General features: G+C 70.0%; 52 protein-coding genes, 1 tRNA gene and 7 pseudogenes. 32 read left to right on the top strand and 28 right to left on the bottom strand.

Annotation, left to right across the window (positions count from 1 at the left end; translation table 11 throughout):
- Positions 1–55: 55 nt before the first annotated feature.
- Positions 56–733 (bottom strand): spermine/spermidine synthase domain-containing protein, encoded by a 678-nt coding sequence (locus H4N64_RS28470; protein WP_186285291.1) that lies wholly within the window; start codon positions 731–733, stop codon positions 56–58.
- An 89-nt stretch (positions 734–822) separates the two neighbouring features.
- On the opposite strand from H4N64_RS28470, the gene H4N64_RS28465 reads away from it, so the two are divergent.
- Complete coding sequence (locus tag H4N64_RS28465; protein WP_186285290.1) at positions 823–1851, top strand: hypothetical protein; 1029 nt, start codon at positions 823–825, stop codon at positions 1849–1851.
- Between the two features lie 84 nt (positions 1852–1935).
- Here the strand turns inward: H4N64_RS28465 and H4N64_RS28460 are convergent, their stop codons facing one another.
- Both H4N64_RS28460 and H4N64_RS28455 read right to left on the bottom strand, forming a co-directional pair.
- Complete coding sequence (locus H4N64_RS28460) at positions 1936–3393, bottom strand: sulfatase family protein (protein WP_186285289.1); 1458 nt, start codon at positions 3391–3393, stop codon at positions 1936–1938.
- 124 nt (positions 3394–3517) lie between these two features.
- A pseudogene (locus tag H4N64_RS28455) lies at positions 3518–4069 on the bottom strand (GNAT family N-acetyltransferase); the annotation flags it as partial.
- A gap of 134 nt (positions 4070–4203) precedes the next feature.
- Here H4N64_RS28455 and lon point away from each other — a divergent pair.
- Positions 4204–6639 (top strand): endopeptidase La, encoded by a 2436-nt coding sequence (gene lon, locus H4N64_RS28450; RefSeq protein ID WP_186285288.1) that lies wholly within the window; start codon positions 4204–4206, stop codon positions 6637–6639.
- Positions 6640–6715: 76 nt separating this feature from the next.
- Here the strand turns inward: lon and H4N64_RS28445 are convergent, their stop codons facing one another.
- The gene (locus tag H4N64_RS28445) at positions 6716–7525 is read right to left on the bottom strand and encodes a lysozyme (RefSeq protein WP_186285287.1); all 810 of its coding nucleotides are present in this window, start codon (positions 7523–7525) and stop codon (positions 6716–6718) included.
- Between the two features lie 299 nt (positions 7526–7824).
- Between H4N64_RS28445 and H4N64_RS28440 the strand changes: the two genes are divergently transcribed.
- Positions 7825–8337 (top strand): MarR family winged helix-turn-helix transcriptional regulator, encoded by a 513-nt coding sequence (locus H4N64_RS28440; protein ID WP_186285286.1) that lies wholly within the window; start codon positions 7825–7827, stop codon positions 8335–8337.
- Between the two features lie 155 nt (positions 8338–8492).
- On the opposite strand, the gene H4N64_RS28435 is transcribed toward H4N64_RS28440, so the two are convergent.
- Positions 8493–9278, bottom strand: coding sequence for a protein phosphatase 2C domain-containing protein (locus H4N64_RS28435; RefSeq protein ID WP_186285285.1), 786 nt, complete (start codon positions 9276–9278; stop codon positions 8493–8495).
- Between the two features lie 359 nt (positions 9279–9637).
- On the opposite strand from H4N64_RS28435, the gene H4N64_RS28430 reads away from it, so the two are divergent.
- Genes H4N64_RS28430 through H4N64_RS28410 form a run of 5 tightly spaced genes read left to right on the top strand, consistent with a single transcriptional unit; the run spans position 9638 to position 15121 of the window.
- Positions 9638–12334: a sensor histidine kinase gene (locus tag H4N64_RS28430; RefSeq protein WP_186285284.1), complete on the top strand. Its 2697-nt coding sequence runs from the start codon at positions 9638–9640 to the stop codon at positions 12332–12334.
- On the top strand, positions 12331–12828 hold the full coding sequence (locus H4N64_RS28425) for a roadblock/LC7 domain-containing protein (RefSeq protein ID WP_186285283.1): 498 nt from the start codon (positions 12331–12333) through the stop codon (positions 12826–12828). Before H4N64_RS28430 ends, H4N64_RS28425 begins: the two co-directional genes overlap by 4 nt.
- On the top strand, positions 12825–13247 hold the full coding sequence (locus H4N64_RS28420; protein ID WP_186285282.1) for a DUF742 domain-containing protein: 423 nt from the start codon (positions 12825–12827) through the stop codon (positions 13245–13247). Before H4N64_RS28425 ends, H4N64_RS28420 begins: the two co-directional genes overlap by 4 nt.
- Positions 13228–13839 carry a GTP-binding protein gene (locus tag H4N64_RS28415; protein ID WP_336246820.1) on the top strand — a complete coding sequence of 204 codons (612 nt, stop codon included), beginning with the start codon at positions 13228–13230 and terminating at the stop codon, positions 13837–13839. Before H4N64_RS28420 ends, H4N64_RS28415 begins: the two co-directional genes overlap by 20 nt.
- A gap of 34 nt (positions 13840–13873) precedes the next feature.
- A complete protein-coding gene (locus H4N64_RS28410) occupies positions 13874–15121 on the top strand; it encodes a styrene monooxygenase/indole monooxygenase family protein (protein WP_186285281.1) in 1248 nt (415 codons plus the stop codon).
- On the opposite strand, the gene H4N64_RS28405 is transcribed toward H4N64_RS28410, so the two are convergent.
- The 4 genes from H4N64_RS28405 to H4N64_RS28390 all read right to left on the bottom strand — a co-directional run bounded on the left by H4N64_RS28405 (position 15100) and on the right by H4N64_RS28390 (position 18230).
- The gene (locus tag H4N64_RS28405; protein ID WP_186285280.1) at positions 15100–16161 is read right to left on the bottom strand and encodes an NlpC/P60 family protein; all 1062 of its coding nucleotides are present in this window, start codon (positions 16159–16161) and stop codon (positions 15100–15102) included. The two genes, H4N64_RS28410 and H4N64_RS28405, sit on opposite strands and share 22 nt — an antisense overlap.
- A 103-nt stretch (positions 16162–16264) precedes the next feature.
- A complete protein-coding gene (locus H4N64_RS28400; protein ID WP_186285279.1) occupies positions 16265–16567 on the bottom strand; it encodes a hypothetical protein in 303 nt (100 codons plus the stop codon).
- 10 nt (positions 16568–16577) lie between these two features.
- A complete protein-coding gene (locus H4N64_RS28395; protein ID WP_186285278.1) occupies positions 16578–17231 on the bottom strand; it encodes a TetR/AcrR family transcriptional regulator in 654 nt (217 codons plus the stop codon).
- 60 nt (positions 17232–17291) lie between these two features.
- Positions 17292–18230 (bottom strand): AurF N-oxygenase family protein, encoded by a 939-nt coding sequence (locus H4N64_RS28390; protein ID WP_186285277.1) that lies wholly within the window; start codon positions 18228–18230, stop codon positions 17292–17294.
- Between the two features lie 127 nt (positions 18231–18357).
- Between H4N64_RS28390 and H4N64_RS28385 the strand changes: the two genes are divergently transcribed.
- Together H4N64_RS28385 and H4N64_RS28380 are read left to right on the top strand one after the other, a co-directional pair.
- Positions 18358–19470: a ferritin-like domain-containing protein gene (locus H4N64_RS28385; protein WP_186285276.1), complete on the top strand. Its 1113-nt coding sequence runs from the start codon at positions 18358–18360 to the stop codon at positions 19468–19470.
- An 80-nt stretch (positions 19471–19550) separates the two neighbouring features.
- Entirely contained in the window at positions 19551–20183 is a 633-nt protein-coding gene (locus tag H4N64_RS28380; RefSeq protein WP_186285275.1) for a Uma2 family endonuclease, read from the top strand.
- 6 nt (positions 20184–20189) lie between these two features.
- Here H4N64_RS28380 and H4N64_RS28375 read toward each other — a convergent pair whose 3' ends face one another.
- From H4N64_RS28375 to H4N64_RS28350, 6 genes are all read right to left on the bottom strand, one after another.
- The gene (locus tag H4N64_RS28375) at positions 20190–20693 is read right to left on the bottom strand and encodes a DUF3291 domain-containing protein (RefSeq protein ID WP_186285274.1); all 504 of its coding nucleotides are present in this window, start codon (positions 20691–20693) and stop codon (positions 20190–20192) included.
- A gap of 65 nt (positions 20694–20758) precedes the next feature.
- The gene (locus tag H4N64_RS28370; RefSeq protein ID WP_186285273.1) at positions 20759–22216 is read right to left on the bottom strand and encodes a penicillin-binding transpeptidase domain-containing protein; all 1458 of its coding nucleotides are present in this window, start codon (positions 22214–22216) and stop codon (positions 20759–20761) included.
- The gene (locus H4N64_RS28365) at positions 22213–23571 is read right to left on the bottom strand and encodes an FtsW/RodA/SpoVE family cell cycle protein (protein WP_186285272.1); all 1359 of its coding nucleotides are present in this window, start codon (positions 23569–23571) and stop codon (positions 22213–22215) included. The genes H4N64_RS28370 and H4N64_RS28365 overlap by 4 nt, the downstream gene beginning before the upstream one ends.
- Before the next feature lie 215 nt (positions 23572–23786).
- Entirely contained in the window at positions 23787–25034 is a 1248-nt protein-coding gene (locus H4N64_RS28360) for an ATP-binding protein (protein WP_186285271.1), read from the bottom strand.
- Complete coding sequence (locus H4N64_RS28355; protein WP_186285270.1) at positions 25031–25744, bottom strand: hypothetical protein; 714 nt, start codon at positions 25742–25744, stop codon at positions 25031–25033. The genes H4N64_RS28360 and H4N64_RS28355 overlap by 4 nt, the downstream gene beginning before the upstream one ends.
- Before the next feature lie 89 nt (positions 25745–25833).
- Complete coding sequence (locus H4N64_RS28350) at positions 25834–26340, bottom strand: protein-tyrosine phosphatase family protein (protein ID WP_186285269.1); 507 nt, start codon at positions 26338–26340, stop codon at positions 25834–25836.
- Between the two features lie 103 nt (positions 26341–26443).
- On the opposite strand from H4N64_RS28350, the gene H4N64_RS28345 reads away from it, so the two are divergent.
- A complete protein-coding gene (locus H4N64_RS28345; protein ID WP_186285268.1) occupies positions 26444–27247 on the top strand; it encodes a nuclease-related domain-containing protein in 804 nt (267 codons plus the stop codon).
- A gap of 39 nt (positions 27248–27286) precedes the next feature.
- On the opposite strand, the gene ligD is transcribed toward H4N64_RS28345, so the two are convergent.
- Positions 27287–28174: a non-homologous end-joining DNA ligase gene (gene ligD / locus H4N64_RS28340; RefSeq protein ID WP_186285267.1), complete on the bottom strand. Its 888-nt coding sequence runs from the start codon at positions 28172–28174 to the stop codon at positions 27287–27289.
- A 71-nt stretch (positions 28175–28245) separates the two neighbouring features.
- Between ligD and ku the strand changes: the two genes are divergently transcribed.
- Positions 28246–29277: a non-homologous end joining protein Ku gene (gene ku, locus H4N64_RS28335; protein WP_472910308.1), complete on the top strand. Its 1032-nt coding sequence runs from the start codon at positions 28246–28248 to the stop codon at positions 29275–29277.
- Positions 29278–29280: 3 nt separating this feature from the next.
- On the opposite strand, the gene H4N64_RS46445 is transcribed toward ku, so the two are convergent.
- Together H4N64_RS46445 and H4N64_RS45610 are read right to left on the bottom strand one after the other, a co-directional pair.
- Positions 29281–29769 carry a hypothetical protein gene (locus H4N64_RS46445; protein WP_336246824.1) on the bottom strand — a complete coding sequence of 163 codons (489 nt, stop codon included), beginning with the start codon at positions 29767–29769 and terminating at the stop codon, positions 29281–29283.
- Positions 29770–29867: 98 nt separating this feature from the next.
- Positions 29868–30812: pseudogene (locus H4N64_RS45610) on the bottom strand (beta-ketoacyl synthase N-terminal-like domain-containing protein); the annotation flags it as partial.
- Positions 30813–31320: 508 nt separating this feature from the next.
- On the opposite strand from H4N64_RS45610, the gene H4N64_RS28325 reads away from it, so the two are divergent.
- Positions 31321–32202, top strand: coding sequence for an arginase family protein (locus H4N64_RS28325; RefSeq protein WP_186285265.1), 882 nt, complete (start codon positions 31321–31323; stop codon positions 32200–32202).
- Here H4N64_RS28325 and H4N64_RS28320 read toward each other — a convergent pair.
- The gene (locus H4N64_RS28320) at positions 32197–32700 is read right to left on the bottom strand and encodes a hypothetical protein (protein ID WP_186285264.1); all 504 of its coding nucleotides are present in this window, start codon (positions 32698–32700) and stop codon (positions 32197–32199) included. The genes H4N64_RS28325 and H4N64_RS28320 overlap by 6 nt on opposite strands.
- Before the next feature lie 304 nt (positions 32701–33004).
- Between H4N64_RS28320 and H4N64_RS28315 the strand changes: the two genes are divergently transcribed.
- From H4N64_RS28315 to H4N64_RS28285, 7 genes are all read left to right on the top strand, one after another.
- Positions 33005–33301, top strand: a complete 297-nt coding sequence (locus tag H4N64_RS28315; protein WP_186285263.1) for a GYD domain-containing protein — start codon at positions 33005–33007, stop codon at positions 33299–33301.
- A gap of 128 nt (positions 33302–33429) precedes the next feature.
- Positions 33430–33855, top strand: coding sequence for a hypothetical protein (locus H4N64_RS28310; RefSeq protein WP_260860019.1), 426 nt, complete (start codon positions 33430–33432; stop codon positions 33853–33855).
- A gap of 267 nt (positions 33856–34122) precedes the next feature.
- Positions 34123–34524, top strand: coding sequence for a hypothetical protein (locus tag H4N64_RS28305; protein WP_186285262.1), 402 nt, complete (start codon positions 34123–34125; stop codon positions 34522–34524).
- A 78-nt stretch (positions 34525–34602) separates the two neighbouring features.
- Positions 34603–35184, top strand: coding sequence for a carbonic anhydrase (locus tag H4N64_RS28300; protein ID WP_186285261.1), 582 nt, complete (start codon positions 34603–34605; stop codon positions 35182–35184).
- A 17-nt stretch (positions 35185–35201) separates the two neighbouring features.
- Entirely contained in the window at positions 35202–36680 is a 1479-nt protein-coding gene (locus tag H4N64_RS28295; RefSeq protein ID WP_186285260.1) for a SulP family inorganic anion transporter, read from the top strand.
- Between the two features lie 431 nt (positions 36681–37111).
- Positions 37112–37753, top strand: coding sequence for a carbonic anhydrase (locus H4N64_RS28290; RefSeq protein ID WP_186285259.1), 642 nt, complete (start codon positions 37112–37114; stop codon positions 37751–37753).
- A 517-nt stretch (positions 37754–38270) separates the two neighbouring features.
- Positions 38271–39248, top strand: coding sequence for an L-threonylcarbamoyladenylate synthase (locus H4N64_RS28285; protein WP_336246818.1), 978 nt, complete (start codon positions 38271–38273; stop codon positions 39246–39248).
- A 233-nt stretch (positions 39249–39481) separates the two neighbouring features.
- Here the strand turns inward: H4N64_RS28285 and H4N64_RS28280 are convergent, their stop codons facing one another.
- The 7 genes and pseudogenes from H4N64_RS28280 to H4N64_RS28255 form a co-directional block, all read right to left on the bottom strand.
- Positions 39482–40177, bottom strand: a complete 696-nt coding sequence (locus H4N64_RS28280) for an ester cyclase (RefSeq protein ID WP_186285257.1) — start codon at positions 40175–40177, stop codon at positions 39482–39484.
- Between the two features lie 142 nt (positions 40178–40319).
- Positions 40320–40450: pseudogene (locus tag H4N64_RS45605) on the bottom strand (universal stress protein); the annotation flags it as partial.
- Positions 40451–40631: 181 nt separating this feature from the next.
- Positions 40632–41342 carry a hypothetical protein gene (locus H4N64_RS28275; protein WP_186285256.1) on the bottom strand — a complete coding sequence of 237 codons (711 nt, stop codon included), beginning with the start codon at positions 41340–41342 and terminating at the stop codon, positions 40632–40634.
- 816 nt (positions 41343–42158) lie between these two features.
- Positions 42159–42848, bottom strand: a complete 690-nt coding sequence (locus H4N64_RS28270) for a 1-acyl-sn-glycerol-3-phosphate acyltransferase (RefSeq protein WP_186285255.1) — start codon at positions 42846–42848, stop codon at positions 42159–42161.
- Positions 42849–42865: 17 nt separating this feature from the next.
- Complete coding sequence (locus tag H4N64_RS28265) at positions 42866–43702, bottom strand: F510_1955 family glycosylhydrolase (RefSeq protein ID WP_186285254.1); 837 nt, start codon at positions 43700–43702, stop codon at positions 42866–42868.
- 4 nt (positions 43703–43706) lie between these two features.
- Complete coding sequence (locus tag H4N64_RS28260) at positions 43707–43937, bottom strand: hypothetical protein (protein WP_186285253.1); 231 nt, start codon at positions 43935–43937, stop codon at positions 43707–43709.
- Complete coding sequence (locus tag H4N64_RS28255; RefSeq protein WP_186285252.1) at positions 43934–44071, bottom strand: hypothetical protein; 138 nt, start codon at positions 44069–44071, stop codon at positions 43934–43936. The genes H4N64_RS28260 and H4N64_RS28255 overlap by 4 nt, the downstream gene beginning before the upstream one ends.
- Positions 44072–44249: 178 nt before the next feature.
- On the opposite strand from H4N64_RS28255, the gene H4N64_RS28250 reads away from it, so the two are divergent.
- The 10 genes and pseudogenes from H4N64_RS28250 to H4N64_RS45600 form a co-directional block, all read left to right on the top strand.
- The gene (locus H4N64_RS28250; protein WP_186285251.1) at positions 44250–44684 is read left to right on the top strand and encodes a hypothetical protein; all 435 of its coding nucleotides are present in this window, start codon (positions 44250–44252) and stop codon (positions 44682–44684) included.
- A 121-nt stretch (positions 44685–44805) separates the two neighbouring features.
- Positions 44806–45999, top strand: a complete 1194-nt coding sequence (locus H4N64_RS28245) for an urease accessory protein UreH domain-containing protein (protein WP_186285250.1) — start codon at positions 44806–44808, stop codon at positions 45997–45999.
- 7 nt (positions 46000–46006) lie between these two features.
- Positions 46007–46273 carry a cation transporter gene (locus H4N64_RS28240; protein ID WP_336246817.1) on the top strand — a complete coding sequence of 89 codons (267 nt, stop codon included), beginning with the start codon at positions 46007–46009 and terminating at the stop codon, positions 46271–46273.
- 370 nt (positions 46274–46643) lie between these two features.
- A pseudogene (locus H4N64_RS28235) lies at positions 46644–47665 on the top strand (hemolysin family protein).
- Between the two features lie 61 nt (positions 47666–47726).
- A pseudogene (locus tag H4N64_RS28230) lies at positions 47727–47984 on the top strand (hypothetical protein); the annotation flags it as partial.
- Between the two features lie 1202 nt (positions 47985–49186).
- Positions 49187–50422 (top strand): serine/threonine-protein kinase, encoded by a 1236-nt coding sequence (locus H4N64_RS28225; protein ID WP_186285249.1) that lies wholly within the window; start codon positions 49187–49189, stop codon positions 50420–50422.
- Positions 50423–51331: 909 nt separating this feature from the next.
- The gene (locus tag H4N64_RS28220; protein ID WP_336246823.1) at positions 51332–52465 is read left to right on the top strand and encodes an AAA family ATPase; all 1134 of its coding nucleotides are present in this window, start codon (positions 51332–51334) and stop codon (positions 52463–52465) included.
- The gene (locus tag H4N64_RS28215) at positions 52462–52656 is read left to right on the top strand and encodes a helix-turn-helix transcriptional regulator (protein WP_186285248.1); all 195 of its coding nucleotides are present in this window, start codon (positions 52462–52464) and stop codon (positions 52654–52656) included. The genes H4N64_RS28220 and H4N64_RS28215 overlap by 4 nt, the downstream gene beginning before the upstream one ends.
- A complete protein-coding gene (locus tag H4N64_RS28210) occupies positions 52653–54116 on the top strand; it encodes a tyrosine-type recombinase/integrase (RefSeq protein WP_186285247.1) in 1464 nt (487 codons plus the stop codon). The genes H4N64_RS28215 and H4N64_RS28210 overlap by 4 nt, the downstream gene beginning before the upstream one ends.
- Before the next feature lie 162 nt (positions 54117–54278).
- A pseudogene (locus H4N64_RS45600) lies at positions 54279–54392 on the top strand (transcriptional regulator); the annotation flags it as partial.
- Between the two features lie 463 nt (positions 54393–54855).
- Here the strand turns inward: H4N64_RS45600 and H4N64_RS28205 are convergent.
- Positions 54856–54927, bottom strand: a tRNA-Arg gene (locus tag H4N64_RS28205).
- 104 nt (positions 54928–55031) lie between these two features.
- On the opposite strand from H4N64_RS28205, the gene H4N64_RS28200 reads away from it, so the two are divergent.
- Positions 55032–55505: a response regulator gene (locus tag H4N64_RS28200; protein WP_186285246.1), complete on the top strand. Its 474-nt coding sequence runs from the start codon at positions 55032–55034 to the stop codon at positions 55503–55505.
- A gap of 64 nt (positions 55506–55569) precedes the next feature.
- Here the strand turns inward: H4N64_RS28200 and H4N64_RS28195 are convergent, their stop codons facing one another.
- Positions 55570–55752 carry a hypothetical protein gene (locus H4N64_RS28195; RefSeq protein WP_186285245.1) on the bottom strand — a complete coding sequence of 61 codons (183 nt, stop codon included), beginning with the start codon at positions 55750–55752 and terminating at the stop codon, positions 55570–55572.
- Positions 55753–55825: 73 nt separating this feature from the next.
- Here H4N64_RS28195 and H4N64_RS28190 point away from each other — a divergent pair.
- Positions 55826–56556 (top strand): annotated as a pseudogene (locus H4N64_RS28190) (ArgS-related anticodon-binding protein NrtL); the annotation flags it as partial.

Raw genomic sequence — 56556 nt, 5'->3', positions numbered from 1 at the left:
ACGCTTGAATGATCCGCGCCAGGGATGCAGCGTACGGGGAGTCACCGCAGCTCGGCTATCCAGGTCCGACGGCGAGGTGCACGACGTCGGGAACGCCCCGGGCAACGGGGATCTCTTCGGTACGCACCTGATTGAACCCGGCATTCCGCAAGGTTTCTTCGAATTCCGGAGAAGGCTGCGCGGACCATACCGCCAGTACCCCGCCAGGGCTCAACACCCTTGCGCAGCTTGCCAGTCCGGCCTCCGAGTACAGGCTGTGATTTCCCTCGGTGACGGTCCAGTCGGGGCCGTTGTCGATGTCGAGACACAGCGCGTCGAACGTGTCGGATGTCTCATTGACGTAGTCGATCAGATCCGCTTCGAGGATCTCGGTGCGCGGGTCGGAGAAGGCCTGTTCGGTGAGGTCCGAGAGCGGTCCTGTGCGGTGCCAGTCGATGATGACGGGCTCGCGTTCCACGACCGAGATCCGCCCCCAGCGCGGATCGGCGGCGGCGTGTGCGAGCGAGAACCCCACGCCAAGGCCTCCGATCAGCACACTCGGCTCCGGCCTGCCGTCCAGCGCGTCCCGCGCCGCGTCGACGAGCAGCCGCTCGGAGCGTCCGTCGGAGGTGTCCATGAGGAAACAGCCGTTGGCGATGATCTGGAGCAGCTCACCGTGCCGCCGCAGCACGACCTCGCCGTACGGGCCTTCGCGACGGTCCAGGACTTCGGGGATGTCGTACGAAGTGGGCATCCGTTCATCTTGGCAGGTCCGGCGCGAGAAAACCGCTGGGTTCGCGGTGCCCGGCGCTGGGACAATCCCCCGGGCACGGGGGAGGGTTCGTGGACGTTTTCGGGTGCGCCGGGTGCGGGGCGGCGCTGTCGGTGCCGGTTTCCCGGGTGGCGTTCCCCGAGCATGCCCATCAGGGGTATGGGCATGTGCTGCTTCCCGCGCTGATGGAGCCGGGGACGTACGCCGTCGACCCCGAGCCGTCGGGGGTGCCATGGCGGCAGTACGACGAGGTCGGGGCGGAGGAGGCGGCGGCCCGTGGCGTGTACGCGCCGGTGTACATGCTGTCCTTCGGGGGGCCGGGACGGATCGCCCTCGCGCCGGGCGACTCCCGTGGCCTGGCCCTGATCCCCGAGCGGTGCGAGGGCTACTGCCTGGGCCTGAACGGCGGGGACGGGCCCAATCTGGCGTGCCAGCGGTGCGGGGACGCGGTGGCGACGCGAACGGACGACTGCGGAATATGGCCGGCCGTGTGGCTGGAACCCGGCGCCGTACGCCGCGTTCCGGGGGGTGGGCCCGCTCCCGAGCCGAGCGTGCGGGCCACGCCGCCCATCGATCAGGACGGCGGCTGGGACGGCCGCTGGAGGGCGGCGGTCGGTGCTGCGCTTGCCCATCTCGTGGTGGCCGGTGAGGGGGAGCCGGTGGTCTTTCCCGACGGTCTCCTCGCCGAGATGTTCGGCCGTGCGGCCGCCGTGATCCTCCTGCCGGGTCGCCCGGCGAAGTCCGTGGGCCTGGCCGGTCCGGGGCTCACCACGACGGCCGCCATCGCCCTCGTCCCCCGCGATCCGCGCACCGGCGAACCGTGGCAGCCACCCGCCCCCGTCCCCACGGTCCCGCTGGCCGCGGACGTCTGGGCGTATCTCGCCGACCCCCGGGAGATCTCACCCCTCCCGGCCTCCGGCACGCTCCCCGACGGCGTCCTGCGCGACGACTACCCCCTGCCCCCGCACCCCGGGTACACCTTCCACCCGGACAGACGGCTCTTCCTGCACACCCTGGCCAGACACCCCGCCGTCCGCCGACCGCACATCCGCGCGATCTACGACCGGCTGTGGACCGCTCCGAACCCGGTCCTCTGGTAGCGCCGGATCACCGGCCCCGCCAACGCGCCCGTGCTCGCCGCGGCCCCGAAGCTCACCCAAATAGCCGAGCCGGCCACGGTCTCATCACCGAAGAGCAGCCAGCCCCTCAGCCAGTTCCGGGATCCCCAGCCGCCGCTCCTCCGCCGCGCTCGCCCCGTGGAGACGGTTGGTGAGCTGGTAGGGGTCGGCCCGCAGGTCGTAGTACTCCCGGAACAGCACCTTCCCGTCGCCCAGCGTCGGGCGGCCGGCGCGGTCGAGGCGGGTGCGGTGGTACTCCGTGTACTGCTCCGTCCTGCCGATGTACGACGCCCAGCTGTGGATCGGCGTCCGGTCCTGCTGGTTCCACCACCACTCGGCGAGCAGATGCGTGCGGTCGTTGTCCGGGTTCAGGAGGGAGTGGCCGTCGTGGCCGGGGTCGGGTGGGAGACCGGCCGCGTCCAGGAAGGTGGGCGCGATGTCGATGAGGCCCGTGAGCCGGTCGTCGGTGCGGGGCGTGCCCAGGCCGCCGGCCGGCCAGGACGCGTAGCACGGGACCTCCAGGCTCGGGCGGTACGGCACCGACTTGCGCAGCCAGCCGTGGTCGCCCCAGCACAGGCCGTGGTCGCTGGTGAACAGCACCAGGGTGTTCTCCAACTGGCCGAGCGCGCGCAGCTTCTCGCGGAAGTCGTGCATCGCGTCGTCCACGGAGAGCAGGGTGCGCAACTGGCGGGCGCGCAGGGCGCTGCCTTGCGTGAAGGAGTGGTCGGCGGCTCGGAGGAAGGGCGGCTTGTCGCCCTTGTTCGTTTCGAAGACCGACGGGCGGCCCTCCCACTCGGGCACGCGCGTGCGTGCGTATCGCGACTCCGGGGTGTTCGGCTCGTGCGCGGAGCGGGTGGCGACGTACGCGAACCAGGGGCGGTCGTCGGTGCGGGAGGCCTCGATGAAGGCCAGGGCGCGGTCCTTGATGACGGTCGTGTTGTAGCCGGGGATGATCCGGAGGGTGCCGTTGTCGTTGTAGTGGCCGTTGAAGTAGCGCACCGGCTCCTGGAGCAGCCACTCGTCGAAGTGGGGCGGGTCGCCGCCGGTGCGCCAGAAGTTGAGGTACTTGCCGAACAGGCCGGTGCGGTAACCCGCCTCGTGCAACCGGCGCTGGACGGTCGTGCGCTGGTCCAGGTGGTACGGGTGCCGGGTGTCCAGGACGCCGTGATGGTGGGCGTACCGGCCCGACATGACCGAGGCCCGCGATGGCGCGCACAGCGGAGTGTTGGCGTGGGCCCGCCCGAAGGTGGTGCCGCTGCCGCCGAGCCAGTCGACGGTACGGGGCAGCGCCCACTCCGTCTCCTTGGGCTGGTCGTCGGTGAGCACGAGGAGGATGTTGGGCCGGCCGTCGGAGCGGGGGCGGCGGCCCGCGACCGGAGTGGCGGTGCGGGGCGCGGCAGTCCTCCGCGATCCGCTCTCGCTCATCGCACTTGAGACCAGCGGCACCGCCGCCCCGGCCACGGCGACCGCCCCGCCCGCGATCAACGCGCGCCGGGCAGGCCCCCGTCGCTCTCCCTCGGTCATCCGCTTCCCCAAGTCCCCGTAAAACCGCGCAAGTCACCCACAGTCTGTGAGCGAGCCTGCAGTGTGCGGCCCGTTCCTGTGAACCATGTTGCGGGAAGACCACGGGAACCTTGCGATCGGCGGATCAGGGGTTCCAGACGTAGGGCGTGGTCGTCGTCACCGCCTCGAAGCCCAGCCGGCGCGGGATGGGCGCGCTGTCGTCGGAGGCGTCGACATGCAGATAGGTGACGCCACGCTCGACGGCGAGTGCGGCGCGGGTGGCGACCAGGGCACGGTAGATGCCCCGGCCCCGCCACTCGGCGAGTGTCGACCCGCCCCACAGGCTCGCGAGCTCGGTGCCCGCGCGGAAGGCCAGCCAAGCGGCGGAGACGACTTCCCCGTCCGCCTCGGCGACATATACGGCGATCTCGTCCGGCGCGGTCGCGACCCGGCCGATCAGATCCTCGGCGAGCCAGCCGCGTCCGCCGTGACCCGCCGCAGCGTCACGTCCGACGGCAGCACGGGCTCTCGTACGGCCATCTCGGCGGCCCGTCCACCGCCTCACCGCGTGCCGCGAAGAAGTCGCGCTGCCGGGTGATGAGCGCGTCGAGGTGGGCGCCGCGCACACCCAGGGAGCGCGGCTGACGAAGCCCCGGAACCCGCCGACGATCCGCAGCAGCGGACCGTCCTGTTCGTACTGCTTCATGGAGAAAGACCAGCTCACCGGGTGTAGTGCCGGTGATCGCTCACAGCGAACGAAGGTCGGGGAACATTCAAGCTCTCCCAAGCATTGAGTCGGCATAGCTCAACTTGACTGCCGAAGGGGAGATCATGGCTTCGACGTCCACACCGCTCACCCTGCCTGTGCTGCCGCTCGACGACGAGGTCGTGCTGCCCGGAATGGTGGTCCCGCTGGATCTGAACGACGCCGATGTACGCGCCGCCGTGGAGGCGGCCCAGGTCGCCGCCCGTTCCCAGCCGGGAAAGCCACGGGTGCTGCTCGTTCCACGCATCGACGGCACGTACGCGAGCACCGGCGTGCTCGGCACGGTCGAGCAGGTGGGCCGGCTCGCCGACGGTGACCCGGGCGCCCTGATCCGCGGCCGCGACCGCGTGAAGATCGGGGCCGGGACGAACGGGCCCGGCGCGGCCCTCTGGGTCGAGGGCACCCGGATCGACGACAGCGCGCCCGACCCGCTGCCGGGACAGGTCGCGGATCTGGTGACGGAGTACAAGGCGCTCGCCACCGCCTGGCTGCGCAAGCGCGGCGCCTGGCAGGTCGTGGACCGTGTCCAGGCCATCGACGACGTGTCCGCGCTCGCCGACAACTCCGGGTACTCGCCCTTCCTCACCACCGAACAGAAGGTCGAGCTGCTGGAGACCGCCGACCCGGTCGCCCGGCTCAAGCTCGCCACCCAGCAACTGCGCGACCACCTCGCCGAGCAGGACGTCGCCGAGACCATCGCCAAGGACGTCCAGGAAGGCGTCGACAAGCAGCAGCGCGAGTTCCTGCTGCGCCGCCAGCTGGAGGCCGTCCGCAAGGAGCTGCGCGAGCTGAACGGCGAGAAGGACGGCGAGGAGTCCGACGACTACCGCGCCCGCGTCGAGGCCGCCGACCTGCCCGAGAAGGTCCGCGAGGCCGCCCTCAAGGAGGTCGACAAGCTGGAGCGCTCCAGCGACCAGTCGCCCGAGGGCTCGTGGATCCGCACCTGGCTGGACACCGTCCTCGAACTGCCCTGGAACGAGCGGACGCAGGACGCCTACGACATCCAGGGCGCCAAGGCGATCCTCGACGCCGAGCACGCCGGCCTGGAGGACGTCAAGGAGCGGATCACCGAGTACCTGGCGGTGCGCAAGCGCCGTACCGACCGGGGCCTGGGTGTCGTGGGAGGCCGCCGCGGCGGTGCCGTCCTCGCCCTCGTCGGACCGCCCGGCGTCGGCAAGACCTCGCTCGGCGAGTCGGTCGCCCACGCGATGGGCCGCAAGTTCGTCCGCGTCGCCCTCGGCGGCGTCCGCGACGAGGCGGAGATCCGCGGCCACCGGCGTACCTACGTCGGCGCGCTGCCCGGCCGGATCGTGCGGGCCATCAAGGAGGCCGGGTCGATGAACCCGGTGGTCCTGCTCGACGAGATCGACAAGGTGGGCTCGGATTTCCGCGGCGATCCGGCCGCGGCCCTGCTGGAGGTCCTGGACCCGGCGCAGAACCACACCTTCCGCGACCACTACCTGGAGGTCGAACTCGACCTCAGCGACGTCGTGTTCCTCGCCACGGCCAACGTCCTGGAAGCCATCCCGGAGGCCCTGCTCGACCGTATGGAGCTGGTCCGCCTCGACGGTTACACCGAGGACGAGAAGGTCGTCATCGCCCGTGACCACCTGCTTCCGCGCCAGTTGGAGCGGGCCGGTCTGAACAAGGACGAGGTGACGCTGGACGAGAGCGCGCTGCGCAAGCTCGCCGGTGAGTACACGCGCGAGGCGGGCGTCCGCAACCTGGAGCGCTCGATCGCCAGGCTGCTGCGCAAGGTCGCGGCCCAGCACGAGTTGGGCGAGCGGGAGCTGCCGTTCACCGTGACGGACGGCGACCTGCGCGGCCTGATCGGCCGTCCGCACCACGTGCCCGAGTCGGCCCAGGACCCGGCGGAACGCCGCACGGCGGTCCCGGGCGTGGCGACCGGTCTCGCGGTGACCGGCGCCGGCGGTGACGTGCTGTTCGTGGAGGCGTCCCTCGCCGACCCGGAGACGGGCGCGGCGGGCCTGACCCTGACCGGCCAGCTCGGTGATGTGATGAAGGAGAGCGCGCAGATCGCCCTGTCCTTCCTCCGCTCGCGCGGCGCCGAATTCGAACTGCCGGTCGGCGACCTGAAGGACCGGGGCGTGCACATCCACTTCCCGGCGGGCGCGGTCCCGAAGGACGGCCCGAGCGCGGGCGTCACGATGACGACGGCACTCGCCTCGCTGCTGTCGGGCCGCCTGGTCCGCACGGACGTGGCGATGACGGGCGAGGTGTCCCTGACCGGCCGCGTCCTGCCGATCGGCGGAGTGAAGCAGAAGCTGCTGGCCGCCCACCGCGCCGGGGTCACCACGGTGATCATCCCCAAGCGCAACGAGCCCGACCTCGACGACGTCCCCGCCGAGGTCCTGGAGAAGCTCGACGTGCACGCCGTGACGGACGTGCGCCAGGTCCTGGACCTGGCCCTGTCCCCGGCCACGAACGGCGCGCAGCCGGAGGTTCCGGTAGCGGCGATGGGGGCACCTCCCAGGCGTTGAGCACTGGGGGAGGACGCTGCCGGACAAGGGCGAAGGCCCGGGTCCCGTGAGGGAGGCCCGGGCCTTCGTCGTGCGCTCAGCCGTAGGCCAGGGCCTGGACCCGGTCCAGCGCCCCGTTGAACCTGTTGTGGTCGCCGACCGTCGGGCCGGTCGAGGTGTACTGCCACATCGTGTAGTAGCTCCAGCCCGCCGGCAGCGTCCCCACCGTCGAGGCGTACCGCGCGATCCACAGCGGATTGCTGGCGCCGAAGCCGGAGTAGTTGCCCGTGCACTGGGTCCACCAGCTCGTCGACGTGTAGATCACCGCGTGCCGGCCCGTGCGGGCCTTGTACTGGTTCAGGAAGTCGCGGATCCAGGTGACCATTCCGGTCTGGGTCTTGCCGTAGCAGGCCGCGCCGTACGGGTTCCACTCGATGTCGAGGGCGCCGGGGAGGGTCCTGCCGTCGCGGGACCAGCCGCCGCCGTGGTCCACGAAGTAGTTGGCCTGGGTTGCGCCGGACGTGGTGTCCGGGGTGGCGAAGTGGTAGGCGCCGCGGATCATGCCGACGTTGTAGGAGCCGTTGTACTGCTGCGCGAAGTACGGGTTCGTGTAGTACGTGCCCTCCGAGGCCTTCACATAGGCCCACTTCACACCGCTGTTCCAGAGGGTCGACCAGGCCACGTTGCCCTGGTGGGAGGAGACGTCGACGCCCTCCGTCTGGGTGATGCGGGTGCCTCGGGGGAGGCCGTGGACGCCGTCGTGGGCCGGGACGCCCATGCCCATGTAGGCGGAGCCGCGGGCGGGGGAGTCGGCCGCTGAACTGGGGGTGGCGAACGTGAGGGACAGCGCTGTGAGCAGGAGTGCCGTGAGGCAGAGGCGGAGCAGTCCGGGTCTGTGCACACGCATAGCGTGCCTCCGAAGGCTCGGTGGTGCTCGGTGGGGAGACCTGTGACGCGGGGCATGGCGACGCCGGGACGGGGGGGGGTGGGCGGATCGTCGTTGGCCCGCTGTTGGTCCGCCGTCGGACGATGCTGGCGTGGGCATGCCAGTCGGTGCCTGGGAACGAAGCTACGGACGGGGACCGGCGGGTGGAAGAGGGACTGGGGGCTGCCGTTGGTCTACGCCTGAGAAATACTGGCGGAGCTGCGGCGATGACAGCATGTGACGGAAACTTTCAGTACTGGGAAACCGAGGCAGGGGCTGACGTGCGCGAAGACGGAAACGGCGACGGACGTCGAGTCGGATCCGGGGTGTCCGCGGGGATGCCCGGGCATGGTGTGGAGCAGCCCGAGTTCCTGTCCCTGGAGCGGGAGCTGACCGTACTGCTGCGGCGGGCCCGGGCCAGCCAGGGCGAGATGGCCCGCGAAGTGCATCCGGATCTGGAGTCCGCCGCCTACGGGCTGCTGATCCGCCTCGACGAGTGCGGTCGGCAGCGGGCGACCGAGCTCGCCGCCTATATCGGCGTCGGCAAGGCCACCATGTCCCGGCAGTTGCGCGCCCTGGAGGACCTCGGTCTGGTCGCCCGCGAGCCCGACCCCGCCGACGGGCGGGCCTGGCTGGTCCATCTGACCGAGGAGGGCCGAGGGCGGGTGGGCAAGGTACGGGAGGCCCGACGGGCGCGGTACGCCCGCCGGCTTTCCGGCTGGGACCCTCGCGAGGTCTCGGAACTGGCCCGGCTGCTCAACCAGTTGAACCAGGAGATGGAGGGGCAGGGCTGAGGGCCGCCGTGAAGCGGACCTCCTCGTCCTGGACGGCTGCCGGCCTCCTGGACGCTGTACGAATGGGTGGAGAAGCCGTGCGTGCGCCGCTGGTCCGAGCCGCGCGGCAAGAACAAGGAACGCGTACCCGTCGGGGACACGCCTGTCGCCGTGGGCTAGAACTCCACGAACACCACCGTCGCGTCGTCGTGCGTCTTGCTCCGCCGCAGGAACGTCCGGTCGGTGTCCCCGAGTTCCAGCGCCCGCACCCGGTCGACCAGCGCCTGAGCGCCTTCCTTGCGTACGACGTCGAAGAGGTCGTCCCAGTCCCCGGCGCCGAACCTCTCCACCCAGCGCGTCGCACCGTCGGTGAGGGCGGCCAGGGCGCGGACGCCGGAGCGGGGCAGCGTCCCGGTCACCGCCCTGGCCGCCACCGAGGGATCGGCGGCGGCCGTGAAGAAGCCGCCCTCCATGTTGCGGAGATCGGCGTCGACCATCGCGTCCGTGGCCAGCGCTGACCGGGGCAGCCGGGAGAGGCGGTCGTCGAGATACGGCGTGAGGGTGCCGTCCGGTGACTCCACCAGCAGGGCCGAGTCCGACAGGATCAGGTACTCCACGGTCTCGGGTGACCAGCGGGCCATGACGACCGTTGCCTGTGGTGTGCGCGGGTGAGAAAGGTCACAGGTTTCCCGGTGGGCGTCGGCGGTACGCGCGAGAGCGAGCGACAGGGCGTCGGCGAGGGGAACATCCGGGAGTGAAACGGTCAGTTCGGTCAGTGCCCCGCCGAGGCGCGCGGTGAACCAGGGAACGGAATGCAGACATCCCGTCCCGTCCCTCGGCGGGGTCACCCCGTCGAGGACCACCACCGCACCGCCCTGTCCGGAGGCGGGCAGGCCGACGCTTGCGAAGTCCTCGTTGGGGCGGGCGGAATCGCCGGGCTCCGAAACAAGTTCAGTACGCATCCAGCCAGTCTGCACGAGCCCTTCACAAGGTTCGCCAAAGGCTGGCAACGGTTGCGCAATTGGCGTACCCGTGCAGGTCAGACGCCGGGTTTGGGATGGAATGGCTCACTCCTGGCGGACGTGGTGGCGAATACTGCCACCGCCCGCCGCAGACGTCCAACCGGCCCGCTGGGAACGGCCGCTGCAAACGCCACAGGAACTTGCCCGCCAACTCTCCTCCGAGGTTCACTCCTTCGGGTGGCGGGTCAGCTGATGCGAGACCACCGCCCACCGGCACTGGGAGGGTCGGGAAGCGTACCGGGTGTATGCGCCAGTTGACGGAGCGTCACCCGGAACCCATGGGTACCACGAGTTCAGGAATGCGAGCACCGGTGCAGAAGATGCGGCCTCGTCGCTCAGGCAAGCAGAAGGCTTCCGCAGGGGGCCCGGAGCACAAGCCCGGCACCACGACAGGGACCGGCACCACCTCGGCCGGCAAAGGCCGGCCCACCCATGTACGCAACCGGCTCTTCATCGCCGTGGCCGTGGTCGCCGCCGCCATAGCCGCCGCCGGTGGCCCGTCCGTCGTCACCGCCTCCGCGCAGGTGCACGACAGCCAGGAGCTGGTGACCCTCTCCGAGCGGACCGAGGACGCCCTCGCGCTCGCCCACTCGCTCGCCGACGAACGCGACGAGGTCATCGCCTACGTCGCCGCGGGCCGCCCCAAGTCCAAGGCGCCCTCGGAGCAGCGCAGCGCCCGCGTCGACCGGCTGGTCGAGGAGTTGCGCGCCAACCCCGACACCCCCGCCTCCCTGCGGGCGGACCTGGACGACATCGCGGCCCTGCGCAGAGCGGCGCTCACCGGCAAGAGCACCGCTCTCGAAACGCACAGGGCGTACTCCGCCTCGCTCACCGAACTCCACCGGCTCGCCGAGCGGCTGGCCGAGGACATGCCGCCGCGCGCTGGCTCCGGCGCCTACGCCCTCGCCGAGCTCGACACCGCCGTACAACAGGCCGCCTCCACCCGGGGCCTGCTCCTCGCCGCGCTCAGCGTCCCGCGCACCACCCAGACCGTCATCGACCCCATCACGGGCCTGCCGAGCACCGTCAGCACCTCCTCCGACGCCGACGTCAAGCAGCGCGACGCGCTCACCGCCGCCGCCCAGGAGGCGCGCCTGCGCTCCGACGCGGCCCTCGCCGACTTCCGCGAGACCGCGCCGAAGAAGTCGGTGGCGTCCTACGACTCCACGGTCACCGGACCGGAGGCCGAGGCCGCCGAGAAGTACCTCGCCTCCCTCACCGACCAGCCCACCCTCTCCGACGGCGAACTCGCCACCGGTGTGAAGAAGTTGGACGAGGCGCTCTCCGCCCGCGTCGAGATGATGCGCGGCGCCGAGTCCGCCCTCCACGACCGCCGCACCAAGGACCTCGCCCTCCTGCGCGACGACGACGTCACCGAGCTGGAGATCCGCATCGCGATTCTCGGCGTCCTGGTGCTGCTCGCCATCGGCGTCGCCACCGGCATGGCCCGCAGCCTCACCCGCCCGCTGGCGGTGGTGCGCCTCGGCTCGGCCCGCCTCGCGGGCGCCGAGGACCCGGGAGCGGAGGAGCCGGTCAAGTTCACCGGCCGCAAGGACGAGTTCGCGAAGGTCGTCGACTCCGTCAACACCCTGCACGCACAGGCGGTCGCTCTCCACGAACGCATCGCCACGCTGGAGTCCGACCGCAAGCACCTGGTGGGCCAGCGCCAGAAGATGGCCGACGCCCGCGAGGAACTCCGCGCCGAACTGGCCGACTCCGCCGGGCAACTGGAACGCCTGCGCACGAGCATCGGCTCCACCTTCGTGAACCTCGCCCTGCGTACCCTGGGCCTGGTCGAACGCCAACTGGCGGTCATCGAGGGCCTGGAGGAGCGTGAGCAGGACCCGGACCGCCTCGCCACCCTCTTCAAGCTCGACCACTTCGCCACGGTGATGCGCCGCCACAGCGAGAACCTCCTCGTCCTCGCCGGAACGGAACACGTCCAGCACAGCGCGGGCCCGGTTCCGCTGGTGGACGTGGTCCGGGCGGCGGTCAGCGAGATCGAGCGCTACGAGCGCGTCCGCATCGCGGCGCTCCCGCCCCACGCCCATATCGCGGGCTTCGCGGCGGACGACGTCTCGCACCTGCTCGCCGAACTGATGGAGAACGCCACCGCGTTCTCCCCGCCGGACATGCCCGTGGAGGTCTCCGGCTGGCTCCTGGAGAACGGCGAGGTGATGCTCTCCGTCCAGGACGAGGGCATCGGCATGGCGGACGACCGCATGTCCCGCCTCAACACCCGCCTGACCGACTTCGACCCCGAGGCCTCCTACGACCAGGAGGGCGAGGAAGGCCTGGGCCTGGGCCTCTACGTGGTGGCCCGTCTGGCCCACCGCCACGGAGTCCGGGTCCAGCTCCGCGAGCAGAAGCAGGGCGGGGTAGCGGCGGTGGTGGTCCTCCCGAAGCCCTTGCTGGCCCAGGCCACCCCAACGGCGGTCCCCGCACCGTCCGGCACCCCACTCCCCGGCGGCACCCACACCTTCACCCTCCCCGGCGCGGACGCGGAGGCCAACTCCAACGTCCTCCACGGCGGCAGAGGCGACCGTCTGGTGGAGCTGGCGGAGAAGGCGGTACGCAGGTCGCAGGAGCCGGAGGAGCCGCCGACCGAAGCTCCGGCCGAGACGACGATGGAGCTGCTGGCGCCGATACAGCCGGAGCCCGAGCCCGAGGTCGCCGACGGCGAGGAAGCCCCCCAGGGGCCACCCGCACCCGACATCGAGACGGAACACGAACGCGCCGAAGAGGACCAGCTCACCGACAAGGGCCTGCCCAAGCGCAGCCCGAAGATCAGCACTCCCACTCAAACGCCGCGCCAACGAACAGGCGCCGTCGACGCCGAAGCCCTCCGCAGGAGGCTGGGCGGCTTCCGCCGGGGGGCGGAGGCCGGCTACCGCGACGTAGAAGCCGAAATCGCAGAACAGACGGGTCAGAGCAGAACACCCGTCAGTGAATCCGAAGAAGCCACGGGGGGCACCGTCGAGGAGGCAAGCAGTTGACCGCGCCCAGTACCTTCGGACTGAGCAGTGAGGCCCGCAACCTGCACTGGCTGCTGACGAACCTGGTCGAGGAGGTGCCAGGCATCGAGTCGGTCGCCGTGATCTCCTCCGACGGCCTGCTCCTGCTCTCCTCGGACCCGGACAGAAACGAGCAGGCCAAGGGACAGCGCACGCGAAAGGGCCCCCGGGGCTCCTCCGCCGACCTCGCCAGCATCGTCTCCGGCATCGGCAGCCTCACCATCGGCGCCGCCCGCCTCATGGAGTTCGGCGGGGTGAAGCACACGATGGTCGCGATGGACGAGGGCAGCCTGTTCGTGATGTCGATCAGCGATGGCTCCCTGCTCGGCGTGCACGGCTCCGCGGACTGCGACATGAGCGTGATCGCGTACCACATGGCCCTGTTCGTCGGCCGCGCCGGACACGTCCTGACCCCCGAACTCCGCAGCGAGCTACGAAAATCCCTGGAAGCCGAGTCGACCGGGAGTGCCCGATGAGCAGCAGCACGCCGAAGAGGCTCCCCGTCCGCGGCGGCGACCGCAAACCCGCCCGCGTACGCCCCTACTCGCTCACCGGCGGCCGTACCCGCTTCGGACACGTCCTCCTCGTGGAGACGTTCGTGGCGAGCACGGCGGCGCTCGAAGCCCCGGAGGAGCGCAAGGAGTTGACGAATGGTTCCCTCAGCACCCGGGTGATGCCGGAGATGCGGGCCATCGTCGAACTGTGCCGCCGTATGCGCACGGTGGCCGAGATCGCCGCGCTGTTGAAGATGCCGCTCGGCGTGGTCCGCGTGTTGCTCAGCGACCTCGCGGACCAGGGAAAGATCCGCGTGTACGGCACTGGTACCGGTCATGGCACCGGCCGTCCGGACCGCGCTCTGCTCGAAAGGGTGCTGAGTGGACTCCGTCGTCTTTGAAGACACCGACAGCGGTCTGAAGTCCTGGCAGACGGACCGCACCCGCGCCCCCATAGCCACGAAGATCGTCGTGGCGGGTGGGTTCGGCGTCGGCAAGACCACACTGGTCACCGCCGTCTCGGAGATCACGCCGTTGCAGACCGAGGCGCTGATGACCGAGGCGAGCGAGGAGACCGACGATCTCTCCTCCACGCCCGAGAAGCTGACCACCACCGTGGCCATGGACTTCGGCCGCATCACGCTCGACGACGACCTGGTGCTCTATCTGTTCGGCACGCCGGGCCAGCAGCGGTTCTGGTTCATGTGGGACGACCTGGTGCGCGGCGCGATCGGCGCGGTCGTGATGGCCGACACGCGGCGCCTGAAGGACTGCTTCCCGGCACTGGACTACTTCGAGAGCTGCGGGCTGCCGTACGTCGTCGCGGTCAACCATTTCGACGGCAGTGAGCGGTTCGAGCCGGAGGACGTGCGGGAGGCGCTCACGATACCCCCGCACATACCTGTCATGATCATGGATGCGCGGCGCCGGATCTCGGTGATCGAGACCCTCCTGGCCCTGGTGGGCCACGCCCTCGACGAAACACCCGAGTAGTCCCGACGTATCCCGACCAAGGAGCACCACCCGCATGCGGAAGATACTCGTCGTCGGGGCCGGCCAGTCCGGCCTCCAGCTCGCCCTCGGACTCCAGTCGAACGGGTACGAGGTCACCCTCATGTCCAACCGGACCGCGGACGAGATTCGCACCGGCCGGGTCATGTCGACGCAGTGCATGTTCCACACCGCCCTTCAGCACGAGCGCGATCTCCAGCTGAACTTCTGGGAGTCCCAGGCCCCGAAGATCGAGGGACTCGGCGTCTCGGTGGCGGCACCGGGCTCATGGGCCGAGGGCCCCGCGGCCCGCGCGATCGACTGGGTGGGCCACCTCGACGGGTACGCCCAGTCCGTGGACCAGCGCGTGAAGATGGCCGGCTGGATGGAGACCTTCGCCCAGCGCGGCGGCCAGCTGGTCATCCACGGCGCGGCGGTCGGCGACCTCGACTACTTCTCCCGTACGTACGACCTGGTGCTGGTGTCGGCCGGCAAGGGCGAGCTGGTCTCCATGTTCGCCCGGGACCCGGAGCGCTCCCCGTACAGCGAGCCGCAGCGCGCCCTCGCGGTGGCCTACGTCCACGGCCTCGGCCCGCGTCCCGAGCACCCGGAGTTCGACGCGGTCCGCTGCAATCTGGTCCCCGGTGTCGGCGAGCTGTTCATCATGCCGACGTTCACCACGTCAGGACGCGCCGACATCCTGTTCTGGGAGGGCATACCCGGCGGCCCGCTGGACGTGTTCAACGGCGTCAAGGACCCGGCGGAACACCTCTCCCTGACCCTGGAACTCATGGAGAAGTTCACGCCGTGGGAGTACGCGCGGGCGACGAAGGTCGAACTCACGGATGCCGGTGGCACCTTGGCCGGCCGCTACGCGCCCACCGTCCGCAACCCGATCGGCCGTCTTCCCGGCGGCGGCCTGGTCCTGGGCGTCGCCGACGTGGTCGTCGCCAACGACCCCATCACCGGTCAGGGCTCCAACTCGGCGTCCAAGTGCGCGGCGGCGTATCTGGCCTCGATCCTCGAACACGGTGACAAGCCGTTCGACGAGGAGTGGATGCAGTCCGCGTTCGACCGCTACTGGGCAACCGCGCAGCACGTCACCAAGTGGACCAACGCGATGCTGGCCCCGCCGCCGGAGCACATCCTCAACCTGATCGGCGCGGCAGGCCAGCTCCAGCCGGCGGCGGACCGTTTCGCCAACGCCTTCAACGACCCGGCCGACTTCGAGAACTTCTTCTACGAGCCCGAGAAGACCGAGGCCTACCTGGCTTCGCTGGCCTGATCAGCCGGCGGCTCGTCCGGACGTACGGCCCCCAGGATCGGGTAGGACGCCATCGGCGACACCTTGACCCTCTCGCCCGTTCTGGGAGCCTCGACCACCTTGCCCCTGCCCAGGTACATGGCCACGTGGGTGGCGTCGCGGTGGTAGATCACCAGGTCGCCGGGGCGCAGTTCCTTCAGCGGAACTCTCGGGAGCTGCGCCCACTGTTCCTGGCTGGTGCGGGGGATCGGGGTGCCCGCGTGATCCCAGGCCTGGGAGGTGAGGCCTGAGCAGTCGTACGTCCTCGGGCCCTCCGCGCCCCACTCGTACGGCTTCCCGAGCTGCCCCATGGCATAGCGCACCGCCCGGTCACCCGCGCCGGACGGTCTGCGCTCGCTGCTGAGCGCCCCGGAGGTGACGAGGTCCTTCTGGGCCTTGTCGATGCCCTTCTTCTCCAACTCGGCGATCTCGACGAGCTGTTCGGGGCTGAGCGAGACGAGCAGCTCCTCGACGTCCTTCAGCCGCCCCTGCACCTCGTCCCGGTCCTTCTTCTGCCGCTCGGCGAGGGCGAGCTGCTTGTCGAGCGCCGTGCGGGCCTCGCGCGCGAGACCGTCGGCCTTGCGCTCGCTCCCGGTCAGCCGCCCCACCGTCTCGGCCCGCTCCCGCGCCAACTGCCCGATCACATGCCCCTGATCGAGCGCGTGCTGCGGATCACGGGCGAGTAGCAGTCGTACGTACGAGGAGATCTCGGTGCTGCCCTGGTACTGCTGCCGGGCCAGCCGCCCCGCCGCGCCCCTGCTGTCGTGCAGGGAGAGGCGGACCCGGGCGAGTTCCCCGTCCAGGCGTTTGACCTCGGCGCGCTGTTTGTTCAGCTTCTCCTCGGTGGCGTTGTAGGTCTCGGTGGCCCGCTCGGCTTCCCGGTACAGCCGCTGAAGATCCGTCAGCAGCCGGGAGACGGAGGATTCCCCGGGCTCGGGGACGGCCAGAGCCGGGACCGGCGCGAGGACCGTGCCGACCGCCGTCGCCGCCGTACACACCAGACGCAGAAGCCTTCCTGACACGTCATCACCTCCGGTGCGGAGCAGCCCCTCTGCTCCGCACCGCGAGCATCAGACGGACGCTCGTCGTCCGCGCGCGGGGTGTGCGCGGTTCGGCGCAACCGGGTCACTCGTCCGCGTCGTCCGGCTTGCCGCCCGGCGTGGCGTCTGGCTTCGACCAGGGCCACTTCAGCCGACTCTCCAGTCGCCCCTCGGGGTCGTACGTGTACTTCCAGCGCCGGGTGAGCCCGACGGGCCGGCCCTCGACGCGGGGCACGCGCCGGTAGACGAGCACGGTGGGCGGACCGCCGTCGGGGTCCGGGACGGGGATGCGGTACGTCTTGGGCGGATGCCCGGTGATCCCCAGCAGTACGGGCAGCACCCGCCCGTCCATGGGCCCGCCCTCGAAGGGGGTGTCTTCGCTCTTCACGGCACCAGTGTCAGCCATCCTCGGTGAGCGCCCGGACCAGCGCGGCGGTCCCCGGGTCGCGGGCGCCGGTCACGGAGAGCACGGCGACGAACTGGTCGACGAGCCAGTCGCGCAGTTCGTCCACGGGGATCTGCTTGCCCTCGTCGAGCCAGAGGAGCGAGGCCGCCTCCACGGCGGTGATCCACACCTTGACGGTCATCCGGAGCCGGAGCCCGGGTGCGGTGACCTGAAGATGGCTGAGGATGTGCTCGGCGGCCGCCCGGCGCACTCCGTCGACGATGGCGGTGGTCCGGGAGGTCTCGACGACACTGCCGCCCTGGAGCAGCGCGCTGAACCCGGCGTCGTGCTCGTCGACGAAGGTCAGATACCGATCGAGGGCCCGCCCGAGCCGGGGCATCAAGGGACCTTCACGGGGCTCGTCGAAGCACTGCTGGAGCTCCTCGGCGGCGGAGCGCAGGGCGGCCTCGTACAGCTGCTGCTTGCCGCCGGGAAAGTACCGGTACACCAGCGGCCGTGACACCCCGGCGGCCTCCGCCACATCATCGAGCGAGACCTCCTCGGGCGCCCGATGAGCGAACAGGGACAGCGCGGCGGCAAGCAACTGACTGCGCCGCTCCTCGACACTGAGACGTCGATAGGCGGGAGTGGGTGCCGAGGAGCTCATGACGTGCAGCGTAACCGCCGTCGGCCGTACCCACGCAGCCTGCGGCCGGTCGGGGCCTTCCTACGCCAGCAGCCCCGACGACCGCCACAACCGCCGCCCGACCCCCCGCAGCACCCCGATGTCGTCCAGGAAGTCCGTCAACCGCTTCGCCCCGGTCTGCATGACCTCCCGCCGATGCCCACTCGCCCGCACCTGCGCCACGGCCTCCCGCTTGTCGAGCCCCACATTCGTGTAGACCTCGGGATTCACGAACGCCACCGAGAACACCCGCGCGAACTCCCCGGACGTGACCCGGGTGAACTCCTGCGACCACTTCGGCGCCGTCAGCATCTGCCGCCGCAGCTCCTCACGGGCGTAGCGAACATGCCGGGCCTCCTCCACCACATGGATCCGTGTGACGCCCCGGATCAACGGCTGCACCCGCTCGTCCGGGAACGTCAGCCGCTGCATCCAGTCCAGGACCTCCTCGCCGAGCAGCGTCGCCGTGAAGGATCCCGGAGTCGTGGAGATCGTCTTGAACAGCCGCCCCAGATTCTGATGCACCCGGCTCACCGGGTACCAGGGCGTCTCCCCGCGCGAGATCAGCCGCGCGAACATCTTCGAGTGCCTGCACTCGTCCTCGATCTCGGTGAGCGCGTACCGCACATGCGCGCTCGTCGCCGCCTTGTCGTAGATGTGCCGCACCAGCAGCTGCATCAGGATCAGCTCGAACCAGATCCCCAGCGAGGCCAGCGCCGCCGCCTCGTGCTGCGAGAGCAGAATCCGCTGCTCCTCGCTCATCCGCTTCCAGATCGGCGTGTCGTACAGCGACACCAGCTCCGGCGGCCAGAACCACTTGCCCTCCTCGAAGGGCGCGTCCCAGTCCAGCTCCTTGTCGGGGTCGAAGGAGTGCTTCGCGGAGGAGTCGAGCAGCCGTTCGGCCACCTGCTCCCGGTCCTTGAGCAGGCCCAGCGCGTCGCGCAGGCCTTCGAGCGCGTCGGCTTCCGTGAGGGTCGTCATCGTTCTCCCAATTCGTTACCCGGGGTCACATCCTCCGTCCCCTTATGAGACTGCTTGTCAGTAAGCCCGTCAATCCCTCGCGCGGCACTTGTTGACCCCGCGTCTACCGAGCGGGACTCTGCGGGACATGCCGACATACGACCTGTACGCCAAGGACCCGGGGGACCGTCTCTGGCAGGTGCCGGCGACCGGCGCGGCCCGCTTCGCCTGGGAGTACGACGACGGCCGCGACCGTCTGCTCGCCCTCTACCAGAAGGGCAAGGACAAGCAGTGGGACGGGCAGCGGCGGATCGACTGGGACCTGGAGGTCGACCCCCACGACCCGCTCGGCACCCCCGACGAGGCGATGTCGCTCTACGGCACCCGGCACTGGGCGAAGATGACGGAAGCCGACAAGGGGGAGCTGCGCAAGCACTACGCCTCCTGGCAGTTCAGCCAGTTCCTGCACGGCGAACAGGGCGCGATGGTCTGCGCCGCCCGCATCGTGGAGTCGGTCCCCGACCTGGACGCGAAGTTCTACTCGGCGACCCAGACCATGGACGAGGCCCGGCACGCCGAGATCTACGGCCGTTTCCTGCACGAGAAGATCGGGATGCTCTACCCGGTCAACGACAACCTCCGGTCCCTGCTGGGCGACACGCTCGCCGACAGCCGCTGGGACATGCCGTACCTCGGCATGCAGGTCCTCATCGAGGGCCTCGCCCTCGCCGCGTTCGGCATGATCCGCGACACCACCGACAAGCCCCTCCCCAAGCAGATCCTCGCCTACGTCATGCAGGACGAGGCCCGCCATGTGGCCTTCGGTCGGATGGCACTGCGCGACTACTACAAGCAGCTCACCGACGCCGAACTGCGCGAACGCGAGGAGTTCGTCATCGAGGGCTGCCATCTGATGCGCGACCGCCTGCGGGGAGTCGAGGTCCTGGAGAACTTCGGCATCCCGAAGGCGGAGGCGGAGGAGTACAGCGAACAGTCCGAATTCCTGGCCCTCTTCCGCCGGTTGCTGTTCTCCCGCATCGTCCCCTGCGTCAAGGACATCGGCCTGTGGGGCAAGCGCCTGCAACAGGCCTACGTCGACATGGGCGCCTTCGAGATGGGCGACTCCAACCTGGACCGGCTGATGGCCGAGGACGAGGAGATCGCCGAGAGGCTGGACGCGGAGCGGTTCGCGGGGGAGGAGCGGGAGCGGGTGGCGGAGGTGCGGGAGGCGATCGAGGAGGGTCAACGCCTCACGGGTTGATCACTCGTTCGATGGGCGATTCGGCATATGCGTCTGGGTACGCTGGCAGTGCCAGCAGACTCCGTCACATGGGAGCAACCATGAGCGCCGCACGCGACTACGGGCTGGACGACGACTACCAGTGGGCTCGTCCCCCGGAGGGTGGCTGGACGGCGGACGACCTCGACGAGCTTCCCAATCTTCCTCCGCACACGGAGTTGATCGACGGGAGCCTCGTTTTCGTGAGTCCGCAGACCAATTTCCACTCGCGTGCCATCCGTTTGCTGGACAACAGCCTGCTGGATCAGGTCCCGGACGAACTGGACGTCATCCGGGAGATGACCATCAAGCTCAACAAGCGCAATCGGCCGGAGCCCGACGTTCTGGTCTTCCGCGCCGGCGCCGACACCGGTCCGAAGCAGACCTGGTACCGGCCGGAGGACGTCGTGATCGCCATTGAGGTCGTCTCGGAGGACTCGGAGGACCGCGACCGGGAGGTCAAGCCGAGGAAGTACGCGCAAGCTGGCATCCCGTACTACTGGCGCGTCGAAGAGAACGAGGGCCTTCCGGTGGTCTACGTCTTCGAACTCGACACGGCGACGCAGGCGTACGGTCTCACGGGCATCTTCCACGACAAGCTCACGCTCTCCGCCCCGTTCCCCATCGACATCGACCTCACCGCGATCAACCGCCGACGGCGGGGCCCCGAGCCCACCCCGGAGCCCCAGGCCTGACCTTCCCTAGGCCGAGCAGCCCAGCCCCTCCGGCACCTCCAGCGCCACCGGCTCCGCACCCTGCGCCGGGAACGACGTGCGCAGGGTGAAGGCGTACGGGGTCGGGCCGTGGGTGCGCAGGTGCAGGAGGCGGGACTCCGCCTCCGCGACCGTGGGGCGGTGGCCGGCGGGGACCCACCACAGGGTCGCGGTCGCCTCCTGCAGCTTCTCGAACCACTCCCTGCGGCGGGCCAGCATCTCCCGGTGGCGGCCCTGGTACATGTACGCCGTCAGGGCATTGGCGTCCCGCCACACCGACATGTTGATGATCAGCCACTCGTCCCCGAAGACGGGGATGTCCGTGGCGTCGCCCGCCTCGGACTGAAGGCGCCAGACGAAGCCGTCCGCCGTGTCGGCGTCCGCGTTCACCGGGTCCAGCGCGTCGACGAAGTCCTTCAACTGCGGGGAGTCCAGAGGGGCTTTGAGGCGGGCGATGTTCACCTGGGCGAGTTGGTACGCGGCTGAAGTCATGGACCGAACGTTAGGTCGGGAGCCCGGCGCTCGGTACCCCCGTCTCATCAACCGAGAACCCCCACCTAGGAGTTGAGCACCGCCTCCATCACGGCCCGAGCGATCGGTGCCGCGTCCCCGCCCCCGCTGATCTCCCCACGGTCCGCCTCCGCGTCCTCCACCACCACGGCGACCGCCACCCGCGGTTCCATGTCCCGCTCACCCTGCGCCCACGACACGAACCAGGCGTACGGCGTCCCGGAGTTGCCGATCCCGTGCTGGGCGGTGCCCGTCTTGCCGCCGACGGTCACCCCCGGGATCGCCGCGTTCGCACCGGTGCCCTCCCGCACCACGTCCGTCATCAGCTCCCGCAGCCGTACCGCGGTCCCCGGATGCATCGCCTGCCGTACCGGACGTGATCCGGCCGTCGCCAGTGTCGCCCCGCCCGACCGCGTCGTCCGCTCCACCAGATACGGCGCCCGCATCTGCCCCCCGTTCGCCACCGCCGCCGCGACCATCGCCATCTGCAAAGGCGTCGCCCGCGTGTTGTACTGACCGATCGCCGACAGCGCGAGCTGCGCCCGGTCGACCGAGGTGTCGAAGGTGCTCGGCGCCACCGAGTACGGGATCCGCACCCCCGTGTCATTGAACCCGAACGCCTGCGCGGTGGCCGTCAGATCGGCCACCCCCACCCGCACCCCCAGCTTCGCGAACACCGTGTTGCAGGACCACTCGAAGGCGGCCCGGAGCGACGCGTCCGCGCACCCCTTCGCCTCGTTCGTCAGGCTCGTCGAGGTACCCGGCAGGGGGTACGGGTCGGGGGAGTCCGTCGGTTCGTCGACATCCGTGACCACCCCCGCGTCCAGCGCCGCCGCCGCGGTCACCACCTTGAAGGTCGACCCCGGCGGATACGTCTGCCGTACCGCCCGGTTGAGCATCGGCTTGTCCGGGTCCTCGTTCAGCCCGATCCAGGACCGGGACACCGTCGGTCCGTTCCCCGAGAGCGCCTCCGGGTTGTAGGAGGGCGTCGACACCAGCGCCAGGATCCGGCCCGTCGACGGCTCGATCGCCGCCACCGCGCCCTTGCGTCCGGCGAGCCCGTCGTAGGCCGCCCGCTGCGCCGCCGCGCGCAGCGTCGTCACCACGTCGCCGCCCGGATTCCGGGCCCGGGTCAGGTCGTTCAGCAGCGGGAACGGCGACAGCATCGGGTCCGCCCCCGACAGCACCCCGTCCTCGGTGTGCTCCAGGAACGACGTGCCGTACACCTGCGAGGCGAAGCCGGTCACCGGCGCGTACAACGGGCCGTCCAGATAGGTGCGTTCATAGCGGAGCTGCTCGCCGGTGTCCTTGGAGCCGGTGATCGGGCGGCCGCCGACCAGGATGTCGCCGCGCGGCTGGCCGTACCGGGCGATGGTCCCCCGACGGTTGGCGGAGTTGTCGTCGTAGGCGCCGGCCTCGAAGACCTGGATACGGGTGGCGTTCACCAGGAGCGCGGCCAGCAGCAGGGCGCAGAAGACGGCCGCGAGCCGGATATGCCGGGTCACGGCGCCTCCTCGTCGTGCCGCCGCCGTGCCGAGTCGCTCACCCGGACCAGCAGCGCCACGATCGCCCAGTTGGTGACGACGGAGGAGCCGCCCTGCGCCAGGAACGGCATCGCCATCCCGGTCAGCGGGATCAGACCGGTCACCCCGCCCGCGATCACGAACACCTGGAGCGCCACGATCGAGGCCAACCCCACCGCGAGCAACTGCCCGAAGGCGTCGCGCAGCGTGACGCCCGCCCGGTAACCGCGCTCCACCAGCAGGCCGTAGAGCAGGAAGATCGCGGACAGTCCGGCCAGGCCCAGCTCCTCGCCCGCCGTGGCCAGGATGAAGTCCGACTTGACGGCGAACCCGATCAGCACGGAGTGGCCGAGCCCGAGGCCGGTGCCGAGCATGCCGCCCGCCGCGAAGGCGAACAGCGACTGGGAGAGCTGGTTCGGGCCCTGCCCGGCCTCGATCGAGGCGAAGGGATGCAGCCAGTCCTCGACCCTGCTGTGCACATGCGGCTCCAGCCACCCCACGGCCACCGCCCCCAGCGCGGCCAGCAGCAGCCCCACCGCGATCCACCCGGTGCGCCCGGTGGCGACGTACAGCAGGACCACGAACAGCCCGAAGAACAACAGCGAGGTCCCGAGGTCCCGTTCGAGGATCAGGACCCCGACGCTCAGCAGCCAGATCGCCACGATCGGTCCGAGCACCCGCCCGGTCGGCAGTTGCAGCCGCCACACCCGACGGCCCGCATAGGCCAGCGCCCCCCGGTTCGCGGCCAGATACGCGGCGAAGAACACCGCAAGCAGCACCTTGGCGAACTCGCCCGGCTGGATGGAGAATCCCGCGATCCGGATCCAGATCCGGGCGCCGTTCACGGCGGGGAACAGGATCGGCAGGGTCAGCAGCCCGAGGGCGGCGACCACACAGACGTACGCATAACGCTGAAGGACCCGGTGGTCGCGCAACAGCACGACCGTCACGATGAAGAATGCCACCCCCAGCGTGGACCACACGAGTTGGGCGGGCGCCGCCCGGTCGCCCGGGGTCTCCAGGTCGAGCCGGTAGATCAGCACCAGCCCGAGACCGTTGAGCAGCACGCCGATCGGCAGCAGCAGCGGGTCCGCGTACGGCGCCCTGAACCGCACCGCCAAGTGGGCTACCAGCGCCAGTACGCCGAGCCCGGCGCCGTAACCGACGGCGCCGGGCGGGACGGTGCCGTCGCGGGCGAGACCGACGGCACAGTAGCCGTACACGGAGAGCAGGACGGCCACGACGATGAGGGCCAGTTCGATGCCACGGCGTCGGGGGAGGCGGACGGCGGGAGCGGGTGCGTCCGCTCGTGCCACGGTGGTTCCGGCCTTGCTCATGTCCGGAACTTACCCAAATCGGGCGTCTTGTGTGCCTTGCGGATCAGCACCAGCGTGGCGCGGGCCCGATGTGTTGATGTACCGGGCCGACCCCCAGGCCCAGGATGGGGGCCGGCCGCACCGGTTGGGCGCGCTGTGCAGGATCAGGGTGTTGGCGGTGACCACGCCCGTGTAATGCGCCAGTCACCTCTCCACATGGGCCATCCGGAAAGCCCCTAGCCGACACCCGCCGACAGGGAGAGTGTCGCCAAGGCCCCACCAGCCTCCGCATTCGCGAAAGCAAGCCGCGCCCCCAACACCTCCGCCTGCCCCAACGCGATGGTCAGCCCCAGCCCATGCCCCCGGGCCCCACCCTCCGTACGAAACCGCTGCGGTCCATGTTCCAGCAGATACGCCGGGTATCCGTCCCCATGATCCCGAACAGTCACCCGAGGACCGTCCACCGTCACCACCACCGGCCCCCGCCCATGCCGATGCGCATTGGCCACCAAGTTCCCCAGCACCCGCTCCAGGCGCCGCCGATCCGTCTCGACCGCGACGTCCCGCAGGACGACAACCTCCGTACGGCTCCCGGCCGCCCGCACCACCCGCTCGGCCAACGCCCCCAGTTGCTCGGTGTCCACTTCCAGCCGCTCCCGCCCGGTGTCGAGCCGCGAGATCTCCAGCAGATCCTCGGTGAGCGTCCGCAACGCGGCCACCCGGTCCCGCACCAACTCCGTCGGCCGCCCCGGAGGCAACAGCTCCGCCGCCGCGTGCAGCCCCGTCAACGGCGTCCGCAGCTCATGCGCCACATCCGCCGTGAACCGCTGCTCGGCCTGAAGCTTCCCCTGCAACGACCCCGCCATGGAATCCAGCGCGGCGGCGACGGCGGCCACCTCGTCCTGCGGCCGTGAGGGATCCTTCGTCCGGGGATCGTCCACGCGCGCGTCCAGATCGCCGCCGCTGATCCGCCGTGCCACCTGAGCCGTGGTGTGCAGCCGTCGGGTCACCCGGGTCACCGCCAGCGCGCCCACCAGCAGCGTCGCCCCGATCGCCAGCCCCGAGGACCACAGGATCGCCCGGTCCAGACCGTCGATCGTGCGGGCCTGCTGGGAGTAGTCGACCTGGACGGCCAGTGCCCGAGCGCCGTCGGCCGGGCCCGCCGCCCACATGGTCGGCCGGCCCTCGTGGTCGGCGACCATCGTGCCGCGGTCCCCGGCGACCGCCAGCTCCCGCAGCGCCCCGGGCAGCCCCGGCGGATCGACGCCCGCGCCCGGCATCAGCCGGTCCCCGGCCTCGAACGCCGTCGTCGCGTCGGTCAGCCGGGAGAGCGCCTCGGTGCGGGCGCGGCCGACGGTCTGGTTGGTCACCGAGACATGCACGAGCACACCGAGCAGCGCGGTCAGCGCGCAGCACATCACGGTGATGAACACGGCGGCCTTGGTGGCGAGCGTCCCGGCCCAGCGGGGCAGCGAGAGCCTCATCGGCCGCTCGCGGAGGGAGTGGCGGAGGGGCGCGGCGAGGGCTTGCGCTCGCCGGTGCGCAGCATCTCGTCGTGGGTCAGCAGCATCGCGTTGGCCTGCGCGTCCCAGGTCCACTGCAGCCGGTACTCGTACCCCGCGACCTCCGAGGGCGCGCGGACGATCACGGACCGCCCAGCCAGTTCGACCGCGCTCACGGCGTCGTCGTAGGACATGACCCGGACCAGCCGGTGCTTCTGGACGGTGTAGACGCGGATCGCGGTCAGCTGGTCGGGCAGGAGCCGGAAGCCGAGCGTCAGGTCCTCGTGCCCGTCGCCGTCGAGGTCGCGGTAGTACGGCGTGAGGACGGGACAGCGGGTGTCCTCGCCGCCCGGGTCGCAGTCGGCCATCCTGCGGTCCGTCTCGCGGTACGGCGCCTTGGCGCCCTCGTAGTCGTCGGGGTTCGCGGCGATCTCGGCGCGGACGACGGCGACCGGGTCCGCCTTGCGGATGTCGTCGCCGGGCACGTCGACGCCCTTGACGACCTCGGTGGTCACCTCGCCGATCTCGAAGGCCGGGCTGGAGGCGGGCGTGAGCTCCGGCCAGAGCCGGGCCGGGCTGACCGCGGTCGGTGTGGCGCCCGCGCCCTGGAGCCCGCCGGCGTCACCGCAGCCCGCGGCGGTCGCCATCAGCAGGGCGACGGCGGCGGTCGTACGGACACGGCTGCGGGGCACGGTGCTCCTGTGGTTCAGAGGTGAGCGGTGGCCCCGTACACCTTATTCTTGGGTAAGTACCTTTTGCCCGCCCGGGTGGGCCGGAGCGATCACTCGGTGAGCTCCTCCAGCAGCCGGGCGGTGGAAAGACCCGCGCGCAGGTACTCGACGAAGAGGTCATTGTGCAGGGCCCAGGGCGAGCGCCGGGACCGTATCAGCCGGATCGCCTCCTCGACGGAGTGCCCCCGTCTCATCAGCGTCTGCGCGACGACCAGACCCGAGCGGTTGTACCCGTGATAGCAGCGCACCAGGACCGACCGGCCCGCGTCCAGCGCCTCACCGGCGGCCTGCGCGAGCCGGATCACGCCCGCGAGCTGCGTCCCGTCCAGCGGCCCGTCCGGGATGGGCCACACATGGTGCTCCACACTGCCGTCGGGCCCGTGCCCCGGCAGCCGCAGCAGCGTCTGTACGAGATCGAACTCGTCCCGCACGACAACGAACTCCAGCTGCCCCGCCACCGCCCGGAACTCATGACCGCCCATCCACAGGCCGGGCACGATCTCGTCCCACCGGGTGTCCGGAGCAGGAACGTCGGGTTGCTTCCTGCGGGTACGCAATTGGCGCCTCCCCCAACTTCCCCTCCCAACTCCTCTCAAAGGTAACCGGGTTCTTGCCCCTGGAGCACCCCGCCTGTTCCCATGGTCATAGGGGTGATGGTGCATGAGCGCACTGCGTGTCGTGCCGACCTGGCGCCACGGCCAGGAACGGCTGTACGTCTGCCTCACGGACGGCAGGAACATCGCGTGGTACGACCGTGAGGCCGCCAGGGTCATCCTGCTCAGCGACGAGCGCCGGGAGGACGTCCTGGAAGTCCTGGGCCCGTTCCTCACCGGCCCGGTCACGGTGGGGCCGCCGCCGGTCCCGACCCCGGCCGAACTGGCCCGTCTCGCCCTCCACCCGGACGACGACCTGGCACCCAACCGCCCCGGCGAGGCGCTCCTGATCGCCCTGGACCGCGACCCGGGACCGTCCCGCCGCCTCCGCACCGACCCCAGGCGCCACGCGCTCACCGCCGAGCAGACGGTGGGGGAGGCCCTGGACCGCCTGGACGGCGCGGGCTGGCACACCCTGCACTCGATCCCGCTGCCCGGCGGAGCGCGGATCCATCACCTGGCGATCGGCCCGGCGGGGCTGTTCGCGATCCACACCCTGTATGCCCGCAAGCAGCGCATCAGGGTCGCGGATCCGATGCTCGCGATCGGCCGCCGGGAACCGCAGCCACTCCTGCGCCGTATCCGCTCCCACGCCGACCGGGCGTCGTACGCCCTGACAGCCGAGGTCCACCCGGTCCTGGCCCTCGCGGGCCCGGCGGACGTCTCGGTCACCGGCCCTCTCCGCGAGGTCCGCATCCTCCAGGACACGAACCTCGGGGAGCTGGCCCGACAGGGAGGAGTCCTCAAACCGGCGGACGTGGAGGCCCTGCACGCGATGGCGCGGGACCGGCGGATCTGGGAGCGCGTCTAGTCCACGGGCCGCTCACGTCCCGGTTGAAGTCGGCCGCCGTCAGCTCCGGGGCAGCGTCCCCGCCCGGTCCTGGGCGAGGAGCGGGGCGAGCAGATCGCCGTAGTCCTGGATACGGGGGGCGAGGTCCGGCGCGGTGAAGGCCAGCCTGTCGGGTGACCGGCACTCCTCGACCTCGGACCAGGTGACCGGCGCGGACACCCAGGGTTCGGGGCGGGCGCGCAGGGTGTAGGGGGTGGCGGTGGTCTTGCGGGCGGCGTTCTGGCTCCAGTCGACGAAGACCTTCCCGGGGCGCAGGCTGCGGGTCATCCGGTGCAGGGCCAGCCGCGGCATGGCCTTCTCGGCCTCCATCGCCAGCCCCTTGGCGTACTCCGACACCTGGTCGGAGGACGAACCCCGGACCGCGGCCAGCAGATGCAGCCCCTTCGACCCGGAGGTCTTCGCGTACGCCTCGATCCCGTCCACGGCGAGCCGTTCGCGCAGCCACAGGGCGACCTCGCAGCACTCCACGATCGTCGCCGGGGTGCCGGGGTCCAGGTCGAAGACCAGCCGGTCGGCGGCGCCGGGCGCCTCGGCGACCCACTGGTGGGTGTGGAACTCGGTGACCAGGTTCGCCGCCCACATCAGACTCGGCAGATCCTGTACGAGCACCATCCGGGCCGGCCCCTCCGAACGGGGGACCTCGGCGGTGGTGACCCACTCGGGGGTACCGGGCGGCACGTTCTTGGTGAAGAAGACCTGTCCGTCCGGCCCGTCCGGGTAGCGCAGGAAGGAGACCGGCCGGTCACGCAGATGGGGCAGCAACACGTCGGCGGTGGTGGCGTAGTAGTGCAGCACCTCACCCTTGGTGAAGCCGGTCGCCGGGTACAGCACCTTCTCCAGGTTGCTGAGCGCGAGCCGTCGCCCCTCCACCTCTGTGATCGGCGTCATACGATGAGAATCCCATGAAAATGGGATGAAGTGATCTGAAATATGACTAACCCGGCGAAAGGGTGCTGCACGTGAGATCCATATGGAACGGCGCCATCTCGTTCGGTCTGGTCAGCATCCCGATCAAGGTCGTGAACGCGACCGAGAGCCACTCGATCTCCTTCCGGCAGATCCATACGGAGGACGGCGGGCGCATCCGGTACCGGAAGTTCTGCGAACTGGAGGACCGCGAGGTCACCCAGTCGGAGATCGGCAAGGGGTATGAGGACGCGGACGGCACGATCGTCCCGATCACCGACGACGACCTGGCGCAGCTGCCGATCCCGACGGCGAAGACGATCGAGATCGTGGCCTTCGTCCCGGAGGACCGTATCGACCCGCTCCAGATGGACGCGGCGTACTACCTGGCGGCGAGCGGCGCCCCGGCGGCGAAGCCGTACACGCTGCTGCGGGAGGCGCTCAAGCGCAGCAACAAGGTCGCCATCGCCAAGTTCGCCCTCCGCGGCCGGGAACGCCTGGGCATGCTCAGGGTCGTGGGCGACGCGATCGCCATGCACGGCCTTCTCTGGCCGGACGAGGTCCGTGCCCCCGAGGGCGTGGCGCCCGACGTGGACGTGACGGTCCGCGACAAGGAACTGGACCTGGCGGACGCCCTGATGGACACCCTGGGCGAGGTGGACCTGGAGGACCTCCACGACGAGTACCGCGAGGCGGTGGAGGAGGTCATCGCGGCGAAGGCCGCCGGCGAGATCCCCCGCGAGGCCCCCGAACCGGCCAAGGCCGGCAAGGTCCTGGACCTGATGGCGGCCCTGGAGAAGAGCGTCCGCGAGGCCAAGGAGTCGCGGGGCGAGGAACCGGCGGAGGTCACCCGGCTCCCGCAACGCAAGACGACCCGCGCCACCCCGAAGCAGACGACGGGCAAGAAGTCGACGTCCGCGACGAAGAAGACGGCAGCGAAGAAGACGGCCTCCGCGAAGAAGTCGACGACGAAGAAGACGACATCGGCGAAGAAGACGACATCGACGAGCAAGACCACGGCGAAGAAGACGACGGCGAAGAAGACGTCGGCGAAGAAGACGTCGGCCCGCAAGCGGTCGGCGTGACTCTCAGGCCGGCTTCCGGGCCGTCCCCCACCCCACCCGCCGCAACGCCAGCACCGCGTTGTGCCCCCCGAACCCGAACGAGTTGCTGAGCACCAGATCCCCCTGTACCGGCAACTCCCGAGGCACCCCCCTCACCACGTCCAGCCCCATCGCATCGTCGACCTCCCCGTTCCCCACGGTCGGCGGCACCACCCCGTGATGCAGCGTGAGTACGGCGGCCACGGCCTCCACTCCACCCGCGGCCCCCTGCAGATGCCCCAGATGCCCCTTGAGCGCGGTGACCGGCACGGCACGGCCCCCGAACACCGCCCGCAAGGCCCCCGCCTCCGCGAGATCGCCCTCGACCGTGGCCGTGGCATGGGCGTTGATGTGCGCACTACGTCCACCACATGCCCCCCGGCGTCCCGCACCGCCCGCCGCAGCGCCAGCGCGACCCCGCTCCCGGACGGATCGGGCGCGGCCATGTGATGCGCGTCGGCGGACAGCCCCCACCCCGCCGCCTCGCAGTAGATCCGCGCACCCCGGGCCAGGGCCTGCTCCTCGGCCTCCAGGACGAGCACGCCGGCGCCCTCCCCGTTGACGAACCCGTCCCGCCCCTTCCCGAACGGCAGGGAGGGCGACCCCTCGTCAACACCCCCGGAGGCCAACGCCCGCATGGAGGCGAAGGACGCCATGATCGCCGGCGTCACGACGGCTTCGGCCCCGCCCGCGAGGGCGATGTCGACACGGCCGTACCGTATGCGGTCGACCGCCTCCCCGATGGCCTCCGTGCCGGAGGCGCACGCGCTGGTCACCGTCCGCGCCTCGCCCGTGATGTGCAGGTCGAGCGAGACCTGTGAGGCGGCCTGCGACGGCACCGTCATCGGCGTGGTGAGCGGCGACACCCCCCCGCGGCCCCTTCTCCCGCAGCTTGCGGTCCCCACCGACGAGCACGGACGCGTCCCCGAGAATCGCCCCGCGAGACTCACCCCCACCCGCGCAGGATCGATCCCGCTCTCCAGGGTCCCGCCCTCGACGAACCCGGCATCCGCCCAGGCCTCCCGCGCGGCCAGTACGGCGAACTGCGCGGCCCGGTTCATCCGCCGAGCGGCGGCCCGCGGCAACAGCTCGGCAGGATCGACGGGCACGACCCCCGCGACCCGCACGGGCAGCTCGGCGAACTCCTCCCCGTCCAACTCCCTTATCCCGTGCCGCCCGTCGAGCAGCCCCTGCCACAACTCCCCGACCCCGACCCCGAGCGGCGACACGGCCCCGAGCCCGGTGACGACGACCCGCCGAGCCCGGGGCACGGCAGCGGCCTCGGACACGGGCCGCGCCTCATGCCGTACGACGAACCCGGCCCGATCCGCGTCAGCGGCCCACCGCCGAACATCGTCGTCCGACGCCGGTTCGCCGCCGTCCGCGTCGAGATCCCGATGCCACACACCCCACCGGCGCACATACGGCACCTCGTCGGCCAGCGGATCGACGGCCCGCAGCGAAGTCACCCGGTCCCCGTCCCGGAACTCGACGCCGTCCAGCGGCACCGACGACATCAGCGGAACCTCCGCGACATCCAGCCGCCGGCAGGCGAACGTCACCTCCCGCCCCCGGGCGAGCAGTTCATCCCGGTCCACCCCGCCGAGCGGCGGCCGCAGGGTCACCCGGATCGTCTCCGGGGACTCGGGCAGGGTGTGCATCACGACGAACCACCGCTGCAGCTGGACGTCTTCGCCCGACAGGGCGACCAGATCTCCGGGAATGACCTCGGCGACGCTGACGGAGTGCGGACGTATGGGAACTTGGTGCATGTCTGTACTAGCTTCCTGTGACTTGAATGGTTCTGTCGGACTTGTCCCGAGTGAACTGGACAGGGCCGCCGGAGGCCATAGTTGAATCAATAACCTTCCCGTTCCTTTGCGTTCCGTAGACGGGTGCGGGAGGTGTACGTCGCTCAACTGCTTCTGATCCGGCCGGAGTTGACCGGACGACTCCCGAAAACGGTGTGGGAAACGTCACGGTCGCATATGACGGTCAGTCACGTCACCGAGAGGAGATCCTGCTGTGCAGAGCCTGGCGATCATCGAGGCGCCGTCGGTACTCGGACTGCGCCCGAGCGGCGTGGCGAACCTGCCGACAGCGCTACTGAGGGCAGGACTGCTGGAGGGCTTCGACGTGGCCCGCTCGGACCGTCTTGAGCCGCCGTACTTCGACCCGAGGCGGGACCCTGAGACGGGCGTACTCAACCCCACGGCCATCGCGGCGTACTCGACGGAACTGGCTGACGCCGTAGAAGCCGCCCTGGACCAGGACCTCTTCCCGGTCGTCCTCGGCGGAGACTGCACGATCCTGCTGGGCAACCTGCTGGCCCTGCGCCGCCGTGGCCGCCACGGCCTGCTGTTCCTGGACGGCCACACCGACTTCTACCAGCCCTCCGCCGAACCAAACGGCGAGGCGGCCTCGATGGAACTGGCCCTGGCGACAGGGCGCGGTCCCACCGTCCTCACAAACCTCGAAGGCCGCGGCCCTCTGCTCAAGGACGAGGACGTGGTCGCCTTCGCCTTCCGGGACGGACACCAGTCCGCGGAGGCGGGGATGCAGCCGCTGCCTCCCGCCCTGCACGCGATGGATCTGACCAAGGTCCGCACGATGGGCATCGAAGCGGCCACGCGGCACGCCCTGACCCACCTCCCCACCGCCTACTGGACCCATCTGGACGCCGACGTCCTGCACGACACGGTCATGCCGGCCGTCGACTACCGAGTCCCCGACGGCCTGACCTGGCCGGAACTGGAACACGTCCTCACGGCCGCGCTCACCGACGCCCGCTGCCGGGGCCTGGACGTCACGATCTTCAACCCCCACCTCGACCCCACCGGCACGATCACGACCCGCTTCACGGCCTGCCTCCACGGGGCACTGTCCACGAGAGCGGCCGGCCTATAAAGAACCCCGTCCCCGCCCTGCCTCAGGTCGGCCCCCGGCAGGTGTCCACGGATGGTCCACGAGGCGTGTTTGCTGTCCTTCGCCGCTGTATTGCCGCTTTCTGACGGATCCTAGAAGCCAAAGCCCAGGCAGATACCAGCCCATGGACCGCCTGCGGCGACTGTGCCCCAGCAGAAGGCGGCCCAGATTGCGGATCCGAATGCCGATGATGATGAGCCACTGCCACCATTCGAGCGGTGAGTGACCTTCGCGACCCCAGTCGCGTCCCTCCGTCAGGATCTCGTCGAACTGACTGAACTGTTCGTCGAAGAACGACGCGATTCCATCAATTCCGCCCTGGCGAGATATCTCGGCCACCTGATCGAATGCTGCGGCGATTTCGCGACTGTCTGCCACAGGCACGTCGGCATGGTCCACGGCTTCCAGGAGGGTGCCGCGAAGCTCGTCCAGCGACTGCGCGAATTCCCCACCGCCCTGCGCGCCGCAATAAGGCGTCACCTTGTTCCCTCAGTACGACACTTTCCCTCGTGCAAGAGCGCCCCATTACCCCTCCCCCTTTAAGCGTCAGGCAGGATTCCCGGTTCCGAATCCTGTTGCTTGCGTGCCGATGTCGTCCATGGCCCGTAAGCTTCCGGCGCCTCGGGCACCCCCACCGGCCGCTGTCGCCTCCGGCCACCGCTTTGAGGAGTGATCGTCATCGCTCGTATCGCTCGTCCGGCCTGCCTCTGAATGCGCATTACGCGCAATGGTGCTCAGCATTGATCGACGATGTGTTGTGTCTCCTTCATAGGGGTGAAAGATCATGTCGACGTACGTCTCGTTGCTGAACTGGACCGATCAAGGGATCCGGGGCTACAAGGACACCTCGCAGCGCGCCGAGGCCTTCGCCGCGGCGGCACAGAAGCTGGGGGTGAAGGTCCTGAGCCTCTACTGGACCGTCGGTCCGTACGACATCGTGGCCGTCGTAGAGGCGCCCGATGACGAGACCGCCACTGCGGTGCTCCTGCAGGTCGCCGGGTTGGGCAATGTCCGTTCCACCACCCTGCGGGCCTTTGGCCGGGAGGAGATGGACCGCATCATCGCCAAAGCAACTGGCTGAGGCCTTTCAGATCCGAGGACCCGTTTCGCGTACACGAGTGAGCCGCCCACGGCGGGACGCTCCGAAGCCCCTGGACCTGTCCCGGGGCTTCGCCATGCCGCGGCGACCTGCGCCGATGACCGGCTGATGTGCTGGAGTCGCTGCGTCGCAAGCTGGACGGCGGCGAGGCGGGCGTGGAGACGATGCGCCGCAAGCGCAAGGTGCCGGTACATGCGCTCCACTACGCCGTGGAGCGGGGCGAGTTGGGCAGCCATCCGCTGGAGAGGATCCGCTGGCGAGTGCCTAAGCCGGCTGTTGCGGTGGATCCGCGGGTGCTGGCAAACCTCTACCACGCGCGGGATCTGCTGAGCGCCGTCTCCTACGTGGGCGGCTACCGGCGGGCTCGTGGTCGTCGGCTGGTCGGGATCTTCGCCGGGCAGGCAAGCGGTGGACCGACACCGGCGAGTACCACGACGAGCGCGGTGCTTCCCGTCACCATCGCGCCGGGCTCCCGGCTGAAGGGTGTGGCCGTTTTCGAACTACGTCTGCCACCCCTGTGGGCGACGAACTGCTGATCACCGCACCGCAGGCACGGGAGGCCGCCGAACGGCGGCTGCGCGCGGCCGGGGCGCCGCCGCAACCACCGCTCTCCTCGCACCGGAACCAACCCCAGTACATCGACAGCGAGTTCACGCCACCCACGACACGCCTTTCAGGCTCTCTTCAGGTCGAAACCTTGAGTTAACCCTGCAAATGATTTTGCAGGGTTATTGTGTTTCTTGGCTGATCATTGACCAAGCGTTGGCATGCTCTAGAGACGTGAACTGCCTGGAGGGAGGCTCATGTTCCGAGGTGCGACAGCCCGGACCGTGGTGTCGATCCTCGCCGCCGTCCTGCTCGGCCTTCAGGTTTTCGCGTCCACCGCATCCTTCGCATCCGCGCACACGGCCCGTCATGCCGTGGCCAAGGGCCAGCCCGGGATCAAGTCCTCCGGGAAGGCGCTGCGCGACGAGATCGTCACCTGCCGGGACGCCGGCCGCCACGGGGACCCGACCGGTCCTCTGCGCACCCGCGACCGGTACCGCACTGCCGCCGACTGTGCACCCGAGGCACCCGACCGTCCATACCAGAGGCAGAGGGCCTCGAATGCGGGCGAGCCGGGCACACCCCGTACCGCGCACTACCGCATGTCGAGATCCTCGGCAGCGCACTCACCAGCGGCACTTCAGGTGTTCCGCTGCTGAGCAGCAGAGCAGTCCCCCCACACCTGTCCTTGCCCGTCCGACGCGCCTCTACGGCGCGCCAGGAGGAGTCACCACATCATGCAACCCCTCATCGACAACGCCCGCACGTTCGGACAGCGCCCTGAGGAGTTCGCCGGCCTCGCCAAAGGCCAGTCGCCCGAGGTCCTGTTCATCACCTGCGCCGACTCCCGGGTCGTCCCGGCCCTGATCACCGGCGCCCGCCCCGGTCAGCTCTTCGAGCTGCGCACCGCGGGCAACATCGTCCCCCCGTACGCCTCCGAGCACCCCACCAGCGAGGCGGCCACCATCGAGTACGCCGTGGAGGCCCTCGGCGTCCAGCACATCGTGGTCTGCGGCCACTCGCACTGCGGAGCCGTGGGCGCCCTGGTGCGCGGCGACGACCTCAACGCCGTCCCCGCCGTGCGTGACTGGCTCGCGCACGCCGCGGACGAACCCAAGTGCTCCGACAAGGCCGACCCGACGGTCGCCGAGGCTGTGCAGCACCACGTCCTGACGCAGCTGCTGCGGCTGCGCTCCTACCCCTGCATCGACAAGCGCCTGCAGGCGGACCAACTCAGCCTGCGCGGCTGGTACTACGAGGTGCACACCGGAGCCGTGCGCGAACACCGCGCGGGGACCGACACGTTCGAGGCGCTGTGAGGGACACCGTGACTGTGATGTCGAGGTTCCCTTACCTGCGGCAGGACTTCGCCGCCTCCATCGTCGTCTTCCTGGTCGCTGTGCCGTTGTGCGTCGGCGTGGCGGTCGCCTCCGGGGTCCCCGCGGAGCTGGGCCTGGTCACCGGCATCGTGGGCGGGCTGGTCACCGGGCTCATGCCCGGCAGCAGCCTTCAGGTCTCCGGCCCGGCCGCGGGCCTGACCGTGCTGGTCTTCGAGGCGGTCAGCGAGTTCGGAGTGGCCACGCTCGGCGTGATCGTGCTGATCGCCGGCCTGCTCCAGCTCGCCATGGGCTTCCTCAGGATCGGCCGCTGGTTCAGGGCGATATCCGTCGCCGTCGTCGAGGGCATGCTCTGCGGCATCGGCCTGGTGATCATCGCCGGCCAGATCTACGCGGCGGCGGGCCTGAAGGCCCCGGAGACCGGAATCGGCAAGATCATCGGGCTGCCCGGGGCGTTCGCCGACGCGCTCGGCAGCACCGAGGCCCTGACCTCGCTCGCGATCGGCGCGGGCACCGTCGCCGTCATCGTGCTGTGGAAGAAGTTGCCGAAGAAGGTGCAGGCCGTGCCGGGCGCCCTCGCGGCCGTGGTGCTGGCCACCCTCGCCTCGCTCGCCTTCAGTCTGCCGGTCGTGACCGTCCAGGTGGAGGGCCTGCTCGGCGTCATCCAGCCGCCCGGCGCGGACGCCTTCGGTGAACTGGCCACCCCGGCCATCTGGGGCACCATCGTCGCGTTCGCGCTGATCGCCTCCGCCGAGTCGCTGTTCAGCGCGGCGGCCGTGGACCGGCTGCACGACGGTCCGCGCACCCAGTACAACAAGGAGATGATCGCCCAGGGCGCGGGCAACACGGTATGCGGTCTGCTCGGCGCGCTGCCCATGACGGCGGTGATCGTGCGCAGCTCCGCGAACGTCCAAGCGGGCGGGAAGACCAAGGCGTCGCGTGTGCTGCACGGCGTGTGGATCCTGCTGTTCGCCGCCGCGCTGCCCTCCGCCCTGGCGCTGATTCCGCTGCCCGCCCTGGCCGGCATCCTGGTCCACGCGGGCTGGAAACTCATCCCGTTCCGCCAGATCGCCGAACTGTGGCGGGACCACAAGGGCGAGGCCCTGATCCTCATCGTGACCGCCGTGTCGATCGTCGCGGTGAACATGTTCGAGGGCGTACTCATCGGCCTGGCCCTTGCGGTGATCAAGACCGCCTGGGAAGCCTCGCACCTCAAGCTGGAGGTCATCGACAAGGGCGCCGGCCCCATCCAGGCGTACCTGTCGGGCAACGCGACCTTCCTGCGCCTGCCGAAGATCCTCGGCAGCCTGGAGGCGCTGCCCCAGGACCGGCCCGTCGAGCTGGACCTGTCCGGACTGCACCACCTCGACCACGCCTGCCGCACCGCCCTGGAGTCCTGGGCCGAGCGGCACAGCGCACCGGACACCGAACCGGTGAAGGTCACGACCGCACAACCGGCGAAGGCCACGGCGCCGTAACGACCTCGTCGTAAGGCTCTGCCGCCCGGCCGGAGGCTCGACCGAGCCCCCGGCCGGGCATATCGCCGGAAAGGGTGCGAATACCTACCTGAAGCGCAGGAGCCCGGCGCTACGGTCGGGACAGAGTGCCCAGGTCGTTTCTGTCCATGGACGTCACCGGTCCCCTGCAGGTGCTCTCCTGCGGCGTACACCCCCATCCCCGCGGAGCATCGTTGGGGAGGTGCGTGACGACGTCATGGGACAAAGGGGCTGGCGCACAGTTAGGCGGTGCGGGCGTGCAGGTGTGGGCCGAGCCGCTCCGCAGCGACGCTGAGGAGGCGGGTCGAGAGCGACGTCGCCCGGCGCTTGGGTGTGCCACCAGCGGAAGTGCGACGACCGCCGTCCGTGGACCTGGCCGCGCGTATCCCCTGGGCCAGCCGTAACCTGCGGCCATGACTGAGCTACCGACGCCGACTCCCGACGATGCCTTCGCGATGCTGCTGGCCGGCAACCAGCGGTTCGTCACCGGCTTGCCGGAGCACCCCAACCAGGACGCTGCCCGCCGTACCGAGACCGCACCGGCTCAGAGTCCCTTCGCGGTGCTGTTCGGGTGTTCCGATTCCCGGCTGGCCGCCGAGATCATCTTCGACCGGGGACTGGGTGATCTGTTCGTGGTCCGTACGGCCGGGCACGTGGTCGGCTCGGAGGTGCTGGGCAGCATCGAGTACGGGGTGAGCGTGCTGGACTGCCCGCTGGTCGTGGTCCTCGGCCATGACTCGTGCGGGGCGATCGCGGCTGCATGCGCCGCCGCCGACGGCGGCAGGGCGCCCGCCGGTTTCGTCCGTGACGTCGTCGAGCGGGTGACCCCGAGCGTGCTGGCGGCCCGTGCTGCCGGACGCGACCAGGCCGAGGAGATCCTCCACGAGCACATCCGGCACACCGTAGATCTGCTGCTGGACCGCTCCCGCGTCCTGGCCGAGCGGGTGGCCGCCGGCCGCCTCGCCGTGGCGGGTCTGTCCTACCGGCTGGCCGACGGCAGTGCGCAGCTGGTCGCCTCCCATGGCCTGAGCAGGGCTGCTGCCTCCGCACGGTGAAACCCGCAGCCAGCCGGCCGACCGGTGTTCAGCGTTTCCTGGAGGCGGTCGGGGACGGCCTTGCGGACACTGGTCAGCTCCGATCGCGCCCGCGGGCAGCAGCACGGGGTCGATGCCGGTGACGTCCGTGATCGACGACTGCACGGCCTCGGGGGTGAGGGTGGCGTCAGGGATGGCCGCCAGGTCAGGTGGGCGTTGGAGAGGCCAGCGGGCCGGTCTGGTTGAGCAGGTCGTGGCCACCGGATGCGCGGGCATCCGGACCGTCACCGTGCCGTGGGGCTCGCCCGCCATTGCCGGAGCCGCGCCGGGGTCACCTGTCTGCTCGCACCAGGCGACGCCCGGCGGTGACCGGACAGCCGGTTCTACGCTGGCCTGGCTGCGCCGGTGGTGTTCCCTGGTGTCGCCGTGAAGGTTTTCGTGCGGCCTTCGCTCACGCGGTGCCGTCGGCCTTGGTTCATCGTTATGCGCCGACGAGACCATGGAATGTGGACAGTGGAGCAGTGAGAGGATTGCCAGGGTGACGGCAAGAACCAGTGACATCGAGAAGGCGGCCGATGTGCTGCGCGCCGGAGGCCTGGTGGCCTTCCCGACCGAGACCGTCTACGGTCTGGGCGCCAACGCCGAGGACCCCGCCGCCGTCGCGCGCGTCTTTGAGGTCAAGGGGCGTCCGCCCTCCCACCCGCTGATCGTCCACCTCGGCGGCGCGGAGCTCCTGGGCGACTGGGTCGAGGACGTGCCGGCGACGGCGCGCCTGTTGGCCGAACGCTTCTGGCCGGGGCCCCTCACGCTGGTCCTGCGGCGCGGGCGGCGGGTGCCCCTCGATGCCACCGGTGGCCTTCAGACGGTGGCCGTGCGTGTGCCCGACCACCCCGTTGCACTCGCACTGCTGGCGGCCTTCGGCGGCGGTGTCGCGGCCCCGTCCGCCAACCTGTTCGGCTCGGTCAGCCCCACCACGGCGAACCACGTACGTGCGGAGCTCGGTGATGCCGTCGACTTCGTGCTGGACGGCGGCCCCTGCCAGGTCGGCGTCGAGTCGACCATCGTCGACGCCACGGGCGAGATCCCGAGCATCCTGCGGCCCGGCGGGGTGACACACGAGGACCTCGAAGCGGCGCTGGGGCGCCCGCTCGCGGTCCACGCAACGAGCCGCGTTCGGGTGCCGGGCCAGCACCCGTCCCACTACGCGCCGCGGGCGCGGGTCGTCCTCGTCGAGCCGGAGAAGGTCATCGCCGAAGCGGAACTCGCGCAGGAGCTGGGGCACCAGGTGGGCGTCTTTCTTCCCTCCTCCTTCGCCGACGCTCCGGTGAAGGCGCACGCAGTGGTGGCCCTCCCCGCGTCGATGGCCGCCTACGCACGCGGGCTGTACGGGTTCCTGCGCGAGCTCGACCAGCGGGGGTGTGACCTGATCGTCGCGTCCTTGCCGGTGGAGGAGGGGTTGGGGCTCGCGATCGCCAACCGGCTCCGCCGCGCCGCGGGGCCCCGTCCCACCGAGTGACCAGCACCGAGGTTGTGGAGGCGGACAGCCACATCCAGCTGGCGAGGCGGAATTCTGGACGATCCCCTCACCCGGTACGACGGCACACCGCGCGCCGCGGTGTGCCGTCGCCGGAACGGTGCTCGGCGTCAGCTCTCGCCGCCTGATCGTCGAAGGGCGGCACCCTGCCGGCACAGCGGCAGCGGCGCTCCAGCGTGCCCGCAGCACCACATCGGAGCCTGGGGATGGATGGGTCAGGCCTCGATGGCCCCTAGTTGCCGCAGCAGCCCGAGGTCGTCCCAGTTCCACCAGCTCTCGGCGATCTTGCCGCCCTGGCAGCGGAACGTGGCGTGCCCTGTTCCGGCGACGTCCCGGTTGGTGGGCTCCAGCCCCTGGTACGTGCCGGTGTGCCGGCCCTGGAAGGTGATCCGGCAGGTCACCAGGTCGCCCTCGGCGATCATGCCCTCCATTGAGAGCCGGGGATTGAAGGCGTCCAGGATCTCGCCGTTCTCCCGTTTGGCCTGGGCGAGGTCCACGTCGTAGGAGGAGAGGGCGGGGTCGTGCTCCCGGTAGTCGCCGGTGCACAGCTCGTCGGCCAGGTCCAGGTTCTTGGCGTTGATGACCTCGTCGAAGAATCTGCGCACGACGAGCTTGTTGAGCTGTTCGTCCCGTACGACGTCGAGGTCCGTGAAGGTGGGAGTCTCCTCACAGGCGGCGACCAGTTGCTCGAAGATGCGGTTGGTCTCGGGGAGGTTGGAGTTCTGCATCGCCTCCTCGTACGACGGGAACTCCACGATCTCGACGACATGGGCGGAGTCCGAGCGGTCCCGCCCGACGATCGAGTGCGTGGCGGTCCGCTTGCCCTGGGTCGCCTCGACCCAGCTGTCCATCAGCCGGTTGAGTTGATCGACGTTGCTGGTCTTGCAGTCGATGAGCTGGACGAAGGTCATGAGCCCCTCCCGTGCGGTGAGCAAGGCATGCCAAATAGCAGGGCTATTTCAGGCTATATCCGACCTTTCATCCTTGCCTGTTCGTCGCTTTGAGAAGAGCTGTCGTGCTTCATCCAGCCGCTCGACGGCTTTCCGTTGTCTCCTTTGGCCACCGTGAGGCACTCCGCAGCGGCAGCCCGTGCCGGACCGCCTCGTCCACGGCCCAATCCACCGCCCGAAGGTCGGCCTCCGATCCGTCGACCCCACGACCACAGGCAGCACCACAGTCGCCACCGCCTTCAGCGCGCCGGGATGCCCTCATTCCCCCTCCGCACGGCTCGCCGTCTTCCGCAGCCGCTCGGACCGGCGCCCCCAGATGTCTCGGCGTGCCTCATTGGTTCCACGGGACAGGCATCGGTCCTGTCGGCCTCTTCGAAGCCAGAGCAGGGCGTCGTGCTGAGTGCGGGCGGTCGGCTCAATGGTGATGGCCGTCGTCGTGTCCGGGCTCCTCGCTGGGCCGGGTGTCCTTCGTTGGCGTGGTGGGCTCTGAGGTCGGATCGGCGGTGCCGCCGCGGTGGTCGGCGTCACTTTCTTCGGCGCTGCCGTTCTCGGTCACGACATCGCTGTGGCTGTGTCCCCCTCCGGACTCGGCCATGGCGGGGGCAATGTGGCGCAGGCCCGCGAAGGTGAGGGCCGCGACGATGAGAACTGCCAGACCCAGGAGACCGAAGATGCGCCGCCACGGCCTCTTGTCCTCTTTGAGGAAGTAGGCGACGAAGGACAGGACGATGCCCAGCGGTATCAGGACGGCACAGCGGTCGGGAAGGTCTGCGAAATGCTGCATGCCGCCGCTGAGCATGCCGAGGCCGAACGAGAGCATCGTCGAGGTGCCGAGCACCCGCAGCATGCGCGACCAGGCGGGCCTCTCGGGCGGGAGGACGATGTCGTTGAGGACGGTTGCGAGCAGGAAGACCAGCACGCCGGCGCCGGCGATCATCGAGTAGCGGGTCGGGTCCATGGGGTGATGGACGACCGCGCCGCTGATGAGTCCCGCCCCCACGTAGTAGCCGACGTAGCCGAGGTAGCGCCACGGCAGGGACGCGCCTTCCCGCCTCCTGGCACGGCGGTGGCTGGGGGCCGGCTGCGACGGGGCCGGGATGGTGGCGAGACTGGATGAGGTGGACAAGAGCTGGCCTTTCACGGGTGGGTTCGATGGGGGCAGGGGTGATCACATTCGGGCCCGTCAACAAGACGCGGGGACGAAGCACGAGCCACCAGAGGAGGGGTGTTACAGGGCCGAAGGCCGACTTCCCGGGAACAGCGGAACCCGATGCCGACCACGCTCCGCACGGCTCTTCGCTATGGGTGCAGCAGAAGGGGCAGAGGCACTACGGGGCACGGCGAAGCCGCCGCCATAGGCGGCCCGAGACGGCGCGCGGCGTGACCAACGCCTCGGCGACCGGTCCGAGAGGCGCGATGCGCTAGATCCGTAGGACCGCTGAATCCGGCAACGGCGGAGATGCCCAGGGGGCGGCGGCAGGTCGAGTGGCGGCTGGTGCATACGCGTGCCGAGGCCGAACCGTCTCGAGCGGAGCCTCGCAGGGGGCGGGCAGCGCAACACCCTGCTGGGGTTGGCCGGATACACACTGATGGGCCGCATGCTCGGGCTCGGGTGCCGGAGCATCGTGATGGTCCGTGTGCCGCCGGCCCGAGTGCGAGCCGGGCCCGTCATGGCTGTGCGCGACCGGAGCGGCCTCCTGCACGTCCAGGGCCACCGAACTGGACACCGCCCCAGGGTGCGCATGGCCCGCGGCGCTCTCCCCACTGACACCGTGTGTGTACATCAGTGCAATGAGTAGCGTGGCCAGCACCCATCGCCACGGACCTGCCGCAGAAGAGCAGGACCGCAGCACGCTGAGGATCGGCCGGGCCGCAACCATGCCGGGGAGCATAGCCGTACCTCAGCAGTGGACGGCCGTCCGGACCACCCAAGGGCAGGACCTCAGTTCCGCCGCACCTCATGCCCGGCCTTCACGTCGGCCGCGTACCGATCCACGTACTCCTGGCCCGACAGCCGCAAAATCGCGTACGTGATCTCGTCGGTCACGGCCCGCAGCACCGTCTCCTCGTGCGCCATCCCGGCAAAGCGCGAGAAGTCCAGCGGTTCCCCGAAACGGATCCTGACCGGCGGGAGTCCCGGCAGGACACGTCCCCAAGGGCAGAGCTGGAACGTCCCCACCATCGCGCACGGAATCACCGGAACCCGCGCGGCCAGCGCCAGCACCGCCACCCCGACCTTGCCCTTGTACAGCCGGCCGTCGGGGGAGCGCGTGCCTTCCGGGTAGATCGCGAGCAGTTCACCCTGCGCCAGTACCCCCAGCCCCTTCCGGAGCGCCGCCTGCCCCGCGGCCCTGCCCGACCTGTCCACCGGAATCTGCCCCGCACCGCGGAGTACGAGCGCGGTCAGTCGGCCCCTGAGACCTGACGCCGTGAAGTACTCCGCCTTGGCCAGGAACGTGATGCGCCGTTTCAGCACCGCGGGCATGAGGAGAGGGTCTGCGAACGACAGGTGATTCCCGGCGACGATCGCCGCGCCCGCCGCCGGAACATGATCGAGCCCCTCGACCCGCGGCCGGAACAGCAACCGCAGAAGCGGCCCCAGAAGGACGTACTTGAGCAGGTAATAGAACACGGCGGCTCCCTTCCGTCTCAGCCGGCGATCGGGAGGCGCTTGGTGAGGGTTGTGCCGCTGTCCTTGGTCTCGTAGATGCCTTCCTGGGTGGCGGCAACGATGTGGCTGGGGCTGACGGCGGTGAGGGCGTGCGGTTGTCCGCCGGGGACGTCGGCGACGGATTTCCATGTGGTGCCGCCGTCGGTGCTGCGGTTGAGCTTCCCGTTGAGGTCTATTCCGTAAAGGGCGTCCTTCTTGGGCCAGGACAGGAAGGCCATCACCGGCTCGGTGCCGGAGCGGAAGGTGCGGCCGCCGTCGGTGCTGGTGGCGATGCCGTCCTGGGTGGTGGCCAGCACGGTGTTCGGGTCGTCGGGGCTGACGGTGATGTCGAGCAGGCGCAGCGACGCGCGGTCGTCCCAGGTAGTGCCGTTCTTGCTGACACGTAGCTTGCCGTTGGCGCTGTCGTAGCCGTAGATCGTGTTGTGTGCGACGTCCAGGGCGTGGAAGTCGGCTTCGCCCTTGAGGGAGCGGGTCTTCCAGGTCTTGCCGGCGTCGCGGCTCTCGATCAGGCCGTGGTGTGGTGGCTCGTCGGCGGCGGCCGGGTGCCCGCTGGCCAGGAAGGTCTTGGGTCCGGCCACCGTGAATCCCATGAAGTCGTCGCGGCTGTCCCCCACAAGCTGCGGTTCGCCCTTGCCGTCGGGGGTGAAGAGGCCGTCGTGGGTGGCGACGTAGAGCCTGCCGTCGGACGGGTCGACGCCGAGTCCGTGGACGTGACTCACCGCCGTCGGCGACTGTTCCGGCTCGCTGGTGCATGCCGCCAGCCCGGCGGCGAGGAGCGTGGCGGCGAGGGCGGGAGCGAGGGCACGCGCGTTCATCGGTTCACCGATCGGGGCGCGAGATCGGGTCGGGTTGCCGGACGGCGGCCTGTTCGCACAGCCGGCTCAGCTCCTCGCGGGTGCGCCTGATTTCTTCGTCGACGCTCTGTCTGGTGCGTGCGGTCGGGGCCGGGCAGCAGACGCCCTTGCTGCGGCGCATGGGGCGGATGCAGCACAGGTATGTGGCGGCGACGGCGAGCAGCGTCAGAGCCGACGGGAGCCAGGCGCCGGTCATCGCGGGTGGTCCTTGTTGACGTTGTACGGCGGCTGCGCGTCCGCGGAGTGGCGGGAGCGCATCATGAACCACATCATCAGCGCCATCCCGATGGGGCACACGAGGACGGGGAGTACGTACAACAGCTGGTTCACGATGGGTCCTTCGAGATCAGGGGGATGAGCGACGCAGTCCGGTTGAGGGATGTGCGCGGATCCCCATACACCCGACATTACGACGCTGGAACCTCTCCCGTGTGGGGCAAGGTCAAGGCCGGCGTGGTTCGTGCGCACTCATCGGCCGGGGCGTCCGGGGTGCCCTACCATGGCGCGCATGACGCGACGCGTGCCGCTGCCGCTGCCGCTCCGGACATGGTCCGGGGCGCTGCTTGCGTGTGCGCTGCTGCTGTGCCTCGCTGGTCTGGCCCGTCCTGCCATGGCGATGGCCATGGCCATGGCCGGGCCGATGGGGACGATGTCGTCGGCCGCTCACGCTGACGCGGTGGTTGAGCGGGTGCCCATGGGAGCGGCCGGTCACGCGGTGATGGCGGCCGATTCCGGCGAGCGTGGCCCGCACTGCCCGATGGCCGAGGAGCCGTGTGCGTCACCGAAGGGCACCGTCGTACAGGCGGGCCCGGCTGCTGCGGAGCCCGGGGATGCGCCGCAGGTCGTGGCCTGTTCCCCCGCCGCGCTGGTGTCGCAGCCCAACGCACCGCCGCCGGCGCTTGCGCCTCCTGATCTGCACCGGTTGTGTGTGTCGCGGACGTGATGGCTGCTCCCTTGTGAGGCTTCTTCGTCTCGCAAGGCGCCGCGCTGTCTCATGTCCGCTTCGGCACGCCGTCAGCCACAGGCGCGTGCGTGTCGTTGTTGCAGAACAGGAGTAACGACGCATGCCGTCGTCCGTCGCTTTGCTCATCACCGGTGTCAGTACCGGTCTCCTCGCCGGTGGCGCCTCCTGCGCCGCCGTACAAGGGGGTCTGCTGGCCGGCGCGGTCACCCGCCGCGACCCGGCCCGAGCCGCCGAACCCTCCCCCCGAACCTCCACTCGTTCCGCCTCGTCCGCCTCGAAGCGGCTGAAGCCCGCGGGCCGCACGGCCACGGCCGAGCGGGTCGCCCCGCCGTTGAAGCGTGAGCCACTGGCCGGGCATGTGGCACCCGTGGCGGCATTCCTCGCCGGGAAACTGCTGTCGCACACCATCCTGGGCGGTCTGCTGGGGGTGTTCGGCGCGGCCCTGCAGCCCAGCCCCCGCGTCCAGGCGGGGATGGTGGTGGCCGCCGGGCTGCTGATGGTGCTGTTCGCGCTTGACCTGTTCGGGGTCAAGGCGGTGGGCCGGCTGGTGCCGCGGCCGCCTGCCTCGTTCGGCAGGCTCCTGCGGCGCAGTGCCAGGACCGACTCGGTCGCCACGCCCGCCCTGATCGGCTTCGCCACGGTTCTCGTACCGTGCGGGGTGACGCTGTCCGTGGAGCTGCTCGCGATCACGTCCGGGTCGCCGGTCGCCGGGGCGGCGGTCATGTTCGGCTTCGTGCTGGGGACGGCGCCGCTGTTCGCCGCGCTCGGCTACGTTCTCCGCCGTACCAGCAGGGCGCTGTCGGGCCAACTCGCCTCGCTCACCGGTGTGGTGGTACTGGCGATCGCCGCCTGGACGGTGGTCTCCGGGCTGCAGGCCGGAGGGTGGGTGTCCTTGGACTCCACGGACAAGCAGGCCGCCGCCACCGGACCGTTCATCGTCGAAGGCGGCGACCAGAGCGGTACCGCCCCAGGAGATTCCGGGGGCGCGAAGACGACACCGGCTGACGCCCCCGTCCGCATGGACCCCTCCGGTCAGCAGATCGTCACCCTGATCGTGACCGACTTCTACGAGACCACCCACTTCGCCGCCCAGGCCGACGTGCCCACCACGCTTGTCCTGCGCGGCAAGGACTCCGGCGGCTGCGCCCGCGCCTTCACCATCCCCGAACTCGGCGTCCAGGAGATCGTCAAGCGCAACGGCGACACCAAGGTCGACCTGGGCACCCGTGAACCCGGCGCCCTGCGCTTCTCCTGCGCCATGGGCATGCAGACCGGCACCATCGAATTCAACTGAGGTCCTGGTGAACCTGTTCAACCGTAAGAAGGCGAAGACCGACGGCCAGGTCGGCACGGAGGTGGTCCTCCTCGTCGAGGGGATGCACTGCGCCAGCTGCGGCCTGCTCATCGACGACGAGCTGGAGGATCTCCCCGCTGTCCGCTCGTCCAGCACGGACGTACGCGCTGGGCGCACGGTTGTCCACCTGGAACCCGGCGCCGACCCGGACACCGCCGCGCTGGTCGCGGCCGTGGAGGGCGCCGGCGACTACAGAGCCAGGCTCACCGACTGAGGCACCAGGCGTGACGGACCCAGGCCGCTCCCGTGGTGCAGCCGCCGGGGCGGCCTGGCTTCCCGCTCTGTCTTGACCTTGCCCTAGGGACAGCGTCTGCTCCTGGCCTTCGTCCACAACGCCGCCGGGATCCCGCCGGCCGCCCACTGTCACCGGGTCTGGCAGGAGACCCGCGACCTCGCCATGCCACCGGCCCACGTCGGTACTCCGCTCGCGGGCCGGCAATGGCGTCGGGGTTCTCCCGACCCGCTACGCCAAGCGCCTGTAGGACCGGCAGTCCATCAACAACCAGCGCATCGAAGGGCTCCCACATCCGCGTCCGCATCATCGAACCGGCCCGGGTGCCGGTCCAGGCGGGGGAGGAGTCCCGATGACGGTCCTGCAACTCCTCGTCGGTGCCCTGACCCTGCTGACCAATGCCTTCTTCGTGGGCGGTGGGTTCGCCCTGATCTCGGTGCGCCGCAGCCAGATCGAGCCGCGTGCGAAGGAGGGAAACAAGCGGGCCCGGATGACCTTGTGGGGCCTGGAGCACCTGTCGGCGATGATGGCCACCGCCCAGCTGGGGATCACCGTCTCCTCGCTGGTGCTCGGCGCGGCCGCCGAGCCGGCCGTCGCGCATCTGCTGGAGCCCGGTTTCGAGGCGGCTCACATTCCGCACGGCCTGGTGCACCCGATCGCGTTCGTCATCGCGCTCAGCCTGGCGACCTACCTGCACATGCTGATCGGCGAGATGGTGCCGAAGAACATCGCGCTCGCCGCGCCGGTGCCGACCGCGCTGCTGCTCGGTCCGCCCCTGGTGGCCCTCACCCGGGCCCTCAGGCCGGTCGTGTTCGGTATCAACGCCTTCGCCAACGCGCTGCTGAAACTGCTCCGGGTAGAGCCGAAGGACGAAGTGGAGGCGGTGTTCACCGACGACCAGCTCGCGCGCATGGTCGTCGACTCCAGCGAGGCCCGCCTGCTCTCACCGGCCGACGGCGAACGGCTGCGCGACGCGCTGGAGCTGGGCACCCGCCCGGTGGGGGAGATCCTGGTCCCGGCCCAGAGGATGCGCACGGTCGCCCACACGATCACCCCGGCCGCGCTGGAACGGACGGCCGCCGAGGCGGGCTACTCCCGCTTCCCGGTCACCGGCCCGGACAACGCCCTGCTGGGCTACCTGCACATCAAGGACACCCTCGGAATCACCGACCGAAACCAGCCGTTCCCGCGCACGGCCCTGCACCCGGTCACCCGGTCCGCATCGACACCCCGTTGGGCGACACCCTCACCGCGCTGCGTGCAGACGGCAGCCACCTGGCCGCGGTCACCGGCGAGACGGGCGCGGTCCTCGGCTTCGTGACCATGGAGAACGTCCTGTCCGAGCTGGTCGGCCCGGCCCGGGACGCCGCCTGACCGCCGGGCCGCCTCGTGCGCGCCCCCGCACGAGGCGGCCCGGTATGGCCGGCTATCTCCTGGCATCGAACCCGTGGAGGAACTCCACCACGGCGCCACCCTTGAGGAACTCGGCCATCTCACCGGCGAGTCCCACGAGCAGGGCGAGTTGCCCAAGGACACCGCCGCGCTGCTGGACCACGCGCTGGAGTTCTCCGAGCGCACCCTGGACGAGGTGATGGTGCCGCGCGCGGACGCCGTCTTCGTCCGCAAGGACGCCGCCGCCGAGGCCGTCGACCTGATCGGCAAGCACGGTCACTCCAACTACCCGGTCCTCGGCGTCCAACGCCGTAATCGGGAGGCCGGGCCGGCTCACGCGATTTACGGCGATCCGCTCTGGCCCGCGAGGCTGCTGCCAGAGTGAAGAGCCGCCCGGCCTCCCGTCCAGTGAGAACGGGCCCGGGCTGATTTGCGCGAGCAGGGACAGACCCGTCACGGGGGAACGAGCCTGCCCCTGCACGACAGCGCCCGCATACCTCCCCCAAGAGGGCGGACGCCCTGACCCCTGTCGGTGGGTCACCTCCTCCAGCGCACCGTGCACCTGGAGCGTCACACATGAGGGTGGACGGTTACGGAGTCAACACCTCGGTGAATACGAGTACTTGACGACATCACGTGTCAGCAGCGGAGCATCTACGCCTCCTGGCCGTGCCGTTGGCAGCTTCCCGCGGTGACGGGCCCCGCAAGCGTTGGGCCACCCTCCACGTCAGAGCCGCACCGATCACCGCTGTCCTCGTGGCCCGTGCAGCGTCCGGATGCTGACGCAGCCAGGGGTTGCCGGACGGTCCTCAACGGCGACGAGCCTGCATGGTGCGGCTACGGCGCGACTCCGGCCGCCGTCACCGGAGCCTGCACCGGTCCGCGCTGCGTCCGTTGCCGCAGGGAGGAGGTCAGCCATACCAGTTATCCGCAAGGCGCACCGGAATCTGTGGATAACAGGCTCGCCCCGCTGTGTGACGCCACTTGCCTTTGTCCGCCATGACGTCGTACACCGCCGCTGTCGTGGGCTTCATCCTGCTGCCAGTCCTGATAGCTGCTCTCGTGGCGTGCTTGAGTTCGGACGCCGACCGTCGGCGGGACGCCGACCGAGTGCTGTCGCGGATATGCAGTGCCGCAGAGAAGATCCTTCGACGCCGAGCGTAGCCCCGGCTGTGATCCACCCAGCCGTCGGTTCAGCGACCGACCTCGTGATCCTCAGGTCTGCCGCAGTGTGACGCCGGTACCACCCCGTGCGCTGTAGTAGGTGGGCCTGCTGTGGTCAGGCCCCTGTAGTAGGTGGGCCTGCTGTGGTCAGGCCCCGTGATGTCTGCTCCCCCTAGGGCGCGGGCACTCGCACCACCGGGGCAGACCCCCGGTCGCTTGCCTGCCCGCGGGGGTTCGACGGGACTGCCGCCACCGTCCGGGGCGCCCCGGTAACCTGGGCGCGCCGCAACCCGAATGATCATCAAGTACGAGAATTCGGGTCTGTGTGATGTGCGGTTGATGTTGCGATTCGGGGTGGGTGAACGGGTGCTGCTGGCGGACCGCTATCAGCTGGACGAGCTGCTGGGACGCGGCGCAATGGGCGAGGTGTGGCGAGCAGCCGACCAGGTCCTCGGCCGCCCCGTCGCGGTCAAGCTGCTGAAGACGGAAGAGGGCACGGACACCGAGCGGTTCCGCCTGGAGGCGCAGACCGCGGCCCGCCTCAACCACCCCCACGTGGTGGGCGTGTACGACTTCGGCTCCCACCACGGTCGGCTCTACCTGGTCATGGAACTCGTCGACGGCTGGAGCCTGGCCCAGGAGCGGTCGATGCGCGGCACCCTGGCCCCGCAGGAGGCGGCCGCCCTCGCGGCACAGGTGGCGGCGGGCCTGTCCGCAGCACACCACCAAGGGGTGATCCACCGGGACATCAAGCCCGCCAACGTCATGCTCACCGCCGACCGCACCGCGAAGATCACCGACTTCGGGATCGCCCGCTTCGCCGACGACGCAGCCAGCACCCTGACCGTCACCGGCAAGATTCTCGGCACCGCCGACTACCTCGCCCCCGAGCGGGCCCTGGGGCGGGCGGCGCAGCCGGCATCGGACGTCTACTCGCTGGGCTGCGTGCTGTACGAACTGCTCACCGGCCGGCCCCCGTTTCGTGGCGCCACCTCGCTCGCCGTGGTGCAACAGCACGTCGACGCCGCCCCGCTGCCGCCTGCCCGGCTGCGCCCCGAGATATCGCAGCCGCTCTCCGACTACGTATTGCACCTGCTGGCCAAGGACCCCGCACACCGGCCCGCCGCCGAGCAAGCAGCCACCTGGCTCCGCACGCAGCAGCAGGCGCAGCCCCCTCCGGAGCCGCAGAGCACCGCCCCGTTGCCCGCCCCGGTCATCCCTGCGCCGGTGCCACCGCGTCCGGCGGATGTCCCCGTCACGCACTCCCGTCCGAGCACCCACCGCAGGCTCGCACCGAAAGCAGCACTGGGCGCCGCCGCAGTAGTCCTGTTCGCTGCTGCCGCCGCCATCGGAGCATCACTGAACACCGGCGACGACAACCCTTCGCCCACGCAGCCGACTTCACCGACGCCGACGACCGTCAGATCCGTACCCGTGAGCGAGACCCCTGCCGCTACGCCCCCGTCTGTCGAGACATCCACCATGGCGCCTCCGGGAGAGGACGACGAAGACGGCGGAGATAGCGACGACAAGGGCGAGCACGGCAAGGGGAAGGGAAAGGGATCCGACGACTGAACCGGTGCCGGGCCGCCGAACCGCCCTCTGACGTCGACGTGTACGAGGTGACAGACGACAGCCAGTTGCACCAGCTGACCTCGTTGCCGATGTCAACGCTCTCTCCACCGGCTTCAGGCTGGTGAACTCGACGGTTCCACCTCAATCTTCGACGCCTGCCTCCCCGACGCCGAAAACCGTCACGTCCGAACCCGGCGCCCTCACCTGCGGCATGTACGCCGTGGACGGCGGGCTCGCCCGGCTCGGCAGTCAGGCCGGCCGGTAGACGGCCTGATCCGGATCAGGTCTCACGATCAGGCCGTCCTTGACGAGTTCCGAGCACGGGGGAACGCCGCCCGGAGCCTGCCGTGTAGCCGGACGAGCCGCCAGGCCGTCACGGAAAGGTCACCGCTCCCACAGGCAGCGGACACATCCTCCGCCCGGCAGTACCGTCATCCCCTCCAGAAACGCCCGCAGGGGGACGAGATGAACAACCCGCACATGTGGCCGCCCATACCGCAATTGCCACGTCCGACTCCGAGGTGGGCGCGCAAGAGATACGTTCTGCCCGCGCTAGCTTCGCGTTCTTCCTCGGCATCGGTGCCGGAGCCAGACGAAGACGGTCAGGGCGAAGGTGACCGTCACCGCACAGCCGGCCCAAGGCGGCAGCTCCGGCAGCAGCGGGAGAAATGGCGGGAGCAGCTCTGACGACCAGAACGCCAAATGCTTCATGGGCAAAGACGGCCGGGCTCGGTGGGGCTATGACTCGAACCGAGGCTAGCCAGGCCCCACCGCAGCCCTTATGCGCTGGAAGATGCTGGTCGATGTGACAGTCCGAGGCGCGCTGATTGCCAGACCTAACCAGCGGGGGACTTTTGCGCGTTGTGTGCGCAAGGGCCTCTCAGGTGAGGTCGACAAGGGTGGGGTTCGATTCGGATTCGAGGTCATATTCCTCGAACTCCCACAGCGCGATCTCTGCGTCTTTCGGTACGCGGTAGACGGACCGCTTGGACGGCCGATCAGCTCATGGCCGCGCACTTCCCGGAGCCGAAATGGGCCGTGCCCGGCATCCTTGCCGAGGGCGTCAACGTGCTCGCCGGACCGCCCAAGGTCGGCAAGTCCTGGCTCTCCCTCGGACTGGGACTGTCGGTCGCGGCCGGAGGCAAGGCGTTCGACTCCGTGCCCGTCCAGGGCGGACCGGTGCTCTACCTCGCCCTGGAAGACACCCCACGCCGTCTCCAGACCCGCATGGGCAAGATCCTCGGAGGCCAGCCAGCCCCCGCCGGGCTGACGCTGGTCACTGAATGCCCGCCCTTCCCCCAGGGCGGGACCGAGGCGATCGCCCAGTGGCTGGAGCGCAACCCGGATGCGCGCATGGTCGTCATCGACGTGTTCGCCAAGATGCGCGGACAGGCCCCGGCCGGGGTGTCGGCGTACGACGCGGACTATGTCGCCGTCGGCTACGCCAAGCGTCTCGCCGACCACTACAACGTGGCCGTCGTCCTCGTCCACCACGTCCGCAAGGCAGGTTCCGAGGACTTCCTGACCGAGGTGTCCGGCACAAACGGCATTGCCGGAGCGGCGGACGCCACGCTCGTGCTCAAGCGGGCCCGCGGGCAGGCGGACGGCATCCTGCACGTCACCGGCCGCGACGTCGACGAAGCCGAGTACGCCCTCAGCTTCCAACCCGCCTCAGGCGCCTGGCACTTGCTCGACGGCCCGGTCACCGACCACACCGTCAGCGACACCCGCGCGACAATCCTGCGCTACGTCCGCGCCCACCCCGGCGCCAAGCCGAAGGACATGGCGGGTGAGCTGCCGCACGTCGACATCGACACGATCCGCCGCACGTGCAACCGCATGGCCGACTCCGGACAACTCACCAAGGACCCCAGCGGCCGGTACTACCCGGACACCGACACCCGGACAGAGGGCGCCCAAGAGGTGTCCGCACTGTCCGGCTGTCCGGTTACCCCATCTGACCAGCACGAACACCCCAGACAGTCGGAATTGGAGCTGTCCGGCCTGTCCGGTGCGGACGAAGCCGAAGGGATGGCGGAATGAGCGCCCGTACGCGGGACGGGAAGATGACCGTCAAGGAGGTCATCGCTGATCTGAGGGTCGCCCCGTCGACCTTCTACCGGTGGCGCCAGCTCGGGAAGGCACCCCGCGCGATCAAGCTCCCGAACGGCGATGTGCGGATCCGGCGCTCTGAGTACGAGCGTTGGCTTGCGGAGCGGGAGGACGCTGCGTGAGCGCCGAGAACGACACCCCGGCCGGGCGCCCTCGCGGGTCGGCCCGGCCGGGCTACTCCTTCGACGTCAAGCTGTGGAAGGTGTCCAAGACCGGGCGTAAGTCCCGCCCGTGGCGCCTCCGGTGGGTCGTCGCAGGGCAGGTGTACGGCGACACGTTCACCACGTCCGCTCTCGCGGAAAGCCGACGGTCCGAGCTGTGGCAGGCCATGAACCGGCGCGGCGAAGCATTCGAGATCGAATCGGGGCTGCCCGAGTCCGAGGTGCGCGCAGCGGCCGAAGCCGCCGAGGTGGCCGACGCCGAACCGCCGGTGCGGTGGTTTGAGTTCTGCCGGAAGTACGTAGCCGGGCGGTGGCGTATGGCTGCGGCCAAGACCCGTGAGGGCATGGCTGACGGTCTCGCGGCCGTGACGCTCGCCATGGTCAAGCGCGGGGACGACGCTCCCGACGACGGGACCCTTCGGCTGGCCTTCCGGTGGGGGATCGTGCCCGCGAATGAGGGGGAGGACCCGCCGGCCGAACTCAAGGCCGCGTACGACTGGGTCACAACGACCGACCGGCCCTTGGGCGACCTTACCGATGCCGAGGTGTTCGAGGATGCGCTGTACCGCGTCAGCTACAAGCTGGACGGCACCCCGGCCGCGGGCGACACGTACAAGCGGCGCCGCCGGGCCCTGAACGCCGCTCTCGAACACGCTGTGAGCGTGGGGGAGCTCCCGGAGAACCCACTCCAGCGGACCCGCCGGAAGCGCATGGGATCTAACGACGTGGTGGACTCGCGCGTCCTGGTGAACGCTGTACAGGCCCGGCAGTTGCTCACCGCCGTCTCCTACGTCGGATCGTGGGATCGCTGCCGTGGGCGGCGCCTGGTGGCCTTCTACGCGGTCCTGTACTACGCAGGTCTCCGGCCCGCTGAGGCGGTCGGGCTACGGCTGTCGGACTGCCACCTGCCAGAGAAGGGCTGGGGCACGCTGACGCTGCGGGAGACGCGCCCCGTCTCCGGCAAGCAGTGGACCGACTCCGGGGAGCGCCACGACCGGCGGGGCCTGAAGGCGCGCGAGGCGTCCACCGACCGGCCGGTCCCCATCCCCCCGGTCTTGGTTGCCATCCTCCGGGCCCACCTGAAGGAGTTCGGGACCGCGAAGGAAGGGCGGGTGTTCGGCAACGAGCGAGGGGGAGTAGTCGGCTCTTCCACCTACTGGCGGGCGTGGGAGGAAGCGCGGGAATACGCGCTGCCGCCCGAACGAGTCGACTCGCCGTTGGCTGGGCGCCCGTATGACCTACGCCACGCTTGCATCACGCGGTGGCTGAACGCCGGGGTGCTCATTGCAGAAATAGCCCGTCGCGTTGGCAATTCGCCGAAAGTCATCCATCGCCGCTACCGCGGTTGTATTGACGGTCATGAGGAAGCTGCAAACGTCAAGATTGCGAAGCGGCTGGAAGAGGATGGCGATATGGCTTAGCAGCCAACGCGCACCGAGGGGCGCTGCCGCCGACCTACCGGGACTTCTTCGGCTTGGGCCCTCCGGCCAGCGCGATGGACGCGGGAACGCCCGGGAGTAGGCGCCGTTGTCGCGCGTGACCTGTGGAGCCGTGAGCTCCACATTGCGGACGTGCCCCGCGACGCACATATCAGCGTCACCCGCCCTTTCGTTATCTTCTCATTTTCGAGCACATCTGATCTGTGTGTGGTTGTCCTGGACCACTTGGCGAGTAGCCTTCAATGCCAGCGGAAAGAGAGCTCAACAAAGAGGGCCACCCGCAGCGCCTCTGAAATGACGCGGATGACCCTCCTGGCCCACCACCCCGCAAGCAGAGTCAGGAGCCAAGACGAGTATGCCCAAAGACGTGCAGCCGACCCAAGGACCGAGTCCACCGACTAATGCGCTCATGTACTGCGCAGCATTGGCCGCTGGGGTAGCGCTGGTTATCTTCGGACACACGAGCCCCATAGAGGCGTCGGGATTCATCTCACCGTTCCTGGTCGTCTTCGAGGGAGCCAAAGCCCGCAAGTAAGGGCGCCCTGGTGTGGCTTCCACTACGACGGCGGCGACGGCGGCGTTGCCTCTGAGTGTGTCGGAGGTGTGTCGCGAACGCTGAGAGACGACGAGAGAGGGCGGGAGTCAGTGAGACTGACTCCCGCCCTCTTCATGTCGGCATCCGCGCTGGTCAGGTACGAAAGTTCGTAGGTGACTAGGCGAGTGCCCCCGGCAGGATTCGAACCTGCGCACACGGCTCCGGAGGCCGTTGCTCTATCCCCTGAGCTACGGGGGCGTGTCGGGCGCCTTGGGTGGCGGCGACGGGTAGAACCCTACCAGCTCACTCGGGGTGTTCATGAACCGGTTTCCGGGGGGTGGGGTCGCCCGCAGGGGGTGGAAGTGGGCAAAACCCGGACGCGGTGCCCGGTCCGGACCTACTCTCAACTTGTGCCAGGCGCGTCGGGCCGGGTGCTTGTTGTGGACGACAACAAGGTCATCCGGCAGCTGATCAGGGTCAATCTCGAACTGGAGGGTTTCGAGGTCGTGACCGCGGCCGATGGTGCCGAGTGTCTGGATGTCGTTCACCAGGTGCGTCCGGACGTCGTCACCCTCGACGTCGTCATGCCCCGGCTGGACGGGCTGCGCACCGCCGCACGACTCCGCGCCGACCCCCGTACCCGGGATCTGCCCCTCGCCATCGTCAGCGCCTGTACGCAGTACGAGGTCGAAAGCGGCCTCGACGTCGGCGTCGACGCCTTCCTCGCCAAGCCCTTCGAACCCGCCGAGCTCGTCGCCCTCGTACGCAAGCTGATCGAGCGGAAGCATGGTGTTCTGGGGGCCGGTGCCCGTGCCCGCGCGGGGGACTCCGGGTGAGCGGACGGGGTCGTCGCTGAGCGGTCGGCGGGCGGGATGGCGGTCGGCGTGGCTTCGTGATCACTCATCCCTTCGGCATGTCCTCTATCCGCCCCTCCTCCGGCATGTCCCCCCATCCGCCCCTCTCCGGCATGTCCACCATCCGCCCCTCCACCGGCATGTCCACCATCCGCCCCTCCATCGGCATGTCCACCATCCGCCCCTCCACCGGCATCTCCTCCTTCCGTCCCTCCTGCCGCCCCTCCACCCACCGTCCACATCCCGGACCATCGTCCAAACCCGCTCGCTTACCCACCCCCCTTCTCCCATACGCTTGTCCCGTGACCCCCGTCGAGCTCTCCCGTACCGTGCTGCGCGCGGTGCGTCGTGCTGTCGATGAGGGGGAGCTGCGCGTGGCCGTGCCGGAGCGGGTTCTGGTGACCGTGCCGGGGCCCGGTGGTTGCGGGGACTACGCCACCAACATCGCGCTTCAGCTCGCCCGCCCCGCCGGGCAGACGCCACAGCGCGTCGCCGAGATCCTGCGGCCGCACCTCGTCGGGTCCGACGGTGTCGCCGACGTCGTCGTCACCGGGCCCGGGTTCATCAACTTCAGTCTTCGTGGTGCCGCGCCCACCGCCCTCGTCGAGGACATCCTGCGGCGCGGATCGCGGTACGGCTTCGCCGACGGGTCCGGCCGGGACGTCGTGCAGTTGCACTGTCCCCACGAGGTTCGCGCCGTCGTCGTCATGGACGCAGTCTCCCGGCTTCTGCGGTCTCAGGGCACCCTCGTCCGTACCAGCTGCGACGCCCGCCCCGAGCCGGAGTGGCAGGACGTCCTCGGCGTCGGCGTCGACGCCCACGGCCGGCCCGGCGACGTCAACGTACGCCCCGTCCCCGCGCCAGCCGACCCCCTCCCGCTCGGCCGTGACGCCGCCCGCTGGGCACTGCTGCACCCCGCCATCCACGACCGGCCCCGCATCAGCGACGAGCACCTCGTCCAGCGCGAGTCCAACCCCCTCTTCCGCGTCCGTTACGCCCACGCCCGCACCCGCGCGCTCACCCGTAACGCCGC

This window comes from Streptomyces cupreus (genome assembly GCF_014257025.1).
GTDB lineage: Bacteria > Actinomycetota > Actinomycetes > Streptomycetales > Streptomycetaceae > Streptomyces > Streptomyces cupreus.
Note: the sequence above shows the minus strand (reverse complement) of the source record. Positions and strands in the feature narration are given on the sequence as shown.

Coding starts and splice junctions, on each gene's coding strand:
- H4N64_RS28470 (WP_186285291.1), bottom strand. CDS start 733: ATGCCCACTTCGTACGACATCCCCGAAGTCCTGGACCGTCGCGAAGGC.
- H4N64_RS28460 (WP_186285289.1), bottom strand. CDS start 3,393: ATGACCGAGGGAGAGCGACGGGGGCCTGCCCGGCGCGCGTTGATCGCG.
- lon (WP_186285288.1), top strand. CDS start 4,204: ATGGCTTCGACGTCCACACCGCTCACCCTGCCTGTGCTGCCGCTCGAC.
- H4N64_RS28445 (WP_186285287.1), bottom strand. CDS start 7,525: ATGCGTGTGCACAGACCCGGACTGCTCCGCCTCTGCCTCACGGCACTC.
- H4N64_RS28435 (WP_186285285.1), bottom strand. CDS start 9,278: ATGCGTACTGAACTTGTTTCGGAGCCCGGCGATTCCGCCCGCCCCAAC.
- H4N64_RS28430 (WP_186285284.1), top strand. CDS start 9,638: ATGCGAGCACCGGTGCAGAAGATGCGGCCTCGTCGCTCAGGCAAGCAG.
- H4N64_RS28420 (WP_186285282.1), top strand. CDS start 12,825: ATGAGCAGCAGCACGCCGAAGAGGCTCCCCGTCCGCGGCGGCGACCGC.
- H4N64_RS28410 (WP_186285281.1), top strand. CDS start 13,874: ATGCGGAAGATACTCGTCGTCGGGGCCGGCCAGTCCGGCCTCCAGCTC.
- H4N64_RS28395 (WP_186285278.1), bottom strand. CDS start 17,231: ATGAGCTCCTCGGCACCCACTCCCGCCTATCGACGTCTCAGTGTCGAG.
- H4N64_RS28390 (WP_186285277.1), bottom strand. CDS start 18,230: ATGACGACCCTCACGGAAGCCGACGCGCTCGAAGGCCTGCGCGACGCG.
- H4N64_RS28385 (WP_186285276.1), top strand. CDS start 18,358: ATGCCGACATACGACCTGTACGCCAAGGACCCGGGGGACCGTCTCTGG.
- H4N64_RS28380 (WP_186285275.1), top strand. CDS start 19,551: ATGAGCGCCGCACGCGACTACGGGCTGGACGACGACTACCAGTGGGCT.
- H4N64_RS28375 (WP_186285274.1), bottom strand. CDS start 20,693: ATGACTTCAGCCGCGTACCAACTCGCCCAGGTGAACATCGCCCGCCTC.
- H4N64_RS28365 (WP_186285272.1), bottom strand. CDS start 23,571: ATGAGCAAGGCCGGAACCACCGTGGCACGAGCGGACGCACCCGCTCCC.
- H4N64_RS28360 (WP_186285271.1), bottom strand. CDS start 25,034: ATGAGGCTCTCGCTGCCCCGCTGGGCCGGGACGCTCGCCACCAAGGCC.
- H4N64_RS28345 (WP_186285268.1), top strand. CDS start 26,444: ATGAGCGCACTGCGTGTCGTGCCGACCTGGCGCCACGGCCAGGAACGG.
- ligD (WP_186285267.1), bottom strand. CDS start 28,174: ATGACGCCGATCACAGAGGTGGAGGGGCGACGGCTCGCGCTCAGCAAC.
- H4N64_RS28315 (WP_186285263.1), top strand. CDS start 33,005: ATGTCGACGTACGTCTCGTTGCTGAACTGGACCGATCAAGGGATCCGG.
- H4N64_RS28305 (WP_186285262.1), top strand. CDS start 34,123: ATGTTCCGAGGTGCGACAGCCCGGACCGTGGTGTCGATCCTCGCCGCC.
- H4N64_RS28300 (WP_186285261.1), top strand. CDS start 34,603: ATGCAACCCCTCATCGACAACGCCCGCACGTTCGGACAGCGCCCTGAG.
- H4N64_RS28295 (WP_186285260.1), top strand. CDS start 35,202: ATGTCGAGGTTCCCTTACCTGCGGCAGGACTTCGCCGCCTCCATCGTC.
- H4N64_RS28290 (WP_186285259.1), top strand. CDS start 37,112: ATGACTGAGCTACCGACGCCGACTCCCGACGATGCCTTCGCGATGCTG.
- H4N64_RS28280 (WP_186285257.1), bottom strand. CDS start 40,177: ATGACCTTCGTCCAGCTCATCGACTGCAAGACCAGCAACGTCGATCAA.
- H4N64_RS28265 (WP_186285254.1), bottom strand. CDS start 43,702: ATGAACGCGCGTGCCCTCGCTCCCGCCCTCGCCGCCACGCTCCTCGCC.
- H4N64_RS28260 (WP_186285253.1), bottom strand. CDS start 43,937: ATGACCGGCGCCTGGCTCCCGTCGGCTCTGACGCTGCTCGCCGTCGCC.
- H4N64_RS28250 (WP_186285251.1), top strand. CDS start 44,250: ATGACGCGACGCGTGCCGCTGCCGCTGCCGCTCCGGACATGGTCCGGG.
- H4N64_RS28245 (WP_186285250.1), top strand. CDS start 44,806: ATGCCGTCGTCCGTCGCTTTGCTCATCACCGGTGTCAGTACCGGTCTC.
- H4N64_RS28225 (WP_186285249.1), top strand. CDS start 49,187: ATGTTGCGATTCGGGGTGGGTGAACGGGTGCTGCTGGCGGACCGCTAT.
- H4N64_RS28215 (WP_186285248.1), top strand. CDS start 52,462: ATGAGCGCCCGTACGCGGGACGGGAAGATGACCGTCAAGGAGGTCATC.